A 51,155-nucleotide genomic window follows, 5' to 3' on the forward strand; every position below is an offset into this window, starting at 1 on the left:
CTTCCAACTCGGTGGTCGCGACGTCGAACGCATCGTCGACACCGGCGAGCTCCAGCGGCACCGCGACATTTTCGAGCGCCGTCATCGTCGGCAGCAGGTGAAAGGACTGCAGCACGATCCCGATCCGCCCGCGCCGTGCCCGGGCAAGATCGTCTTCGTCCAATTCGCTGAAATCGACCCCGGCGACCGTCACCGATCCGCCGGTCGCCTGTTCGAGGCCGGACAGGATCGCCATCAGCGACGATTTACCCGAACCCGAGGGTCCGAGAATGGCAAGGCTCTCGCCCGCGCCTATATCGAGATCGATCCCGCGCAGGATATCCACGGGCGCGCTTTGCGTGCCGAGCGACAGGGTGACATTGCGGGTCTGGATTGCGATAGCGGTACCGCCGTCGGATTCAGTCATTGGGAAAGGGCGATCCTTGAACGTGAAACTATGCTTTTATGGCGCATTGCTGCTTGCGGTCCAACCGATTGCGGGATGCGCGGATGACGGTGGCAGCAATGAGACGGCGGTTGATCGAAATGTAGGAAGCGACGGCGAAACCGCAACTGCCGAGGCCGGCGAATACGACCATCTCGTCGTCGTTTTCGGCGATAGCCTGTACGCCGGCTACGGCCTCGACCAAGATGAAGGCTTCGCACCCGAGCTGGAACGGGCGCTGAGCGATGACGGCCAAGCGGTCCGCGTCGTCAATGCCGGTGTGTCGGGCGATACGACGGCGGCGGGGCTGCAACGCCTCTCCTTCACGCTGGACGGGCTCGATGCGACGCCGGACCTCGTGATCGTCGGCCTGGGCGGCAACGACATGCTGCGCGGGATCAGCCCCGAGCAGACGCGCGCAAACCTCCAGGCGATCCTCGATGAGCTGCAGAGCCGCGGCATCGATGCCATGCTCACCGGCATGCTCGCCGCGCCCAATCTCGGCGCCGACTATGCCGCCGCCTTCAACCCGATCTACACCGATCTCGCCCAGCAATATGACGTGCCGCTTTATCCCTTCTTTCTCGACGGCGTGATTCAGGAGCCAGATCTCATGCTGCCCGACGGTATCCATCCGACGGCCGAGGGTATCGACATCGTCGTCGAGCGCGTCGAACCGATGGTCGAGGCCAGGCTCGCGGCGCAATAAGTTCTAGGACGCGGCAGTTTCGGAGTACAGCCGCGGCGGGCCGATGCGTCAGTCGCCCATCGCCTGCGCGACATTCGCGAAATCGGACGGCACCACGGTTTCGATATTGAGCTGGCCCTTCAGACCGGCGGTGCGATGCACACTGATCTCCTGCCATTCGGGCGACATCGACATGCGGACCATATCCGCGCGCGAAGGATAGGAGGCGATGGCGATCTCATCCCACAATTCCTCCACCTGCCCGAGCGCCAGGAAGGTCACATCGCCCATGAAGACCGGCTTCCCGCCGAATTTCTTCAGGACATCCATCACCGCATTGCCATAGATCGCATAGGCTTCGCGGCCGGTCAGATCCGTCTCGCGGCCGTCTTCATATTCGGCCTTGTCCCTGAACTTGAGCAGGTTGACCATGAAGATCGGACCGTCCGGCCCCGGCTCCATAAACTGCTTCATCCGTTCAGGATCGGTCGGGGTCAGTTCGTTGACGACTTTCATCGGCCTTCCTTCCTTCACTCGACCAGGGCGGCAACGCCATAGCCACGCGCAATCGTGCGTTTTGCGATTTCGGCAGGCGCGAACGCTTCGGCGAGCACCGCCAGCGCGGCATCGATATCGTGGCGGCGGCCGCACAGGAACAGGTCGAGCGCGGCATAGTCATGTTCGGGCCAGGTGTGGATCGACATGTGCGATTCAGCGAGCAGCGCGACCCCGGTCACCCCCTGCCCGTCTCCGAAATGATGGAGGTTGAGATCGAGGATCGTCGCGTCCGCCACGCGCGCGGCGTCCCGCAACGCGCGCTTCACCAGCCCGATATCGTCGAGCCGCGCCGCGCAGCCGTGAAAATCCACCAGCACGTGGCGGCCGTCATAAGGCAAGGGCGGCCTAGCCGTCATAGCGCCGCCATTCATTGGCGAAGGTGCGCACGAGCAGCTGGTTGTCGAGCCGGTTGGGCTCGGCCGGAACGCGCGCCATGTCGGGCGGAAACTCGAACAGCGCCGGCTCCGATTCCGCCGTCACGAAGCGGCCGCCGGGAAGGATGTCCGACTGCTCCGGCACGCCTGTCGGCGAGGCGAGGATGAAGCCCCATTCACCGAAGCTGGGCACATAGGCATGATAGGGCCGGGTTTCGAAACCCGCTTCTTCGAGCGTCGCGGCAACCGTCCAGAAGGCGCCGGGCGCGACATAGGGCGAGCCGCTTTGCACCGAGACCATGCCGCCCGGCGCAAGCCGGTTGCGCAACGCGCGGTAGAAGGTCGTGCTGTAAAGCTTGCCGAGCGAGAAGTCCGTGGGATCGGGAAAGTCGATGACGATCGCGTCGTAAAGCCCGTCATCCTCGCGCACCCAGCGGAACCCGTCTGCATTGATCACCGTCATGCGCGGATCGCTGAGCGAACCTTCATTGAGCCGGGCGAGCAGTGGCGTCTCGCGGAACAGCTCGGTCATCGCCGGATCGAGATCGACGAGCGTGACGCGCTCGACGCTCGGATGGCGTAGCACCTCGCGCGCGGCCAGACCGTCGCCACCGCCCAGCACCAGCACGTTGCGGGGATTATCGACCCGGCCGAGATTGGGAAGCACCAGCGCCTCGTGATAGCGATATTCGTCGAGCGATGAGAATTGCAGATTGCCGTTCAAAAAGAGCGAGATATTGTCCCCGCGCCGGGTCAGTACGATGCGCTGGAACGGCGTCGAGGTCGCATGGATGATGGGCTCGTCGAGGCTCGCCGTCTCGGTAAGACGTTGAAACCGTTCCGCGCCGAAAAAGCCGATCACGAGCGACGCCGCAACGAGGAGGCTGACCAGCATCTCCGCCGGCAGGCGCCTGCCCTTTGGCTGGATCGCGATCAGCGCGATCGCGACGAGAATGTTTAGGAAGCCGAACAGGAAACCGGTACGTATCATCCCGATGAACGGCATCAGGATCAGCGGGAAGAGCAATGACGCGGCAAGCGCGCCGACATAATCGAAGGTGAGAACCGTGGAGACGGTTTCGCGGAAATCGAAATCCTCGCGCAATATCTGCATGAGCAGCGGAATCTCGAGCCCGACGAGGAAGCCGATGATCAGGACGAGCGCATAAAGCCCGATCCGGAACTCGTCGACGACCGGAAACAGCATGAAGAGGATCGCCGCTGCCCAGCCGCCGATCAGCGCGATCAGGATTTCGGCGCGGATGAAGAGCCTGAGTTCGTCCCGTCTGACATATCGGGAAAACCAGCTGCCGATGCCCATCGCGAACAGATAGACACCGATAATGGTGGAGAATTGCGTGACGCTGTCGCCGAGCAGATAGCTGGCGATGGTGCTCGCGAGCAGTTGATAGACGAGCCCGCATATCGCCACGACGAAGACCGAGGCGATGAGGGCATAGGCGAGCGGCCCTGCCTTGCGCGGGGACGCGGCCGTGTCAGCCAACGATCGCGGCCGCCACGATGATCGACAGGCCGATGGCGATGCAACCGGCGAAGGTCGCGACGGCGCTGTTCTGTTTCTTCTCGATCTCCTCCCACAGGCTGCCCGGGGTCAGAAGGTCGAGAATGACGAAGGCGACGACCATCACGAAGATGCCGATGGCCGCGTACATCAATGTACCGCCGACGAGATAGAGGCTGAATAGGTTCATGACTGGCTCTCCCTGATAGTTTCCCTTTTACCCGAAATCATTTGTGGCGCGGGCCCGCGCCCCGCCCGATAAACACGCCGCCCGGCCCGGTGGCGCTTGCGCGCTGGCCGTCGGCGAAGGGCGAATAACCGCTGAACGACGCATAGGCGAAGCCCGACGTCACCAGCAGGCACCACAGCCCGAAGATAAAGACCCCACGGTTCATAGCCTTTCTCCATCAATCATCGTCGCCTCCGGCAAAATCGCTGTCGGACTTGCGGCGGGATTCGAAACTCAGATGCTTCCACCACTGCCAGAGCGCCGGCGCGAACACGACGAGCAGCGCGAGGAAGAGGTTGGAATAGAAGGTCGCGCCCTTCTCTATCGTCACATCGACCTGGGCGTTGCTGCTGCTGCCATATTGGCTGCCCGTCCAGCGGCTGCCCGCCGCGAAGATGTTCAACTCGTAGGTCCCGGCCGGGATCATCGAGAATTTGCTCGTCGAGAAGCTGCTGCCCTCGGACCAATTGCCCTCGCTGTCCCGGCCCGAATAGCGTTCCACCACGTCATTGGCCTCGAACACTTCGCCCGTTTCGCGGTTGGTGAGTGTGTAGGTGAGGTCGATCCAGCTATTCTCTATGCCGGGCGCCTGGGCCGAAACGGTGACGGCCTGGCGCGGCCGCTCAAGCACGATCGGCCCGACCTTCGCCATCTGCTCCACCCCGTTCGTGGCGAGGTTGATGCGCGTCGTCTGCGGATCGCTGGTCCCGCCGAAGAGCGAGGTGATGACGAGCAGCGCCACGGCGACCGCCGCGGCGATCTTCATGAACTGCCCAGCCTTTTTGCGATGCGGGGATGGCTGGTGCGGTAGCGGCAGGCCGCCGCCGCTTGGCGGCTCGATACCGAAGGCATCGGTGATTTCATGCGGCTCGAGCAGATGGCTCAGCGTCCAGACGGTTTCCTTAGCGCTGCGCTCCCAGGTCAGCATGCTGCCGGGCCGTACGAAACTTGCCGTCAGCGCCTCTTCGCCGACATGCACGCGCCAGTAGAATTCGCCGAGCACATAATCGACCTGGGCGCGCGCCTGCGCATAGAAGGGTTCGTAGAATTCGCCATCGACTTCGAAACCGACGAGCGATTTCTTTTCCGGCGCCGCCGTGAGCTGGCGGCCCATGCTCCAACCGCGCCCGTCGGTATCGAGAAAGGCATAGCCCTCATACGGGTTGAACAACAGATATTCGTCCCACGGATATTGGCCATTTTCCGAGCGCCGCTGATAGCCGATCACCTCCCATTCGATGCCGCGCAATTCGCCGCGGCTGCCGAGCGGCAGCTCGAGCTTGCGGACCTCGCCTTCGTAGCGCTGGATGATGCTGACATCGGGATCGGTAACGTCGAGCGTCGAGCCGCAATATTGGCACACGACACTGACCGAATAGCCCGCGGCCTTGATCTCGATCGAGCCGCCGCAATTGGGGCAGTTGAACTGTTCGGCCGCCGGCGCACTGTCGCTTTCGGACGGCACGACCGTCCGCGTCGTCGTCGTGCCGGTGATTGTCGCCTCTATCGATTCCTCTTCGCTTCGCCCCCAAGGGTTCGGGCGATCCTCGTCGCCCGACGCGTCGCGTGGCGGCTCAGGCGGCATAGTCGGGCATCTTCCAGCCGTGAATCGAACGTAGATTTTTCGGATTGAGCTCTGCGAGCGTCACGTAGCGGCCCATATAGAAAGCCGGTTCCTCGCCCTCCTCATGCTCGAAATTGGCCGAGAATCCCTCGAAATCGCGCAGGTCGACGTTGAAGACTTCCCAGCCGGTTTCGGGTGCGAAGGGCAGCTCGCCCTCGGCAGCGACACACCGCGCCTTGCGCGCGTCGGCGACGACGAATTCCGCACCGTCGATCTGCGTGCGGTCACCGACTTCGACTCTTTCGCCATTCGCCAGCCGCCGGATCAGTTTCGAGCGGATCTCGCTCAACGGTCGCTCGACGACCATCTGGAACTGGCCGTCGGATTCGCTGAGCCAGCCATGTGTATTGTCCGAAAACAGGCAGAGCCAATCGTTCCACGCGCCCTGGTCGTAGGCGAGGCGGATCCGGCCGATCACCTCGAAATGCTTGCCGCCATATTCGCCGCGCGTGCCGATCTGGATCGGGCTGACATCGAAGGGCAAAACGGCGACCTCACCGGCCAGCTCCACGCCATCAGCGATCCGCTTCACCGTAGCGTGGCAATAATCGCAAATCCGGGCGGGCAAGGCGGGCGAGCGGAAGATGACCTCCGCACCGCAATTCGGGCAGTTTTCGGACTGCATCGCCTCGCCTGTCCCCCGCCGTCCCGCTTAGATCTTGCTCAGCAGATCGGCTTTCTTGGCCTCGAACTCCTCGGCGCTGATCGCCCCCATTTCCTGCAATTTGTGCAGCTTCTCGATCAGCTCGAACGGATCGGCTTCAGGCGCGGCGGGTGCCGCCGCGGCAGCCGGTGCCGCAGGCGCAGCGGCCGGTTGCTGGGCCAGTGCGCCGGCCATCGTCTGGCCGATCGCCATGCCGGCGCCAGCACCGGCGCCGAGCCCCGCCATGCCGCCTTCCTGTTCGGCCGCCTTTTCGATCGCTTCGGCGGCCTGGAATTTCGCATATTGATCGAGATCGCCGAGCACCCGCATCGAGCTTTTCTTGTCGAGATGCTCCTGCACGGCTTCGGGCAGCGACACGCTTTCGACAAAGAAGCTCGGTACTTCGAGGCCATATTGCGCGAATGCCGGTCCGACCGCCTCTTTCAGCGCTTCGGATAGTTTCTGCTGGTTCGCCGCCAGGTCGAGGAACGGCACGCCGCCGCTGCCCAGACCGGTCGCGAGCGCCGTCATGATCGCGGCGCGCAACTGCGGTTCGATGCTGCTCACGGTGACCTTGTCGAGCGTACCGACGAGCGTCGCGTAGAAAGGCGCGATATCCTTCACGCGGAACGAGTAAGTGCCGAAGGCACGCAAGCGCACCGGCCCCAGTTCGGGATCGCGAATGGTGACCGGCTGCGCCGTACCCCATTTCAGGTTCACCTGTTCCTTCTGCGAGAAGAAATAGACGTCCGTCTTGAACGGCGATTTGAACGCCTTGTCCCAGTTTTTGAGGTTGGTGAGGATCGGCATGTTCGACGTGTCGAGCGTGTGCAGGCCGGGACCGAACATATCGGCCAGCACGCCCTCGTCGATGACAACGGCGGCCTGCGTCTCGCGCACAGTGAGCTGCGCGCCGTTCTGGATTTCATTGTCCGCGAAGTCGAGCTTTTCGGCGAGTTCGCCGGGCTCCTCCTCCCATTCGATAACGTCGATAAACTGTTTCGAGATGAAATCCCTGAGGCCCATTGCATCACTCCCTTTGTCAGACGGACATTAGCGTCCCGGCGCGCACGCGCCAAGCATGTTGCCGATATAGGGCGGCAACACGCAGATTTTTAGGGGCTCGACCGCTCCTGTAACGAAAAAAGGGCGGAGAGCCGCAGCTCCCCGCCCCTTTGCTGGGACCGTGACCCGGTCCAAATCCTGGCCGGTCTAGAAAGTCGTGCTCAGGCCCAGGGAGAAGCTGCGTCCTCGGTCATAGGCCAGCGCCTGAATTTCCGAGCCGTCCGGCGCCCGATAGAATTCGTTGAAATCCTCGTTGAGGATGTTGCGAATTTCGAGGGTACCCTGGAATTCCTGGCCAAAAACGTCGAACGCCTGACGCCAGATGAAGTCGAGCTGTATCTGGCCCTCCTCCTGAATATCCGGCGCGTCGCCGATCGGCGAACGGTTGGTGATCCGGTCGCTCGTATAGGTCAGCAGGATAGACTGCTGGGACAGACGATCTTCGTCTTCCAGGCTGAGCTGAAGATTGACGATATGGTCGGACTGTCCGGTCAGCGCGACACCGTCGATAAAATAGTCGGAAGCCGGTTGCGGATCGGCAAAGCCCGGCACGATCGTCGTATCGCCGTCCGACACGTTAATCTCCGACTGGGTAAAGGTGTAGTTCACCTGCGCGCGGAGCCGCCGCGAGGAGAATATCCCGCCCCAATCGTAGAGCGGGAAATACTTCACCAGCTCCGTCTCGAAACCGTAAAGCGTGGCCGCCGGGGCGTTCAAGAAAGTGACGTTGACGTCGTTGTCGCCGCTCGTCGCCAGCTGTTCGATCGGATTGTCGATATCCTTGTAGAAGGCGGCGAAGCTGAACAGCTCGTCGCGCTCGAAATACCATTCGAACCGCGCTTCGGCGTTGAACAGTTCGGTATCGATCAGGCCCGGATTGCCGCGGAAGGTGCGGTCGTTATCGGGATCCGTATAGGTCGGCGCGGCGAGTTCGCGGAACTGCGGGCGGCCGATCGTGCGCGATGCGCCGACCCGCAGCTGCATGTCTTCCGCGAAGTTCCACGTCAGCGTTGCCGCCGGCAGCCAGTAATCATTTTCGAGCGGCGGCGCGACGAACAGCGGATTGACCTGGAAACCGAAGAACGGGATCGGCGTGACGCTCTGTGTCGCGTCTTCGTACCGCACACCGGCCGCGATGCTGAAGCCATCGAACAGCTCAACATCGAGCTGGCCATAGCCGGCATTCACTTCCAGTTCGGCCGTGTAAGCGTCGCCGCCCTGGGCGTCCGTCCGTTCCTCGATGAAGATATCGTAGAAACCGAGGATCGCGTCGGAGAACAGGAAATCGGGACGCAGCTGCGCCACCTCAAGCGGAAGGCCGCCCTGACGCTGGGTCACGAAGCGGAACGCCCGGCGCTCGAAATCGCGCTGGTTCAGATAATAGGCATAGCCGACATTGATATCGAAACGCCGTCCAGTCGGAACGCTGTAGGTCAGGTCGATCTGACCGCCCCAGACATCGTCGCTGAGATCGGAGAAACTCAGCAGGTCGGTCTGACCGCCGGTCCGCGTATCGTGGATGAAGTCGTTCGCGGTGCTGTCGAACGCATATTGGATTTCGCGTTCATAGGGCGCCTCGCGCTGCGCATTGGCATAGCTCCCGCGCAGGTCGATATTGAGGTCGCCGAACTCGAACTCGCCGACGAGCTGCGTGCTGATGAGCTGGCGTTCGAACCATTCGGTATTCTGGTTGTTCTGGATGCGGCCCGTGTTGCGCACGGGGCTCACCGATGTGCTGATCCGCGCTTCCTTCGCGGTGTCGCGAATATAGAGGTTGGTGAAACGGATCTGATGATCGCCGAACTCGGCACCGATGCCGAGCAGGCCGTTCACGACTATCCGGTTCTGTGTCGACAGGAAGCGGAAATCGGACACGTTCGGCGTGATCGTCTGGTCGTTATTGGTGAACTCGCCCTGCTGGCGGAGCCCGCCGCGCGTTTCCCAGCTATTGTCCCAACCGGCCGTGGCCACGAAACCGAGCCGGAAATCGCTGCCAATATCGATATAGGTCCCGCCCGTGATGTTGACGCTACCGTTGAACGGGATGTTGTCGTTGCGCTGAACCAGGTTGATGTTCGCATTTTCGAAGCTGCGCGAGATATCGAGAATGTCCGCGACGAAACCCGGCGCATTGGGATCGCGGAACTCGGGCTGGTCGAAGCGGATGCGGACGCCGCTGTCGAGCGCCTGCCGCAGGAGCGGCGGGATGTCGCGCGTGCCGTCGTCGAAACCGGTCCAGTCTGTATCGCTGCCGAAATAGGTATAGCCGGTCTGCAGCGTCGTTTCGGAATTGCCGCTGAGACTGCCGCTGAACGTGATGAACGGCTCGTCGGGAACCGCGCGAGTCGTCAGGTTGATAACGCCGCCGCCGAACTCGCCGGTATAGTTGGGCGAATAGGTTTTCTGGACGAGCGAACTTGCAAGAATGCTCGTCGGGAAGAGATCGAGCGGCACCGTCCGCTTGAGCGGCTCGGGCGACGGAAGCGGCGAACCGTTGAGCAGCGCCAGCGAATAGCGCTCGCCAAGGCCGCGCACATAGACGAAGCGCCCACCGACCAGGCTGAGCCCGGATACGCGCTGCAGCGCGCCGGCCGCATCGCCCTCGCCCGTGCGCGCAAGATCTTCGGTCGACAGGACCGAGAGTACTTCAGAGGATTCGCGGATCGGCTCGGGAATGTAGCGGCCGATCACGACGATCGGGGTGCCGCTGCCGCCGCCGGTCGATATATCGACATCGTCCTCATCTTCCGCGTCCGCCTCGTCCACGACATCGGGATCGGCAGGCGGCTGGTCGGCGGTCTGGGCCATCGCGGCGGGTGCGATGAGCGCGCTCGATACGAGCAGCAGGCCCGCAAGCGATAAATTCTTCGTCATGGCTCTTCTCTTCGATACAAGTGAAGACATGAAGGGGCGGCGACCGGAAAACGGTCGCCGCCCACTTACGGTCATGCTTAGCTGTAGAACGGCGTCACGAGGCAGGAGAGCAGTGCGTCTCCGGTATCCTGCGGGTCCGATCCGAACAGGCCGCACGTCCAGTCCTGCGTCCAAGGCGCGGCCGCGCCCTGGTCCACCGCACCGATATAATCGACCGTCTGGATCGACGGATCGGTGAAGGCGGTCACCGCATCCTCGGCCGAGCCGTTGACGAAACCGTCGGTCAGCGAGTTGGTGAACGAAGCGTCGTTGTTCGCGCCCATGTTGAAGATCGTTTCGATCTGGGCGGGCGTGATGTTGCCCTCTGTACCGAATGCGACCGCACAGTCGATGACGACCGACTGGAAGTCCGGCATGCCATCGTCGACCGTTTCCTGATCGTCGATGTTCAGACATTCAGGGCTGCCCGTCACCACACCGTTCCAATACTGGCCGCCGATGCCTTCGCGAAGCAGGATGCCGAAATCGGTAGCACCGCCACCGCCATAGAAGGTGAAGTTGGCCAGCGTCGGGTCGGAGCGCGGCAGGTCGTCGAAGCGCGAGTCGGCCTCGATGAAGTGGTCGCCGCCGGCCGCGCGCTGCCGCACGATGATGAACTGGTTGACGCCGACATAACCGCTGTCGATGTCGAGGCTGTCATCGTCCGCGCCGGTTACGACGATGTGATCGCCGTTTACCGTGCCGCCAAACCATTCGATGCCGTCGTCCGAGCTATTGTGCACCTGGACGAAGCTGAATTCGGTACCGCTGCCGACGCCGCCCAGCGAAATGCCGTTGAGCTCGTTGCCCTGGCTGACCTCGAAGCCCGGATAGCGGACCTGGACGTAACGGAGCGTGCCGCTGTTATCGGCGGCCTGGTCGCCGCCGTAGAATGCGCCGGACGTACCTTCGATTTCCGTCTGGCAGTCGGCGGCGCCGCCGGTTGCGGTGCCGTCACAGTCGTTGATCGGCGCCCGGCCGAGAATGACGAGGCCGCCGAACAGGCCGATCGAGTCAGCATTGACGGTGCCCGAACCGTCGGTCTCATTCTGGAAGTTCGCGCGTGCCGTGAAGACGATCGGTCGGGCCTGCGTGCCGATCGCATTCAATTGCGAACCGCGCTGCACGACGAGGAAGTCGGCCGTACCGGCGCCAATCACGACAACGCCGGGATCGATGTTGAGAATACCCTGCGTGCCGCCGGCAGCCATGCCGTCGCCGCCCACGTCCACGCCGACATCGACGCGACCGCCGAGCGAGTAGACGACGCCGTCAAGGCGCTGCAGGGTAAGCGAGCCGGTAATCGTGCCCGAAACCTGGCACACACGGAAATCGACGGTGCCGTCATCGTCGCCATCGATCGTACCGGTATTCGTCGTGCCCATCGGACAGTCGGCGGCCGGCGTGACCGAGTCGAAGCGCTCGGTCGGGCTCGGCGGAGTCGGGGTCGGCGGGGTCGGAGTCGGAGCCGGCGGTGCCGGCGCAGTCGGAGTTACGACGACGATATTGCCTTCGCCGGGCGAAGCGACGTCGTCGGCGCCGCAGGCGGCGAGCGGAATGGCGGCGCTCATCATGAGCAAGATGCGAGTACGTGACATGAAGAAAAACCCCTTATGAACCAGTTAGGCCTGACGAACCGCGAGCCATGGAGCCAACGATTTCCGCAGCCGCCACTATGGGGTCTGTGTGATTCCTTGATGACGGAGTCTTTGTGGTTTTGTTACAATTGCCGAAACAAAAATGTCACAACCATTACCGCGCCGCTAAAAAGCGTCGCTAGCGCGCATCCATGATAATCGTTTCTTCCCGGCCGTCGCGGAGAATTTCGATCTCGACACGTCCGCGCTCGCGGATGCGCTCCGGGATTCCGGCAACCGCATCATCGTCTTCGAGCCTCAGCCCGCCGACTCGGACGATGACATCGTCGGACCTGATTCCGGCCTGCTGGAAAATTTCGGGCATACGACCCTCGCGGAACCGGTAACCGGCATGCCGGCCGTCGACGCGGAAGGACGTCACGGCCGCCTGATATTCCCGCGCCTCGCGCCGTTCGGCCTCGCTGCCGCGCAGCCCCGAACCGTTGCCGGACCGTGGCGCGGCCGAAGCCGTGACCGCGCCGTCGCCATCCTCGGAGAAAGCGAGGCGCACTTCGCGGCCATTTTCGCGGATCAGGATATGGTCGGCCGCCACGGCCAGGAGCGGCACCCCGGGCAGCACATCGCGCCCGACCCGCACCAGCCGTTGCGGCCCCGCCCCATCGGAAACGATCGCCGAACCGTCTTCGCCGGTGCCCATCACGCCGTGCAATCTGAGCGCTGCCACCGAAACGGCCGGCGCAACGGGAGACGCCGTTTCGACCGGTGCGGGCGCAGGCGTTGCAACGGGCGGCGCTGCCGCTGGATCGCGTTCGGTGTCGGCAGAGACTGGTGGGTCGTCGCGGAACAGCCACAGCAGGAGCAGCAGCGCGACCACCCCGCCGGCGATCAGGATCGCCAGCCGGCGCGGCGACGTTTCCGCATCCCGGTCGAGTTGGAAAAGGCCGGCCCGCGGCTCAGCCATGCTGCATTCTCCTCATGCTGCGACAGCTATGGGCATCGCATGACGATGATATGACAGAAAGCAAGCGGCAATTGGCGGACTGCCGTGAACGCACTCCCGGCACAGCCGAAAAACGGGGTTGCTATCCGCCCCATGCTCGCGTCACTAAGACGGAAAGTTACGGGAGAGCATCTGTGAGCGAGCAAGAGACGTTTCCGGTACCGGCGGAATGGGCGAAGCGCGCGCATGCCGACAAGGAAGACTATGAACTGCTCTACGGCCGCTCGCTCGCCGATCCGGGCAGCTTCTGGCTCGAACAGGCGCGCACGCTGGACTGGATCAAGCGGCCCGAGATTTCCGGCGACTGGAGCTTCGACGCCGGCGACTTTCACATCAACTGGTTCACCGACGGGCAGATCAACGTATCGGCCAACTGCATCGATCGACACCTCGCGAAACGCGGCGACGATATCGCGATCATCTGGGAACCGGACGATCCCGAAGAGGAACCGAAGCGCTTCACCTACAAGCAACTCCATCGCGAGGTCTGTCGCTTCGCCAATGTCCTGAAGCAGGAAGGCGTGCGGCGCGGCGACCGGGTCACCATCTATATGCCGATGATCCCGGAAGCAGCCTTCGCGGTGCTCGCCTGTGCGCGGATCGGGGCGATCCACTCCGTCGTGTTCGGCGGTTTCTCACCCGATGCGCTGGCGGGCCGGATCACCGATTGCGACAGCACGCATGTGATCACCGCCGACGAAGGCCGGCGCGGCGGCAAGCGGGTCGCACTCAAGGCCAATGTAGACAAGGCAGCCGAGCAGGTGACCTCCCTGAAAAAGGTTATCACGGTGCGCGCGACCGGCGGCGATGTGGCCATGACCGAGGGCCGCGACATCTGGTATCATGAGGCGGCGGAAACGGTCGAAGCCGATTGCCCGCCCGAGGCGATGGGCGCGGAAGACCCGCTCTTCATCCTCTACACCTCAGGCTCGACCGGGAAACCCAAGGGGGTGCTGCACACGTCGGGCGGTTATCTGCTTTGGGCGTCTCTCACCCACAAATATGTGTTCGATTACAATCCGGGCGAGATCTACTGGTGCGCCGCCGATATCGGCTGGGTCACGGGCCACAGCTATATCATCTACGGCCCGCTCGCGAACGGCGCGACGACGCTAATGTATGAGGGCGTACCGAACTGGCCGACGCCGAGCCGCATGTGGGAAGTCGCCGACCGGCACAATGTCGAGATCCTCTACACCGCGCCGACGGCGCTGCGCGCGCTGATGCGGGAGGGCGATGAATATGTCCAAAAGACGAGCCGGGCGAGCATCCGCCTGCTCGGCACGGTCGGCGAGCCGATCAATCCCGAAGCCTGGCGCTGGTATTATAACGTCGTCGGCGAGGGCCGTTGCCCGATCGTCGACACCTGGTGGCAGACCGAAACCGGCGCGGCGATGATCGCCCCGCTGCCCGGCGCGACCGCGCTCAAGCCCGGCAGCGCGACCAAGCCCTTTTTCGGCGTCGAGCCACAGATCGTCGATGGCGAGGGGAAGGTCCTGCACGGCGCGACCGAGGGCAATCTGTGCATCGCGCGCTCCTGGCCCGGCCAGATGCGCACCGTCTACGGCGATCACAATCGCTTCTTCGAAACCTATTTCACGACTTTTCCCGGCAAATATTTCACCGGCGACGGCTGCCGCCGCGACGAGGACGGCTATTACTGGATCACCGGCCGGGTCGACGATGTGATCAACGTGTCGGGCCATCGAATGGGCACCGCCGAGGTGGAAAGCGCGCTCGTGCTCCACAGGGATGTCTCGGAAGCCGCGGTCGTCGGCATGCCGCATGACGTGAAAGGCCAGGGCATCTACGCTTATGTGACGCTCAACGCGAACACCGAGCCGAGCGAGGAATTGCGCAAGGATCTCGTGCAATGGGTCCGCACCGAAATCGGCCCGATCGCCTCGCCCGACGCGATCCAGTTCACCCCTGCCCTGCCCAAGACGCGGAGCGGCAAGATCATGCGGCGGATATTGCGGAAGATCGCGGAAGGCGATGTCTCGAGCCTCGGCGATACAAGCACACTCGCGGAACCGGCCGTGGTGGATGAGCTGGTGGCGAATAGGGTCGGATAGCGTCGGCTTCGTCTATCGACATCGAACACTTGTACTCCTGCGAAGGCAGGAGCCTAGGGTGGCTAAGGACATTATTTAAAGCCCTGGATTCCTGCCTTCGCAGGAATACGCCAAACCGAAGCGCGTTACGTCGTAACCACCCCATGGTCGATCAGGCTGCGGGCCGTATCGACGATCGTCTCTTCCTCGTCGCGCGTCTGCCAGCCGAGTTTCTCCTTCGCATGGCTCGCATCGGCATGGCGCACCTTGCCGAGCTCGGACTTCACCTGCCGGGCGACCGGGTCCCAGATCGCCACCACCTTCATCAGCCAGTCGGGGAGCTTGCGTGTCGGTACCTTGCGAGCTTCGTCGCCCAGGCGCTCCTTCAGCACCATCGCGATATCGTGCAGCTTGAAGAATTTACCGGCGGCGAAGAAGCGCTCGCCGTCCATGTCCGCTGCGGTCAGCGCGCGGACATGGAGATCGGCGACATCGCGCACATCGACGACGCAGAAGCCGAGATCGGGCGCGCCCGGAAAGCTGCCGTCCATCATCTTCTTTACCGCCTCGAGCGAAGTGGAAAAATCCGGGCTCAGGATCGGCCCCAGCACCATGCTGGGATTGATCGAGCAATATTCCATGTCGCCGCCATTGGCGTCCATCCAGTCGCGCGCCGCGCGCTCGGCGATCGTCTTCGATTTGACATAGGGATAGACGTCCGGGTGATCGAGATTGGTCCAGTCCTTCTCGCTGAACGTATATTCGCCGCGATCCACGCCGTAGGCGATCGCAGCCATCGACGAGGTCATCACGACACGCTTGACGCCCGCTTCCTTGGCGAAACGCAGCGCGCGCAAGGCACCGTCGCGCGCGGGCACGATGAGTTCGTCTTCGTCCTTGGGCGAGGCATCGGGCAGTGGCGAGGCGAGATGCGCGACATGGGTGCAGCCTTCCATCGCTTCGGCCCAGCCCGCATCGTCGGTAAGATCGGCTTCGAAAAAGGTCAGCTTGCTGTTGTCGACATTGAGGATGTCACGCACCTGCTGTTCCTTTGCGAGCGAGCGGATCGTCGTGCGCACCGTCCAGCCTTCGGCGATCAGCTGGCGGATCGTGAAGCCGGCGATATAGCCGCTGCCACCAGTGACGAGTACGGTTCCCGGCATGCGATCTCTCCCTGCTCGTTACGCAGGCGATCCTATGCCGCTAGGTTGCGGAACGCAACGCAAAGGAAAGCGCGGGTTATTCTGCCGGCGGCATGAGAAACCGTTCCATCGCGGGCCGCAATTCGTCGGAGAAGAACAGCACCTCGGGCGGTTCGAACCGCCAGGCCGTGCGGTGGTCGCGAAAGGCGATGACCATGTCGGTCGTCAGCCCCTCTTCGCCATAGGCCTCGCGCATCGCCGCGATGACACGATCCTGATCGTCGGCATCGACGAGGATCCAGACCAGCTGCAGCGCGTCGTCCCGGAAAACGAATTCGGCGAGGCGCGGCTCGCCCATATAATCGAAACCGCGGCAGTCGATCTGCTGCTGGATTGTCTGGACATCGGGGAGACGCGGCGGATCGATCGTGCGGACCGGCGCCTCGTCGCATAGCGGCGCGAGCCGTTCGGTCATCGTTTCGACCGATACACCGAATTCGATTGCTTCCGGTATCGTGACATCCGTCGACTGGGCCGACGCGGCGGCCGGGCTCAGCAGCACCGCGGCGAACGACAGGGAAAGGGCTTTCGTCATGGCATCCTCCGAAAACACGGCGCTTTGCTATAGTGTATTATAACGGCAATACAATAGCCTTTTTCCAACGGCCGCGGCATAAGCCACTTTCATGCGCACCATAGACACGCTCGTCATCGGCGCCGGCATCGCCGGCCTCTCCGCCGCCGCCCGCATCGCGCGGCACAGCGAAACGCTCGTGATCGAACGCGAAAGCGCCGCCGGCTATCATTCGTCCGGCCGCAGCGCGACCTTCTGCCATTTCGGGATCGGCGACGGCCTGGTCCACAAACTCACCGCAATGAGCAAGGCCGTGTTCGCCGCACCGCCGGAAGGCGATCACCCGCCGCTCGCCAAGCGTATGGCCGCCTTTTTTGTGGCACGTGCGGAGGAGGAGCAGCAGCTCGACCGGCTGACCGAAACCACCCTCGCCCATTCGCCCGACGCCGAGCGCATCGCGGGTACGGATTTGCAGAGCATCGTGCCGGTACTCAAGACAGGGCCGGACGGTTTCGCGTCTGGTCTCTACGATCCCGACGCCTACAAGCTGGATAGCGATGCGATGCTCCAAGCGAATATCCGGGTGCTGCGCTCGGCCGGCGCGCAGCTTGTCACGGATGCGCCTGTCGAGGCAATCCGCCGCGATGGCGAACGCTGGATCGTCGATACGCCGGGCGAGAGCTACGCGGCACGGCGCATCGTCAATGCGGCCGGATCCTGGGCCGATACACTGGCCAGCATGGCGGACGTCAACCCGCTCGGCCTTACGCCGCTGAAACGCACGATCATCGCTTTCCGACCGCCCGAGGGAACCGATGTCTCAGACTGGCCGTTCACCAAGACGGTCGGCGCGGGCTTCTACATGCTGCCCGAAGGATCGGGGCGGCTGCTCGCATCGCCGATGGACGAAACGCCCAGCGAACCGTGCGATGCACAACCCGACGAGGAAGCGATCGCCCTTGCCGCCTGGCAGGTGGAGCAGGCGACGACGATGCCGATCAAGCGCATCGATCACAAATGGTCGGGCCTGCGGACGTTCGCGCCGGATAAGAGCCCGGTCGCGGGATATGCCCCCGACGCGCCGGGATTCTTCTGGCTGGCGGGGCAAGGCGGCTTCGGCCTTCAGACATCGCCCGCCATGGCGATGGCCGCCGAAGCGTTGGCGCTCGATCTCGATTGGCCGGGGGAACTGGCTGCACAGGATATACGGCGAGAAATGCTCTCACCCGCACGGCTGGGCAATCAGTTCAGCCGATCCTCGACATCGGCAAAAGTATAGAGTGCGCCATTGTCGACGAAGACCATGTGCCGATCGGGCCGATCGGGCATTGCCGACGCGAAACTCTGCCTGAGGATCGCCGGATAGATGTTGATCGGGCTCGCCGGGATATTGGCTTGTGCGCCATTGGCATGACGGATCGCGAACAGGATACCCATTTTCTCCTGCAGGGCATCAGGACCGAGTGCATCCCAATCCACGGCCACCGGGTCGCGGCCGATATAACGTTCGTCGCCGACATGCGGCTCGGGCCATGGCCCTTCATCGGCCTGGAGAATGATGGTCGCCGGACGTGGACCAGCCTGAATCGCGTCGATGAGCGCCAGCAGCTCGCGGTTCGCATATTCGAGCTGGCCGACATAATTATCGCGCCGCGACGCACCTTCCGCTTCGGCCAGCGAACGGCAGGTGCCATCGGCGTTGATCACATAGGGCGGATGCGGCACGAGGAAATGCGCGAACACATATTTCTGATCGTCCTGCGCCGCCAAATCCCGTAGCGAGTCGAATTTGTGCGTTTCGCGCAGGCACTGATCCGTCCGGCCGTTTCCATAGGGCAGATCCATCAGATCCAGGATACGCCCGGGCACGGATTGCTCGATCAGCAATCGCGCCAGTTCGGGCATATCGCGCATGTTGACATTCTCGGATGCGCTGCCGCTACGCCGGGTAGGATTCCACCAGGTGCCGGCGAAAACCGTCGTGTAACCGGCATTGTTGAAAAACTGCACGGCCCGATTGTCCCGCATCGCGCGATAAATCGGCACCCAGTCCATGCCCATCAGACCGTCTACCTCGGACAAGGGGCCCAGATAATCGGCATTGAGCGTCGAAGCGAGCGAATGGCCTGTACGCTGGTAGTTCGCATAGGCAGTGTCGTTGACTGCAAAACCCCGCTCGCGCAGCGCGGCAAGGAAGGGGCGATTGTCATAACCGTAGACGCGCTCCAGCGTCTCGCGATGCCCGTAACGGTCCATCACGATATGCCAAACGTCGGGACTGTCGGTGCTCGCATGGGCTTCAAACGCGGGGAACATGTCAGAGGTATCCGGCCGTCCGCTCTCCAATCGATACTGGTCGCTGGCGGCCTGGCCGGCGAAGATCAGGATCAACGGTGCGGCGGCGAGGTTCAGCATAGCATTGGTCCGGGCGAGCCGGTCCGGTTCGTCGGGGATACGGCGCATCAGATCGACCGCGACCAACGCACCCAGCGCCAGTGCACCCGCCTCGATCCAGGGCGAAGCGAGCATGCGCGTCAGCGCCGGCGCATAGAATACATACGCCCCCAATATTCCGAGCATGAAACCAGCTCTGACCCAGCTCTTGCCGACAAAGTGCAGGGCGATCAGCAACAGAAGCAGGACGGTCAGCAAGATCAGCCCGGTCGGCAACGCATCTTCATAGCCGAGCCGGTCCGCATTGCTCCGCCAAAGGCCGAAGAACACGATGCACGGAATCACGAAGCCCGCGAGCGGGAGCTTCGCGAACCAGCTCCGGGCCAACCTGTCGAGCATTACTTCCGGCGATACTGGACGATCATGCGGCCGTCTGCGCCGAGCTTCTTCTGTTCGACGATCGCTGCGCGCTTGCCGACATGGTGGAGGAACGCCTCTTCGGTATAATCGGGGAAGATATCTTTGCGATTGGCCAGCAATTTGCGAACCATCACATCATCCTTGTTCGGAAACTCGATAACCCCATAAGGCGCGAGACCAATCAGCCAGTCGACAGCCATGTCGAGCGGCACGTTACGGCCGATGGCAATATGATGGATCACGGCCAGCGCCACCATCGCGTCGATCTTGCCCCGATCGCCGAGGCTCGCCCGTTCCGCATTGGCCCATCCCTGCGCCGGGCTCGGATTGGCGGCGTCGAGCCAGAGCGGCAATACCGACTCTCCGGACTGGGCGAAGCGGCTGTAGCAACGCTCCAGCGCACCATAGTCGAAATCGAAAGCGACGACGGATTGCGCCCCCGCATCAAGCACCGTTTGCGTGAAATCGCCGCTGTTGCAGCCGATATCGAACATCATCTCGGGTTGGACGGAAGCCGCCATCGACGCGACGAAATCGTGCTTTTCCGCGCGCTTTTCGGCATTGTAGCTGTTGTCCTCGGCATAGTCCGACCAGACCGAGCGGCCGCCCGGCAGCTCCAGGCCCGATATGTAGCTTTTCAAGCCCTCCAGCATGGCCACAAGCGACCGTTTCGGGAGCTTGCGCGTCTTGACGATCTTCTCCTTGGTCTCGGTTTTCAGCGCATGTTTGTGCGCCTTGGCCTGCGTGACGACATGGGCAAGCACGGTGAAGGACAGCTTGTCTTTCCAGCCCAGTACCGCCGCCAGATCTTCCGGCGGAATGCCTTCGACGGATCCTCTGTACCAGGCGTTGGGAACAACGCCGCGCTTCGCCCAGAGAATCAGCGGGTTCAGGAACTGCATGCAGAATTGACGATGCCCGGCCCATATCTCGCCATCCTCATAGGGAACGATGGACAGGTGATCGATGAATACGGGCTCGGTGCCGCGAAACTGCACATTATAGGCAGTGGCGTCGCATAGCGTGAAACCGGAGTTCAGCGCTTCGAGATGCAGCTCGAGATGCAAGAGCGCCGCCGCCTTGAGTTGCGAGAAGGTCCATTCATAGGGATAGGAGATGAACGGGATTTTGGGATGCGCGAGGAGGTGCGCGGGTCTGGGTTCCAGTTCGTCGGCGGCGGCGGCGTCCGCCTCTTCCGCCTCGACGAGCAAGCCTTTCGCAATCAGCGCATCGAGAATGCCCGCCTGCTGCACGGCCTCGAAATTGTCGCGGCCCATTTCATAGATGGCACGAAGCACGCGGTCGTCCTCGATAAAGACGCGACCGCTGGGGTCCCTGAAGGAACCCGGGTCCGGACTGATCATGGCTTAGTTTTCGGTGTTTTCGGATGCAGCGTCGCTGCTCTTGCGCGAAAACAGGTTACGAACCTTATTCATGAACAGTTTCGCGTAGAGCAGGCCGCCGGCAACCGCGCCGACAACCGCCTGGATGATGATGCTGCCCGTCGCCGGATCGAGATATGCGAAAGCCGGCGCCGTGCCGAAAACGGTCAGCACAGCAAAAGCACCCAGATGCCTTTCAGAAATACCCATCAAAACCCTCCGTCAGTGTTCCGACGGCGAGAGTTGAAGCAATATCGTTAAGAAATGGATAAACTGACAGCCAAAAGCCGCGTTAATCCTACCGTGCGCAGCCCGGCAAGCGGCTCGCCTAGCGCAGCAGCACCAGCTCTTCCGCCATGGTCGGGTGGAGCGCCACGACATTGTCGAAATCGGATTTGGAGAGCCCCGCTTTCACGGCAACCGCCGCTGCCTGCAGGATTTCCGGCGCATCCGGGCCGATCATGTGTAGCCCGACAATACGGTCCGTATCGGCATCGGTGATCATCTTGTAGAGCGCGCGTTCGTTTCGCTCGGCAAGGACGTTCTTCATCGCGCGAAAGTCCGACTGGTAGACCTTGATCGAGCCAAGCGTGTTGCGCGCCTCGCTCTCGGTCATACCGACGCCGGCGAGCGGCGGATGGCTGAACACGGCGGACGGGATGCAGTCATAATCCACCGTCGTCGGCTTTCCATTGAACACCGTGTCGGCAAAAGCATGGCCCTCGCGGATCGCGACCGGCGTCAGCTGCACCCGGTTGGTGACATCACCCACCGCATAGATGCTGTCGATATTGGTCTTGCTATACTCGTCGACCTTGATCGCGCCGTCCTCGTCCAGCTCGACGCCGGCGCTATCGAGACCCAGCCCGTCCGTATTGGGGACGCGGCCTGTGGCCACGAGCACGAGATCGGCTTCGCGCGGTTCATGGTTGGTAACCTTGACCAACAGGCTGCCGTCGTCCTGCTTCTCGATGCTTTCGAACTCCGCATGGAAGCAGAATTCGATGCCTTTCGTCGTGGCGATCTGCAGCAACCGGTCGCGGATAGAATGATCGTACTGCCGCAGGATCACGTCGGAGCGATTGACGAGCGTCACGCGGCTGCCGAGCTTGTTGAAAATCCCGGCAAATTCGTTGGCGATATAGCCGGCGCCCGCAATCACGACGCGCCGCGGCAATTCTTCCAAGTGGAAGACCTCGTTGGAGGTTACCACATGCTCGCTGCCCGGAAACTCCGGCACATGCGGCCATGCACCGGTCGCGATCAGGATGTACTTCGCCGTTTTCGTATCGCCGCTCGCGAGCGTGATCTCATTGGGTCCGCTGACCGTCGCGCGCTCGTGGAAAATCTCCACGTCATGACTATTGAGCGTGTCGGTATAAGCGCCGTTGATCCGCTCCACCTCGGAGAGCACATTGTCGCGCAGCGTAGCCCAGTCGAAATCGGGCTCGCCATCGAGCTTCCAGCCGAATTTCCTAGCGTCCTTCAGGTCTTCTGCGAAATGCGCGCCGTAGACGAGCAGCTTCTTCGGCACGCAGCCGCGGATCACGCAGGTGCCGCCGACCTTGTGCTCCTCGGCGATCGCGACCTTCGCGCCATAGGCCGCAGAAACGCGCGCCGCGCGGACGCCGCCGGAGCCGGCGCCGATCACGAAAAGGTCATAGTCATATTCGGCCATTGGAATTTCCCGCATTGTTGTTCTGTTTGCCGTTCGATCTGGGTAGGCCCGACGTTACACGCAACCTCGGGATTCCCGATCAGAGTGATCGCCTGCGTCCGCCTTACAGCGCGCGATCGATCAGCGCGCGGGTCGACGGATCGAGCGTTAGCGCGTCCTCGTCGTCCGCGATTGCGCGCGCGATATCCTTGCCGAGCTCGACGCCGAACTGGTCGAAGGGATTGATCCCGAGCAAGGCCGCATTTGCGAAGGTGCGGTGCTCGTAGAAGGCGAGCAATGCGCCGAGGCTTGCCGGATCGAGCGTCTCGATCAGGATCGTGCTTGATGGCCGGTCCCCCGGGAAGTTGCGGTCCGCATCGTCCGATGCCCGCCCGGTCATGAGTGCTGAGCCTTGCGCAAAGCAGTTTACGAGCAGCTGCTCGTGATGCGCGGGATCACGATGGTCCCCGGCCTCGGCGACGGCGACGAATTCGGCTGGCACGAGATGGGTGCCCTGATGCAGGAGCTGGAACACCGCATGCTGCGCATCGGTACCGACGCCGCCCCACACGATGGCCGCCGTCGCCCGGTCAGAGGCCTTGCCATTCGACTCCATTTCGAGCTGCTGAAGATAGGGCGCTAGGAGGCGAAGGCGCTCGTCATAAGGGAAAACGGCGCGCGTCTCAGCGCCGCGCGCTTGCGTATAATAGAGGTCGGTGAAAGCCGCGATCACGGGCGCATTATCGCGCCAGTCCGCCAGACGGAAATGTCGGTCCATCGCCGCCGCGCCTTCGAGCAGCTGCTCGAACGCCTCCCAGCCCAGCGCCAGCGCAATCGGAAAACCGATCGACGACCAGAGCGAATAGCGGCCGCCCACCGTTTCGGGAAAAGGCAGAACGCGCGTCTCGTCGATACCGAAATCTACCGCCTTGTCCGGTTCAGCCGTGAGCGCGACCATCTGGCCATAAGGGTCGGCGATCCCCGCATTGCGCAGCCATTGTACCGTGCTTTCGGCGTTGAGCATCGTCTCCGCCGTGGTGAAGCTTTTCGATGCGATCACTACGAGCGTATATTCGGGATCGAACAGGTGGAACGGCCCCTCGAGCGCCACGCCGTCGACATTCGAGACGACGGCGACGTCATAAGCCGGATCCTCCCGGCCCAGCGCATCGATGACGAAATCCGGACCGAGCGCCGATCCGCCGATGCCAAGATGGAGGATATGGCGGATTTCGCCGAGCGCCCCGGCCTCGATTGCGTCGATCAGCGCGCGCATCCGCATGTGGAGGGCATTGGCGAGCGCGACGCTGTCCGGCGCGCCCTGCCCACGCTGCGCCATATGTTCGGCGGCCCGCCCCTCGCTCGCATTCACCGCTTCGCCCGCGAACAGCGCTTCACGCTTGCCCGCCAGATCCTGCGCCTCTGCCAGTTCGACGAACCTGTCGATCAACCGGGCGTCGAGATGCGTCTTGGAAAAATCGAAATAGAGACCGGCCTCTTCGACCGTCAGTCGCTCCAGCCGATCTGGTTCGGCATCGAAAAGGTCGGTCAGGCGGGTCGGCGCGGCGCTTTCGATGGCCTGCCATAGCGTGTCGGTATCGGACATGGCCGCCCTTCTGGCGTGCTCGCGATGGTGCGGCAAGCCGTTAGGCGCGCAGGGGCAGCGACAGGCTCGCGCGCAGGCCCTTTTCCGGGAGGTTCGCGAGCGTGAGTTCGCCGCCATGTTCGCGCACGATCGCACGGGCCAGCGCGAGCCCGAGTCCCGATCCGCCGCGCGCGCGATTGCGCGACCCCTCGAGTCGCGCGAACGGCTCGAACACGGTTTCGAGTTCGGCCACATCGATGCCCGGCCCCCGGTCGTCGATTTCGACGATAGCCGAGCCGTCCGCCTGGCGCACCCGTACCGTGACAGCCTCGCCATAGCGAATGCCATTGTCGATCAGGTTGCGGATCGCGCGCTTCAAGAGATTGGCCCGCCCCTCGACGACCGCTTTGTAGCTCTCCTCGAACGCGACCGGCGCGCCGACATCCCGGAAATCCTCTATCGCGCTGTCGACCAGAGCGGTGAGGTCGAGCGGTTCGGATTGCGCACTAGGCCGACCGAGCCGCGCAAGCGACAGGATATCGTCAAGCGTTTCGGTCATGTCCTCGATCGTTTCGACCATCCGCGCGCGCTCGGCTTCGTCGGAAACATTTTCGGCATGGATGCGCAGGGCGGCCAGGGGCGTGCGCAAATCGTGGCCGATCGCGCCGAGCATATGATCCTTCTCGCCGAGCATGGCCGCGATCCGGACCTGCATGGCGTTGAACGCCTCAATCAGGCCAGCAACATCCCGCGGTCCTTCGACCGGCACCGCCGTTTCTCCATTGCCGTCGGAGAACTCGCGGACCGCGCCGGTGAGCGACCGTAAAGGCCGGGAGATGCGCCGCGCAAAGAGATAGAGCACGAACAGGAGCGCGCCATAAAGGATCACCGTCTGCGCGATGATCGAAATGAGCGCGCCGATCCCGCCCGGACGCACCCGCATCCAGCTGTTGAGCCATTGGCCGTTTTCGAGCTGCACGGAGACGCGGAAGATATCGGGCGCGCGCCGCTCTTCCATGCGCCGCTGGAAGCGTCTTGGCAGTCGCAGTTGCCCGATATCGGCGCGCCCGATCTCGACCGCGCGGGGCGAAAAACCATTTTCCTGCAACGCGTTTGCGAGCCGCCCTTCATATTCTGCGACACGCAGATGAGAGTCCGTGCGAACCGCGCTCTGCGCGTCCACACTCATCATGCCGCGCCGTCGGAAACGCTGCGCGCGCACCGGCAGACCCGCCTCGATCCGCTCGGCTGCGGTGACGATCCGCGCAACGACCGGGCCCGCCGCCTCGGCGAAGCGCAACCGCTCTCCGGCGCGCGCCAGCATCGCGAGATTAATCGCCTGCGCGACGAACAGCGCAAGAGCGACGAGCAGCATGAGCTGGCCGAACAGGCTTTTGGGCCAGAGCCGTTTCACAGTTTCTTGACGTCCGTTGCGAGCGTGTAGCCGCCGCCCCAGACCGTCTTGATCAGCACCGGCGATTTGGGATCGGTTTCGATCTTGCGGCGCAGCCGGCTGACCTGATTGTCGATGGCGCGATCGAACGCATTCGCTTCGCGGCCCTGGGTGAGATCGAGCAACTGATCGCGCGAGAGCACCTGCTGCGGATGCGTCACGAGCGCGAGCAGCAACTGATATTCGCCGGTCGAGAGCGCAACGGACACGCCCTCCCTGTCAACCAGTGTCCGCTCCCCGGCTTTAAGCACCCAGCCGCCGAAACCATAGCTTTGCTGATCGGGCGCGCGCTGATGCACGCCCCCTGCCCCGGCCCGGCGCAATATCACTTTCACCCGTGCGAGCAGCTCACGCGGCGAGAAGGGTTTCACGACATAATCGTCGGCGCCCATTTCCAGCCCGACGATCCGCTCGGTCTCCTCGGACTTGGCGGTGAGCAGAATGACCGGCGTCTCGCTCGTTTCCCGGATATGACGGGTCAGGCTGAGCCCGTCCTCGCCCGGCATCATGATATCGCTGATGACGCAATCGATCGCATATCCGGCCAGCGCCGCGCGCGCGGCATCGGCATCGGCAGCCTGGGTCACGCGGTAGCCGTTCTTGCCGAGAAAGGCGGCGAGCGGCTCGCGAATGCTGCGCTCGTCCTCGACGAGCAGGAGATGCGGTTTGGTCGTCATCGAGCCGGTCATAGCGCGGGATAGAGCGCCAGGCGATATGGCGGGCAGCCGGCCAGGGAAGGCACCGGCTGCCCGCCACGGGCCGCGCGCTTTTCGTTGGGGAGGGGCAAACGCGCGGCCGGGAACCGGGAGAGCGCCCTATCCGCCCTGCCGTTCCGCACGGCGGGCAGCGCGCGCGGCGCGACGCTCTTCACGGGTGACGACGCCGTCGCCGTCCGCGTCGGTGCGGTCAAACCGGGCAAAGGCCATGGCGGCCAACTCGTCGCGCGTGATCAGGCCGTCGCCATTCGCATCCGGGTTCGGCCGATTGGCACGACGCTCGGCCCGGAGTTCGCGCATCCGCTCGCGGGCCTGCCGCCGTTCGGCCTGATCGATCTGGCCGTCGCCATTGGTATCGACTCGGTCGAACATGGCGAGACCGCGTTCACCTGGGACTTCGTCGCGCGTGATAACGCCGTCACCATTGGTATCGAGACGCGCCATCCGGCCGCCGCGACGACCATTCTGGCGACGTTCGGCCCGGCGTTCCGCCCAGCGTTGCCGGCGTTCGGCGCGGACCGCTTCGCGTTCTGCCTGGTCGATCGCGCCGTCGCCATTGGCGTCCGCGCGCGCAAAGCGTTCGTCGAGCGCAGCGTTGAGTTCGGCGCGCGTAAGATTTCCATCGCCATTGGCATCGGCGCGCATGCCGTGCGGCTGGGCGATGGCGGCGCCGGCGGCCAGCACGGCGGCGGCGCTCGAAATCAGGGCAATCTTTCTCATGATCATAATCCTTTACCGTAAAAACCGATCCGGCGGGGTTTCCCGCCACGGCATCGGGAATAGAATGCGAATGTCGCAGGCATTTGTCGGATCGCCGGAAAAGTGTCGCAAATTGTCGCAAATCGGACCCGGCCCGGTCTTGACCCGCGCGGCGCGCTCGTGAAGAGGCCGCCCGATGCTTAGAGAGCTGGACGAAAAAACCGGCAACGGGTCGCCTCAACCGTTTCTGCCGCAGCCACGCCACCGGACGCTGTTGGGATGGCTGCGCCTGATAGTGGCGCTCGCCATACTCGCGATCGTGCTGCGCAGTCTGGTGATCGCGCCGTTCAACATCCCCTCGCGCTCGATGACGCCAACGATGCTGGTCGGCGATTATCTGTTCGTGGCGAAATGGCCCTATGGCTATTCGCGCTACAGCTTTCCCCTTTCGCCCGATCTCTTTGAGGGACGAATCGGCAGCGGCCGCCCGGATCGCGGCGATGTCGTCGTCTTCCGCTCACCCGCGGAGCCGGACAGCAGCTATGTAAAGCGCGTGATCGGGCTACCGGGGGACAGCGTGCAGATGATCGCGGGCGATCTGTTGCTCAACGGCGAAGCGGTGACGCGCGAGGAAATCGAAGAGTTCGCCGAACCGGTCGAAAATGCGAGCGCATGTGTCGGATCGGCCGGAAGTACGAGCAGGATCGAGAGCGCCGCAGACGGATCATTGGTCTGCTATACGCCGCGCTACCGCGAGACCCTGCCTAGCGGGCGCAGCTACGCGATCCTCGATGCGGGCGACAGCACGGCGGACACGACCGAAGAATTCACCGTACCCGACGGTCATTATTTCCTGATGGGCGACGATCGCGACCGCAGCGCCGACAGCCGGTTCACGGCTGAGCCGGGTGGCGGCATCGGCTTCGTGCCGGAAGAGTATATCGTCGGCGAAGCGCTTGTCGTCTTCTGGTCGACGGACGGCTCGGCGCGCTGGATCAACCCGATAAGCTGGTTCACCGCGGCGCGCTGGGACAGGATCGGCACCGGATTTTGATGGTGCGGCGTGTTTGCCGACGCTACAGAGCCCCGCAATGAGAGATAATCCCGATACTCAGGCCTGGCTGACCGATACGCTGCGCCACCGGCCGAACGACCTGACGCTTTTCATCCGCGCCCTCACCCATCCGAGCCTTGGCGAAGCCGATTACCAGCGGCTCGAATTTCTGGGCGACCGGGTGCTCGGGCTGATCGTCTCGACCTGGCTGTACGAGCGCCATCAGAAGGATCCCGAAGGCAAGCTCAACAGCCGCCTCGCCGCGCTCGTATCGCGGACCACCTGCGCGGAGATCGCCCGCGAAATCGGCGTCGCACCCCATATCCGGCTCGGCAAACAGGCGCGCGACGATGGCAGCGCGAATAGCGACAATGTCCTCGGCGATGTGATGGAGGCGCTGATCGGCGCGCTGTACCGCGATGCCGGCTTCGATGCCGCGCGCAGCTTCGTCTACAAGGTCTGGGAAAGCCGCGTCGAAGGCATGAGCCGCGCGCCCCAGCATCCCAAGAGCGCGCTGCAGGAATGGGCTGCCGCCAACCGGGCCAAGCCGCCCGTCTACACCATCGTCGATCGCAGCGGCCCCCAGCACAACCCGAACTTTACGGTCCGCGTCGAAATTCCCAATCGGGACAGCGCCGAAGCCGAAGGTTCGTCGAAACAGGACGCCGAAAAAGCCGCCGCACATGCGCTGCTGGAGAAACTGGGATGAACGATACGTCCTCCCAACGCTGCGGCTTCGTCGCGATAGTCGGCGCGCCCAATGCGGGCAAGTCGACACTGGTAAATGCGCTGGTCGGGCAGAAGGTCGCGATCACCAGCCCGAAGGCGCAGACCACCCGTACCCGCCTCATGGGGATCGCCATCGAAGGCGATACCCAGATCGTGCTGATCGATACGCCGGGCATCTTCGCGCCGAAAAGGCGGCTCGATCGGGCGATGGTCGCGGCGGCCTGGGGCGGCGCGGAGGGCGCGGACCTGATCGCGCTGATCGTCGATGCGAAGGCGGGCTTGAAGGGCGGGATCGAGGCGATGGTGGAAACGCTGCGCAAGCGCCCCGAGCCCAAGCTGCTGATCCTCAACAAAGTCGATATCGCCAAGAAGGACGAACTGCTGCGGCTCGCGGCCGGCCTCAACGCACTGCTGGAACCGCGTGACACATTCTTCATTTCGGCGACGACCGGCGACGGGGTGGACGACCTCAAGGCCGCGCTCGCCGAAGCGATGCCCGAAGGGGCCTGGCACTTTCCCGAAGACCAGGTGTCGGACGCGAGCCAGCGCCTGCTCGCCGCCGAAGTCACCCGCGAACAGCTTTATCACCAACTGCGCAACGAACTCCCCTATGCAAGCGCCGTCGACACGGAGAGCTATAGCGAGCGCAAGGACGGTTCGGTCGAGATCCGCCAGCAGATCCTCGTCGCCCGCGACAGCCAGAAGGCGATCGTGCTCGGCAAGGGCGGCAGCCGCATCAAGCAGATCGGCTCGGCCGCGCGGCAAGAGTTGGGCGAACTGCTCGGCCGCAAAGTGCATCTCTTCCTGCATGTGAAGGTGAAGCCCGACTGGGAGGAAGACCGAACGCTCTATCGCGACATCGGGCTGGACTGGGTGGAGTGACCTAAGCCGCGAGATGCTCGGCGAGGATTTTCACGCCGAGCGCGATCAGGACAAATCCGCCGAAAATCTCGGCCCAGCCCTCGAAGCGCTTGCCGATATGACGCGCGCCGAGTGCGCCGGCGAAACACAGGATCGCCGTGACGATCCCGATGATCGCGCAGGCGAAACCGATCGGAACCGCGAGAAGCGGCAGCGTGATGCCAGCGGCGGCGGCATCGATGCTTGTCGCGATGGCGGCGCCGAAGAGTTGCCAGCCGCGCAGCGCCGGACCTGCCTGAGTATCGTGGCGTGACGCGCGGATCATGTTGAGGCCGAGCGCCGTCAGCAGAACGAAAGCGATCCAATGATCGATCCTCTCGAACCAGCCGACCAGTGCTATGCCGAGCGCCCATCCCAAGAGCGGCATGAGCGCCTGCGCCGCGCCGAATAGGAGCGCGAGTATCAGCGCATCGGCGACGCGGACACGCCCAGCGGCGCCCTGCGCCAGCGAAACGGCAAATGCATCCATGGCAAGCGCCAGAGCCAAGCCGAACAACGCAATCACGATTGCTAGCTCAGCATCCGGTCAACCCATTCCGGCACGAGTTCACCAGCCTTGCCCATCCGGCTTTCGTGGAAGAAGAAGCTGCCCTCGCTAGGGTCGAGATTCATTTCCAGCGTCTCCGCGCCGAACTGCCGGGCGGTCTGGACGAAACCGGCGGCGGGATAGACGGCGCCGGACGTGCCGATGGAGACGAACAGGTCGCAGGTCGACAGCGCCGCCTCAATCCGATCCATTTCGTAAGGCATCTCGCCGAACCAGACGATATCGGGACGCACCTTGCCGCTCTCGCCACATGCTTCGCAGGCAGGCCGCTCGGCCATCCGCCCTTCGAACGGCCGGCGGTCGCCACAGGCGAGGCACCATCCCGATTTGAGCTCGCCATGCATGTGCAGGAGCCGCTTCGCCCCGCCACGCTCGTGCAGATCGTCGACATTCTGCGTCACGATCAGCAACTCGCCCGACCATTCCGCGTCGAGCCGGCCCAGCGCCTCATGCGCCGGATTGGGCGCGACAGTGTGCAGCTTCGCGCGGCGCTGATCGTAGAAATCGAGCACGAGATCGGGATCGCGCGCGTAAGCCTGAGGCGTCGCCACATCCTCGACCCGGTGACCCTCCCACAGCCCGTCCGGCCCGCGAAAGGTCGGCACGCCGCTCTCGGCGGAGATCCCCGCGCCCGTAAGGACTACGATGTTGCGGATATCGGCCATGCGCACCGCCTTAGCCAAGCGAAGCGCCGCGCCACAACAGCAATCTCGTCTTAACCAATCTCGTCTACTTATCAGCAACATGAAATCCAAGGCCGCCATTGGGGCCCGCGGTGGAAGCCGGCGGGGCGCGCTTGAACTTGCCGCACGCTTCACGCTGCCCGGCACGGTGGCGATCGCGCTGATGTTCGAACTGCTGCTCGCCGAGCGCAAATTCGCGATCTTCGGCGGCGGGTTCGGCCAATCGCGGACCCTCGATACGCCGGTCGAAATCGGTATTTTCCTGATCGCGCTGCTGCTCTGCCAGGCGATGGTCTTCTATCTGCTGTTCCGGTTCGTGCGGCGGCTGCACGGGCGCCAAGCCGACACGGTGCGGTTCCATTTCAACTTCCTGTTCTTCGTTTTGCTCGGCTGGTGCGGGGCGCTGATCGCCAAATATCAGGCGCTCGCCTATTTCAGCGATGCCATGAGCTTCCAGATCATCCGGAATCTCGGCGGCGGCAGCCTAATCGACGCACTGCTCTACGTGCTCAGTGAAACCGGACTGATCCTGCTCGTCATAGGCGGCGCGGCGCTCTTCTACTGGATCTGCAACGCACTCTTCCTGCGCCGCATGGCGAAGGAACCGCCATTTCCCGATCGCGCGATCATGACGCGGCGGGAGTTGACGCTTGCGCTGATCGTCCTGCCGCTCTTGCTGTTCGGCGCCAACCGGATCGACGACACGCGCTCCGCGCTCGTCCGGTTCAACGCCGTACTACTCTGGGCCACGCCGCTCCATCAGCTGACCGATTTCGATCGCGACGGCTGGAGCTTCTATTCGCATCCCATCGATCGGCAGCCTTTCGACAGCACACTCCATCCCTATGCACTCGACGTACCCGGCAATGGAATCGATGAAGACGGTTTCGGTGGCGATCTCAGTTTCACAGCACCGCCGCCCGAAACCGCACCGGTAATCGCCGGCGCGCGCGCGCATGTCATACTCATCGTCCTCGAGAGCGCCCGGCACGATGTCGTCGGCCGGATCGTCGACGACCGCGAACTTATGCCCACCGTCAACCGGATCGCTGCGACAGGCAGCCAGGCCGAAGCGGCCTACAGTCATGTCGGATTTACGAGCTTCTCGCTCAAAAGCCTGTTCACGGGCCGGCTCGACCCCGCCCCCGGCGGGCCTTCGCTGGTCGGCGATTTTCTCGCCAACGGTTACGAGGTCGGCATCTTCTCCGGTCAGTCCGAAGATTTTGGTGGTATCGCCGAAACCGTCGGCATGCGCCGGGCCAGCCATTTCGTCGACGCGAACACATTGCGCGAGGAACGCGCTTTCAGCTTCGCGGCCGAAGGATCGCTCTATGTCGATGGCCGGATCGTGTTGCGCGAGTTCGATCGGCACCTGGGCGATCCGGAAAGCTGGCGGACCCCGCAATTCCTCTATTTCAACTTCCAGTCAGCGCATTTCCCCTATCATGCGCCGGGCCGCGAATGGCTGCTCGAAGGCGAACCGATCGCACGCGGCGATATCAGCTTCGCCAATCGCGACCGCGTCCGGCGCAACTATTGGAACGCGATGGCCTATAACGACCTGCTGGTCGCGGAACTGCTCGAGCGCCTCGACCGGCTCGGCGTGCGCGAGGACAGTCTGATCGTCATCACATCCGATCACGGCCAGTCGCTGTTCGAAGACGGCTTTCTCGGCCACGGCCATATGCTCAATGAAGAGCAGACCCGGATCCCGTTCATCATCGACCGGCCGGGCATCGCCATCGGGCGGCCGGTCGGCCTCGCGAACATGCGCGCGATCATTCTGCGCGCCGCAGGTGCCGATGTACCGACGCCGCAGCAGACTGAGGTCTTCCAATATCTCGGCACGCTCGAACAACCGGGACGCATTGGCACGGTCGACGGCAATGCACGCTGGACGGTATTCGATCTCAGCCGCCAGGCGGTGCGCGTCGATGACGGTCCATGGCGCCGCTATGCCGATCTTCCCGCGCGATCGGCGATCCGGCAGGAAACCGACGGTCTGATCGATCGCTGGGCGCACCAACGCTGGCTCGGCGTACTCGAGCGGCGCGACGTGCAAATGGCCGATTAGGCAAAACCTGTCCTAGGCCGGTGCTTTCTGTCATGGTTCGCTCGACAGCGATTGGCGATTCTCGATTTCGCAATGACGGAAGTTCCGGCTTTAGTGCCTGTGATTTTCGTGGCCTTTGCAAAGGAAAATGATGACGCGCATCGGAATAATCGGGAGCAAGGGACGGATGGGCCAGACCATCGCCGCTCTTTTGGAGGACCGCGACGAATTGGCGGGCGGCGTCGATGCGGGCGACGATATCGGCGCGCTGGCCGAGACGAGCGACGTGCTCGTCGACTTCTCCGCTCCTGCCGCGCTCGAAGGCAATCTGACTGCCGCGCGAGAAGCGGGCACCCCGATCGTGATCGGTACGACCGGCCTCGGCGAAGTGCATCACGAACAGATCGACGCGGCGGCAAAGAACATCGCGATACTGCAGGCGGCCAATACGTCGCTCGGCGTCAATCTGCTCGCCCATCTCGTCCGTAACGCGGCAGCGCGGCTGGATGCGGACTGGGATATCGAGATCGTGGAAATGCATCACCGTCACAAGGTCGACGCGCCGTCCGGCACCGCGCTGCTGCTCGGTGACGTGGCGGCCGCCGGTCGCAAGCAGTCCCTGGGCGAAGTCGCCGAGAAAGGCCGCGCCGGGCTCGATTGCGCTCGGACCGAAGGCGCCATCGGCTTCGCCTCGCTGCGCGGCGGTTCGGTCGCGGGCGATCATCAGGTGATATTTGCCTCGGAAGGCGAACGGATCGAGCTTGGCCACCGTGCGGAAAGTCGCGAAATCTTCGCACGGGGAGCGATCAAGGCGGCGCGCTGGCTCGCCGACATGCCCGCCGGGCGCTACGTGATGGGCGACGTGCTGGGCCTGTAGATGAAGAAAGCCGATATCTATCAATTCTACGCGCGTCTGGCGGAGGACCGTCCCGAACCGAAGACCGAACTCGACTATGTCAATCCTTACACGCTGCTCGTCGCCGTAGCGCTATCCGCCCAGGCGACCGATGTCGGGGTCAACAAGGCCACCAAGGCGTTGTTCGAAATGGTCACCACGCCCGAACAGATGCTGGCGCTCGGCGAGGAACGCCTGAAGGATCACATAAAGACGGTCGGGCTTTTCAATACGAAAGCGAAGAACGTCATCCGCGCCGCGCAGATACTGGTCGACGAACATGACGGCGAAGTTCCGGCCGACCGCGAGGCGCTGGAGGCGCTGCCGGGCGTCGGGCGCAAGACCGCCAATGTCGTGCTGAACGAGGCTTTCGGCATCCCGACCATCGCTGTCGACACGCATATCTTCCGCGTATCGAACCGCACCGGGCTCGCGCCGGGCAAAACTCCGCTCGCCGTCGAGAAAAAGCTCGAAAAGGCGACGCCGGAGGATTTCAAGCAGCACGCCCATCACTGGCTGATCCTGCACGGCCGCTATCTGTGCAAGGCGCGCACGCCCGAATGCTGGCGCTGCCCGGTCGCCGAATTCTGCCGGTTCAAGCCGAAGACCGTGGCACCGAAAAGGGCATCGCAGAAACGGGCGCAAAACGCTTAAACGTGCGTTCATGTGATATTGGCTATGCGGACGTTACAAGGAGAAGGCCATGCACCGATCAATTCTTGCTTTGCCGCTCGCCGGGCTGGCGCTTGCCGCCGCGGCGGTCTTAGTCCCGACCCAGTCCTCCGCCGAAGACGAAATCCCGCGCTGGCAACAGGCCGAAGCGGTTGGCGAACCTGAAAGCTGCATACCGCTCGCGCAAATCCGCAACACGCGGGTGCATGACGACCGGACCATCGATTTCCACATGACGGGCGGCCGGGTGTACCGCAACACATTGCCGCAGGACTGCAGCGGCCTCGGTTTCGAGGAAGCATTCAGCTACGAAACGTCGCTGAGCCGCCTGTGTTCGTCCGACATCATCACGGTCGTGCGAACGGCTGGCGGGGGTTTCAATGGCCCAAGCTGCGGCCTCGGCCAGTTCCAGCCGGTCGAGTTTCCTGAACGCGAATAGCCGCCTAGCGCAGCGAAAAACGGGCTAGCGGGCGGCAGCGCTTCCTGCTAGGCGCTCGCCTCACGCACCCGTAGCTCAGCTGGATAGAGCGCTGCCCTCCGAAGGCAGAGGCCACAGGTTCGAATCCTGTCGGGTGCGCCATGATCGCGCACTCGCGACAACACCGACCAGCGATGCGCTGGGTATTAAATACGTACGTGGCCCACCGTACGACGAGCGGCCGTTTCGAGTTCGCTGATGCGACGCAGGCTTCGGCCGAGAAAGGCAGTTTGGCCTTTGCCAATGCACAATTGGGCATTAAGTCTCGCCCAACTCCCTGTTACGGGCGATTTTTTGGCGGCATGAAGGACCGGCAATGGGCGGATTGAAAAAGCTGAAGCATTATTTCGGCGACAAGCCGACCCAGAACCCGCCGCCGCCCGCACCCGCCGCGGCTAATCCAGAAATGTCGGCCAAGCCAAGGGAAGAAGGGCCGGCCGCTCCGCCCAAAAAGGTTGCGCAATCGGCGGGATGGGAATTGGTCCATATGCGCGAGGGCAAGTTTTTCATTGCCGGTCCGGAGGTCGAGCCCCCCGAGCAGCTTACCGTCGAAGGCGTCGGCCCGTGTCGCCCAGTCCAGAGCATCGCCGAGCTGCTGCAGTCCATCAACCTCGTCGAAGATCCGTCTTTCCGGGATCATGCGGTACATTGGCGAACCAGTTTTCAGGGCTTCGAAAGCGTCGCCCTTTCTCCAGTTGCGGAAAAGGACGGTCCGGTAGCGCCGACGAACGGACGCTCGTTGAAAGCAGCTGTCACAGCCGGCGACGGCGGCCAGGAAGGCCGGCTTTTTCTGATATATTCGGATCCCGTATGGGGCAAAAATATTCCGGTAAGACCGGGCGAGAAATGCCAGTTGCGCTGCCGGTTTCAGATCGACGGTCCGCTCAACAAGCGCCCGGCGAATATCAGGGTTTCCCTGGAATTTCGCGACGGCGACGACGCACTGATCGCGTCCGAATCTCGGGAGCTGCTGACCAATGCGGGAGAGGATGCCGAGAAATTCGTAGAGTCAATTTCGCTTCAGGCCGTGGCTCCGCCCCACGCCAAATATATGTTGTTTGTGATCCGCTTATCGGCCGGCGACATCGATAGCGAACGGGGGCAGATCGAACTCAGGATCGGCGAGCCCGCGCTCATGCGCGGCCAAGACTTTGTTGGCGAGGGCTGGACCGGCGACAGCGTGGACCTCGCACCGCTGCGCGCCATCATCGCCGATCCGACCCGGACCGTTTATGTCGCCGACGCCAGCCTGCGCCCCGACGATCAGACCCTGTCGAAAATTACGCTTTGGCAAGACGGCCAGAGCGCGCCGTTGCTTGAATATGAAATTCCAAGTCCGAAGGGATCTCCGGTTGCACAGGTTTTCGCCATCGAAACACCGACGCTGAAGATCAAGGTGCGGGAGTTTTTCGGCACCATCTCCGTACGTATCGACGGCGAGACGATCGGCACGAAATATGTGCGCAGCTTTCAGGGGTTCCGCACATTCCTGTTTACCATCCCTGCGGATTATCTGGATGGCGGCCATCATCTGATCGAAGTGATCGATCGCAGGACCGGCAAGGTGATGGCGCGCGACTATTCGACGATCGCGCATCACAGCGTCCAATGGTCGACGATGGAAACCTATTGCATGCCGCCGCTCGAAAGGCGGATCTCCCCGCGCGCCGCCGACTGGATGCGGGCCTATGAGAGCCAGCTCGAATATTTCGCCGACCGGGACAGGCTTTCGTCACAGGATAAGTGGCTGATGCGGCGCTTGCCCGGGATCCGGGACGTCATCGCCCGAGGGTTCGAGCATAATGCAGACTTCTTTCCCCTGCATTTCGAACAGCCGAAAAAACCGCTGGTCAGCGTCATCATCCCCGTGCACGGCAAATATTCGGTCACGTTCCACTGCCTGTGCTCGCTGTTGCTTGCCCGCAACGACGTCGATTTCGAGGTGATCGTCGTGGATGACGGCTCCCCCGACGATACGGCGGAGCGGCTCGCGGAACACAAGGGCATAACGGTCGTATCCCGAAAAGCGGCCGGCGGCTTTATCGACGCCTGTCATGACGGCGCGGACCATGCATCGGGCGAATATCTGCTCTTCCTGAACAATGACGTGGAAACGACCGCGAACTGGATCGACGAGCTCGTCAAGGTATTCGAGATATTTCCCGGCACCGGTGCGGCCGCTTCCAAGCTGCTGTTCCCCGACGGGCGCCTGCAGGATGCCGGCGGGATCGTCTGGAACACCGGGACCCCGGCCAATTACGGGCGCGGCAAAAACGCGCGCGATCCACGCTTCACCTATTCGCGCGATGCCGATTATCTGTCCGGCGCGGCGCTGATTACGCCGGTCGAGGTCTGGAACGAGATCGGCGGTTTCGAAGACACGCTGCGCCCGGCCTATTTCGAAGATACCTGGTACAGCTTTGCCGTGCGCGAACTCGGCTTGCGTACCATCTATTGCGCGCCCTCCGAAGTGTACCATGTCCAGGGCGTCTCGAACGGCGTTGACGAAAATACCGACACGGGCCTGAAGCGCTTCCAGAAGATCAATCATCCCAAATTCAAACAGCGCTGGGCACGGGCCTATGCGTCCCACGGCGATGAATGGGATCGGGAGGATTTGCAGAAGGATCGCACCGCGACCGGACGTGTACTCGCCATCAGCTGGACATTGGCGCGCCCCGATCACGACGCGGGGAGCTTCGCGCTGCTACAGGAAATGAAAATGATGCAAGCGCTGGGCATGAAGGTGACGCACCTGCCGGGCAACTGCGTATATATGGGCCGCTACAATCAGGACCTGTACCGCCACGGCATCGAATGCATCCACGCGCCTTTCGCAAGCAGTGTCGAGGATTTCCTGATCCAGCGCGGGTCGGAATTCGATATGGTCTACGTATATGATTACGCGACGCTCGAACCGCTGATCGAGCCGATCCGCAAATATGCGCCGCAGGCGAAGATCGTTCTCAACATCATGGACCTGCATTTCCTGCGCGAAATGCGCAAATCGCTCGCAGCGGATGATGGCGGCGCCGAGGAGAATGCACACCGGATCCGCGAAGCCGAGCTCGAGGTGATAAAGCGGTCAGATCTCACGCTGAGTTACAACGATCTGGAGATCGAAATCATAAGCGCGCTCGTCGGCAGTGCGGCCAAGGTCGAGCTCTTGCCCTGGGTGCAGGACACGAAGCCCGGCGGCGCCAGTTTCAAGGAACGCTCTGGCCTATGTTTCGTCGGCAGCTATCGCCATCCGCCCAATGCGGAGGCCGTAGAACATTTCGCGGAATCGATAGCGCCCGGTTTGCGCGCATCGAAATCCGACAACCATCTTCACGTGTACGGCTCGGGCTGGGATAGTGTGTCGAAGACGGTCTCGCACGACAATGTCGACATCGAAGGTTTCGTCGAAGACATCGCCGACGCCTACGGGCGACATCGAATATTCGTTTCTCCGTTGACCAGTGGAGCCGGTATCAAAGGCAAGGTTATTTCTGCCATGGCGCACGGGATACCGACGATCCTGTCCAACGTGTCCGCCGAAGGCATGGCACTGCGGCACATGGAGCATTGCCTGACCGCGAACAGCAAGCGGGAATGGATAGATGCGGTCGAGATGCTGCAAACCGACGAGAAGCTCTGGAACAGGATACGCGATAACGCCCTGGAGTTTGTCGAGGCGAATTTCTCCTTCGAGCGCGGCACCGGAGAGATGCGCGATGTCCTGAGTTCGGTCGATATCTATGTTTGAACGTGCTGCCGCATTCCATGAGTTTCGGACACGGCGCCCGGCCGCACCACGCTGCCGCACATTTCTCGCCATCTTTCAGTCGGCATCCAGCGGAAATCCACCGGTCGGGTTAGAGTAAGGCTATTGTAACGCCCCGGTTCGTACTAATGATCGGATGGGGAACGGGCAGAATCCTGAAGATAGCGCATGATCATCGTCCACTATCATCTGTTTAAGAATGCGGGCACGTCGGTCGACGCAATGCTCCGGACGAATTTCGGCGAGGGATGGTTCGAGCAGGAGTTCGACATCGAGGGCGGCGCGACGAACGCAGATCGGGTCGCAGAGTTTATCCGTGAAAAGCCGGAACTCAGAGTGCTATCGTCTCACACGGCGCTCATGCCGTTACCAGACCTTGGCACCGAGCAGGTTTTCCCCATTGTGTTTGTCAGACACCCGCTGCTGCGGCTGAAATCCGCCTATGTGTTCGAGCGTAAACAAGGCGCCGACACACTCGGCTCGCGATTGGCGCGCGATCATGACTTCGCTGGTTATATAGAAGCCTTGCTCGAAACGCCTGGAGCCAAGCAGGTCCGAAACTTTCAGACACACCGCTTGAGCTTCTTCGATCTCGACAGCGACACTTCTCAGCTTGCCCGCGCCCAGAGAGCCATCCGCGAGCTGCCATTCATCGGTCTGGTCGAGGAATATACCGCCTCGATCAACAGACTGTCAGATTTGCTGCGGCCGACCTTCCCGGATTTTCAGACACTCATCACCCGGGAGAATGTGACATCTGACGATACGCGCACTCCAAGCGTACGCGTCGAGGATATTCGCGCCGAAATCGGCGACAATCTGTTCGACAGGATGGTGCGTGCGAATGTGGACGATCTGGTGCTCTACAATCTGGTGGCGGATAGCTATGCCGCAGCGGCATTCAACGATGCCGCGCATGAAGACGCCGTGTCGATGGCGCAAAGGGCGTAGCGCGCGGCTTCGCTAAATGTAGGCCGGCAGCCTGACCACCACGTTCGTCTTCGTTTGAAGGACACGTCGATGTTGGCAACAGTGCGCCACCATAGCCACGCTATCGTCGATCATCTCTATTGAAACACCCGACAAGGCTCGGTACCGCGTCGCTGCGGGAATATCCTGAAAAACGGACCATATTCCTCCACGGGTCGCGCGACGGCAACTCGCACACGAAACGACGAGAGTTTGCATGACTGACCAGACTACAGCGCGGCGCGGCATAATTCTCGCGGGCGGGTCTGGGACCCGTCTGCACCCGCTGACGATTGCCGTATCGAAACAGCTGATGCCGGTTTTCGACAAGCCGATGATCTACTACCCGCTCTGCACCCTGATGCTGGCGGGCATCCGGGAGATATTGATCATCACGACCCCGCACGATCAGCCGCAATTCAAGAATCTGCTGGGCGACGGCAGTCAATGGGGCATCGACCTCCGATATGCCGTCCAGCCGGAACCCAACGGCCTCGCCGAAGCCTTCATAATCGGCAGGGATTTTGTCGGCAATGCGCCTTCCACGCTGATCCTCGGCGACAACATCTTTCACGGCCATGGCCTTGAACCACTATTACTGAGCGCCGACGCGCGGCGGGATGGGGCCAGCGTTTTCGGTTATCTGGTCAGCAATCCGGAAGCCTATGGCGTGGTCTCGTTCGATAGTGAGGGCCGGGCGGAAAGCATCGAGGAGAAACCAGCAAATCCGAAATCGAGCTATGCCGTGACCGGCCTCTATTTCTACGACGAGAATGTATGCGAAATGGCGGCGTCTCTCGAGCCGTCCGCTCGTGGCGAGCTGGAAATTACCGATCTCAACCGGCTGTATCTCGAGGCTGGGGCGCTGAACGTAGAAATGATGGGACGGGGTTTCGCCTGGCTCGACACCGGAACCCATGGCGCACTAACCGATGCAAGCCAGTTCGTGCGTATCGTCGAAGAGCGGCAGGGGACGAAAATCTGCTGCCCCGAGGAGGTCGCCTGGTACAAGGGCTTCATCGACCGGGACCAGCTGTGCGCGCTCGGCCGTGATCTGCGGAAAAGCGGCTATGGCGAGTATCTGCTCCAGATTGCCGGCGAGAAGATCGCATGAAGGTCATCGACACGGACATAGCCGACGTAAAACTGATCGAACCCAAAGTCTTCGCGGACGACCGGGGCTTCTTCTTCGAAAGCTGGCGCGCAAACACCATGGCCGATCATGGCATCTTGGGGCCCTGGGTGCAGGACAATCACAGCCGGTCCGCAAAAGGCGTTTTGCGCGGCATCCATTATCAGATCCGGCAGGCACAAGGTAAGCTCGTGCGCGTGACGAGCGGTGCCGTACTCGATGTCGCCGTCGATCTGCGACGCTCCTCGCCGACATTCGGCCGATATGTAGCGTATGAACTGAGCGCCGAGAACAAGCGCATGCTGTGGGTACCGCCGGGCTTCGGACATGCCTTTCTGACGCTCGAGGACGAGACGGACTTTCTCTATAAATGCACCGACTATTTCGCGCCCGAGCATGACCGGTCGATCGTCTGGAACGACCCGGATATTGGCATCGACTGGGGCCTCGGCGCCGGCGAGACGCCCGACCTGTCCGAGAAAGACGCGAACGGTGCATTGCTGCGAGACGCAGAGCTCTACCCATGAGGGCAGTCATTTTCGGAGCCGGCGGACAGGTGGGCAGGGCTTTGCGGGCGAACCTGCCGGAAGGCATTGCCGTGGAGAGTTTCGCGCGCGAAGATATCGATATCGCTTCCGCCGACGCAGTGTTCGCGGTAATTAAAAACACCCGGCCCGATGTCGTGATCAACGCCGCAGCCTATACGGCCGTCGACCGAGCCGAGGCCGAGACGGATACCGCCTTTCTGATCAACGCCAAGGCGCCGGGCCATATCGCCGAGGCCTGCAAGGCTGTGAGCGCACGCCTCGTGCACATGTCCACCGACTATGTATTCGACGGCACCAGTGAGCGCCCCTACCGGCCGGACGACCCAACGCATCCGGTCAGTGCCTATGGACGCTCCAAGCTTGCCGGCGAACACGCAGTCCGGAAGACGCTTCCCGACGCGGCGATCGTCCGCACCGCATGGGTCTATGCGGCGGGTGGTGCAAACTTCGTCGTGACCATGCTCCGCCTGATGGGCGAGCGCGATGAACTCGCCGTCGTTGCCGATCAGATCGGCACGCCGACCCATGCCGACAGCCTCGCCCGCGCGCTATGGAAGCTTGCAGCGAACGGTGCGGAGGGCGTCTTTCATTACACCGATGCCGGTGAAGCGAGCTGGCACGGCTTTGCGACCGCGATCGAGGAAGAAGCGCGCGCGCTGAACATGATCGACGGCTGCACCGTCCGCCCCATCACGACCGCGGACTATCCGACACCGGCCGCCCGCCCGGCCCGCAGCCTGCTCGACTGCACGGCAACCTATGCGATAACCGGACCGGCAAACCATTGGCGCGAGGAACTGCGTATCATGCTCGACCAGCAAAAGGCTCTTTCATGAACATTGTCCTCATCACGGGCGGCGCCGGCTTTATCGGCGCGAATTTCGTGCGCCATTGGCGCGCACATCATCCCGACGACAGCGTGATCGTGCTGGACGCGTTGACCTATGCGGGCAATCGGGAGAGCTTGGACGGCGTGGAGGGCATCGAGTTCATCGAGGGCGATATCCGCAATTTCGAGCTGGTCCACAAACTTGTCGGCGAGCGCGGAGTCGACCGGATCGTGCATTTCGCCGCCGAAAGCCATGTCGACCGCTCGATCTCCGGCCCGGACGTCTTCATCGACACCAATATCATCGGCACCTTGTCGCTGCTGAAAGCCGCCAAGGCGCATTGGCTGGACAAGGGCAGCGGGCGGCCACATCGCTTCCACCATGTCTCGACGGACGAAGTCTATGGCAGCCTCGGTCCTGACGATCCGGGCTTCAGCGAGACGACGCCCTATGCGCCCAACTCGCCCTATTCGGCGTCGAAAGCGGCGTCCGATCATCTCGTGCGCGCCTATCATCATACCTATGGGCTCGACGTGACAACGTCCAACTGCTCGAACAATTACGGGCCATACCAGTATCCGGAAAAACTGATCCCGCTCTTCATCCTGAACGCGCTGCACGGCAAGCCTCTACCGATTTACGGCGACGGTCAGCAGCGCCGCGACTGGCTGCACGTCGCAGATCATTGCGCCGGAATAGATCTTGTCATCTCGGAGGGCCGCAGCGGGGAAGTCTACAATATCGGCGGCGGGGCCGAATTGCCGAACCTCGCCGTGATCGACAAGATTTGCGCCGCGATCGACACCGCTTTCGAGACGGAACAGGGGATCGCCGATACCTATCCGGAGGCGGCGGCCGCAAATGGGAAGCGCACTGAAACGCTCAAGACCCATGTCGAGGATCGGCTGGGTCATGACCGCCGTTACGCGATCGACGAACGCAAGATAGCGGGAGAACTCGGCTATCGCCCGGCGCGCACTTTCGAAGAGGGGTTGTCTGAAACCATCCAATGGTATCTGGGCAATGAAGCCTGGTGGCGAACGGTCTCGGCAAAGACATAATAGGGGCACGGAAACCGGCGAATGACTTTGACCCCATCCAAGCCAAAACTTTTCATCCATATCGGGCAGGCAAAGACCGGCAGCAGCAGCTTTCAGTTTCTCATACGCAAGAGCGAATACCCCGGCTGGCTGTATCCGCAGACCGGACAATGGCCGGACGGCGCCCATCACAGGCTTCTATTCGCATTTGACGGCGTCGAAAAGCGTGGAAACATAGATATCGAACCGTTCGAGAAGCAGCTCGCGGCTCTTCAAGCCGAGATCGAAAAAGCCTCAGGGTCGAACGTAATCCTCAGCAGCGAACTGGTCTTCGGCGGCAAGAACGGTATCGAATTCGTCAAAACTCTGCAGGCCGCTCTCGGCCGGCATTTCGAACATACCGAAATAGTCGCAGTCTACCGCAGCCATCTCGAACTCGCATCGTCGCTCTACAATCAACAGATCAAAGACGCCGTTTGCGCCGAGACACGCGATCCCGACACCTATCTCGGCGAAATAGCGTCTTCGCTCCAATATGCGCCAATCATCGAGAAGTGGGAAAATGCCGGCTTTCCTGTCCGCTTGCTATCCTACCATCCGCGGGCGACTTACCTCGATCGCATGACGTCGGCATTCGGATTGGAGCCGTTCGAAGGAGAAATTCCGCGGCGAAATCCCTCGCTGCCACCACTCACGACATTGGGGATCCTCGCAGCAAACCGTTTCACGGAGAATAGCGAAGAACTGGCACGCCTATCCGTGCAAATACGCAAGAATCGCGCTTTAAAAGCGATCCCGACAAGCGGTAGTCTCCTGTTCTCGGTGGGAGCGGCAGACCGTTTCGAACTGTCCCTGAAGCGCGATCGAGAATTCGTCAAAAATCACGGGGAACCAGACTGCGTCCAGTCACAGTACCGACCGGAACCTCTTCGCATATCCCAAGACGCCGCGCGGCAATTCTTCGATTGCCTCGCCGAGTTCGATATTGCTTCAAACGATCAGGAAGCGTTCCGGGATACGATGGCGCCCTATATCTCTTAGAATAACGGGGACGCGTGAGCCTTCAGCATGTATCGAAAGGATGTTGGATCAGGATGGTACGTCGTTTCGCACCCCGGCCCGGCGCATCACGCCGTAAATGGCTTGAGCTACTAGAAAAAACCCGCATATAGGACTTACCCGAACCTACAGGACGGCCGCGATGCCGGTCTGGGAGTGATATCATGTCGACGCAGTTTCTTATCGTCAGAGCTGGCGGCTTTCGGGACGGCTGGCTCTCGACCAGAGCGCTCATAGAAATTCTGCCCGGCGCGTCGGTAACTTTAGAGCTTTTCCTGCCTTCTGCCGCACAATCCGAACGCAAGCAGTTTCGCATATTGGCGGGCGACAAGGAATTAGCGGAGCATATCGAACGAGACAGCTTCAAGACGATCGAAGATATCCGCTCAAACGACAGCTGCAATTTGGTGGAAATCACATGCGCCGAGCAGGAGAACGCTATCGCGGCGGAAAAAAGATCGCTCGGTATCATGCTGCACAGGGCCTTAAGCGATCATGGAGAAATGCAAATACTGTTCGAGCCGGAGAGAAATTGGCAATATTTCGAAAACCTGTACGCGTCAGCGAAAAACGGGCAGCGAGGCCACAGTTCCTTCATGCGTAGATTATTGAGCCCGTTCGAGAGCTCGAAAGTTTGAACAAGTTGCATAGAGAATCGGCGACAAATCAGCAATTTCGACCTTTGAGCAAGATCGCCAGTCGATCCGTCCTACCGAACCTACATTATAACGTCTGCAGAGCCGTCGCGACATTGCCGACTCAAACAAGGCGTGCATAGGGGCGAGGGCTAAGAGAACTGGCCGTCACGGCCGCCCCTCTCCAATCTGACACGAGGCCGACATACGTCATCATATCAATTGTGATACTGTCGCTCGTAGATCAAAGAAGGCGCTCGAGATGCCGCTAGCTTCAAACACAGCCGGAAAAGCCAGAGCTCACCCATGCCGCTAGTCTCGATCGATGCCCGCGAAGCGGTGCAAATCCGGAAAGACAACGAATTTGCCACCTGGGGGTCGCGCAATACCGAGAACCGAGTCGAGCCGGTGGCAAACCCCGCGTTCGAGGTACCTTTCGCGCTTTCCCCCGGTGAGAAGATTTTCACCATCGGCTCCTGCTTTGCGCGTAACGTCGAAGGCGAGCTGGTCCAACGTGGTTTTCGGATTCCCATGCGCGAGTTGTTCCGCCAACGTGAGTTCGCCGACCTGCCCTTCGAAATCGTCAACAATTTCGGGACGCCTTCAATCTACAACGAATTCGCATGGGCCTTCGGCGAACAGCAATACGACGAACGGAAAAACATCGTCGCCACCGGCACCGACAAATATATCGATCTCCACATGGTCAACAGTATTCGGCCAGCACCGCTCGAAACGGTGCTGAAGCGCCGGCGGAGCCTGATCAATGCGACACGCATCCTGGCTGAATGCCCGGTGATGATTATGACGCTCGGCCTCGTCGAATTATGGTGGGACAAGGAGACCGAGAGCTACTTGAATACGGGCCCGTTGCCCTCGGTGCTCGAGCATCAACCAGACCGCTTTGCATTGCATGTGCTGACTTTCGAGGAATGCTATTCCTATCTACGCAAAGCGCTCGATATCGCTTTCGCCAATTCGAAAAACGGCCTCTCGGTCGTTCTGACCGTGTCTCCAGTTCCCATGATGGCCACGCACCGGAGAACGGACGTGATAACGGCCAACAGCTATTCGAAGTCCGTGCTGCGTGCCGTTGCGGAACAGCTTGTCGCGGAGACGCCGCAAGTATCGTACTTCCCGAGTTTCGAAACCGTTTCCCTGAGCAACCGAAGCTTCGCTTGGGCCGACGATTTCGTACATGTAAACAATGATATGATCGCGCTCAACGTCGAACGCATGGTCAACGCCTTCACCGGTAACGAGACGAACGCTTCCGCAATATTGAGCAAACTGGAGCCAGAACAAGCCGAATCGGCCGAGGCGTTGCTGTTGGCGGAAAGAGCGCGCGAAGCGAGAGCGTCCGGCGACGAAAAATTCTTCGCCGAGCATTCCGATGCCACCGAAACTTCGCCAGCCTTCGCTTTGGAATATGCGAAGTTTCTTTACGACCAGCAGCAGTATGAAAGAACGCTCAACGTCGCGAAGAAGGACCAGCGGCCAGCGATGCAAACGCTTGCGGGTCGCAGTCTCATTGCTTTGGGAGAACCCGAAAGCGCGCTCGAGATTCTGCGCCCGCTCTGCCATAGTGACCTGAAGGACACCGCGCACTGGCAAGCTTATATCGAAGCCGCCATCGCCATGCGATCCGCAGGCAGGCTGGTGGAGGCGGAAAAGGAATGGATCGAGTATCAGCCGCGTAACATGGCCTATGCCCAGGCGACTGTGGGCCGTGCACTACATGTCATGGGTCGCCACGATCTTGCGGTTGACCGCTTGCTGACCGCTGCTGCGCGGCCCGACAGGCATATCGCGACGGTGATCAGTTGCGCTGCCTGTCTTTACGCCCTGGATCGACATAAGGAGGCCCAAGAAACAATCAGCGGCGTGCATGGAAAAACGGACTGGCAAATGCGGCAGATCCGCCGCCTGAAGAGGCGTATCGACAATGCGCTCTCCTGAATCGGACGCGCCTCTGGCAGCGCCTTTCCCGACCGTGCGTGTCGCGTCAGATAATCAACGCCCGGTTGTACCTCAGGTTTCTGTAATAGTGCATGATGCGGACCGCATGATCCGGTGCGAACTCCCGGTCCGCGGTTCAAGCATTCGATTGCGTGAGGGGAAAAGCGGTTGGTTGTGGATCACGGCGGTTGCTCGCGAGCGCGATGAAGCAATGGGGCTTGAGTTCGAGCCAGAAAATCCCGGTTTTCGCCAGATCGCTGCCGACGGACGCGCGATCCAAACATGGCTGCTTTTCAGTCCGCACGATGATGTAGTGCTTACAGGACTGTCCGGGCACGACACCATCGAGTGTTTCGTGGGATCCTTACCGGATCCGCTAATCCCGTTCGCGACGGGTAGCGCGGCGAAGCGAGACGCTCTGATCGATATGCTCGCGTCGATCTGTTCGGGCCGAGATTTTGAGCGCCCATATAGATCAGCGATAGCCGAAACGCAGATTTTCGACCTGTTGTGCGGCGGCAGCACGATCGCGCAACGCCTGGGCTTCAACAAAACGGAGGCCCGTCTGTTGCAGGCCGCGTTGGAAATCCGGCGATCGCCCAACCTTCTTCGCCTTCTCTCCTACGCCAATGCCAAGGCGCAGGATTATGCCGCCGCCATAATAGCCGCAGAAAAGGCGCTCTCGGCAAAACCCGGCCTTGCCGAGAGCGCTTTTCGCAATCATTTGACGGAACTGTGCGCCTATGGGGACCTCGCCGACGAGTTGAACCAGATCGCCACGAACCAACCCAAATCGCGAACCGAGAGCTGGGCAATCGCCTATTGCCTTCACAACGCACTGCCGCATGCGCAGGGCGGTTATGCGATGCGCAGCCATGCGCTGGCGGCGACGATGCTGCGACGGGGGCGATCGATGACCGTCTTCGCTCGCCCCGGCTTTCCCAGCGATAATGCGGGGGCGGTCGATGACGTGCCCGCGAGCGAGCAGGTCGGTGACGTCTATTATCATTTCGAGAACGGTTTTGGCCGTCGCGGCCGTGCGTATGGTTATATTGCCGAGGCTGCCGACTATTTCGAACGCGTTTTCGCGGCCAACGATATCGGGCTGGTCCATGCGGCCACGAATTTCTGGACCGGGTTGCCCGCTGCGATCGCGGCACGCCGGCTGGGCCTCGCCTTCGTTTACGAGGTGCGCAGCTTCTGGTCGATCACGCGCGACGCCCGCGAGCCCGGTTTCTCAACGAGCCCGCAAGGACGGCGCGACGATGCGCTCGAGACCATGGTTCTGGCTATGGCCGACCAGGTCCTGACACTCAACGAGGCGATGCGTGACAGGATTGTCGAGATGGGCGTCAACCGGGACCGCGTCACGCTTATCCCAAATTGCGTCGGTCCTGAGCGTTTTGAACCACGCCTGACCGAGGACGCGCTGAGAAGCCATTTCGAGATCGAACCGGACGAGATCTTGATCGGGTATATGGGCGCGATGCTCGGCTATGAAGGTATCGATCTGTTGGTGGCGGCCGTCGCGCCGCTTATCCGCGAGAATGACCGTATCAGGCTACTCATCGTCGGGGCCGAAGCTGCCAATCGCACCCAGCCAGGAACCATCGAATATGATCTGGAACGCCAGATCGAAGCACTCGACCTGGGTACGCATATCCGTCTCGTCGATCGCGTGCCGCCTGACACGGCGCGGGCCTTCTACGCGCTCCTCGATATCTGCGCCTATCCGCGCCGGGCATTCGAGGTCTGCGAACTCGTTTCGCCGCTTAAGCCGTTAGAAGCCATGGCCATGGGCAAAACGGTCATCTGTTCGAGCGTCCGGGCACTGCGGGACATAGTAGAAGATGAAAGCACCGGCCTGATCTTCGAGAAAGACGACATCGATGACCTGCGTGCGACCCTGCGCCGCGCCGTCGAGGACGAAGCGTTGCGCGCGCGGCTGGGCGAAACGGCCCGCGATTTTGTTCGAAAGGAGCGCAGCTGGGAGCGAATCGGCGAATCGGTCGACACTGCATATCGGCGTGCGGCGGACGCGGAGCCGCAAGATGGCGCCAGATTACGGGCTTTGGTCGAAGGGCATTTCGATGTGCCGGAGAATATTCAGGCGGTTCGCTCAGCCCTTGGCGCAGACCGTTGACTGCGCTGTTAGGTCCGCTTTAGGCATTTTCGGCTAGGACCGTGCCGGAGACGCACAGGGCCGAAGCGGCTGGGTTGGGGACATTCATGAAGATTCTCATAGTCTTCGGCACGCGCCCCGAAGCGATCAAAATGGCGCCCGTCGTCAGGGCGTTTCGCGCCGACCCGGCCTTCGAAACGATCGTCTGCGTCACCGGTCAGCACCGGTCCATGCTCGATCAGGTCTTGGCCCTTTTTGATATCACACCCGATATCGATCTCGATATCATGAAAGCCGAGCAATCGTTGACCGACGTGACCGTCGGTACGATGACGGGGCTTGAGACTGTACTCGCGACGCGCAAGCCTGACGCCGTACTGGTCCATGGCGACACGACGACGGCAATGGCGGCGGCGATGGCAGCCTTCTACGCGCAAATCCCGGTCGGCCATGTCGAAGCCGGTTTACGAACTGGCGATCTGACCGCTCCGTGGCCCGAAGAGATGAACCGCCGCGTCGTCGACCTCGTATCGCGCTGGCTGTTCGCGCCGACTCAAACCGCGAGTGACGCGCTGCGCAAGGAGGGCGTCGATCCGGAGCATATTCACATCACGGGCAATACGGTGATCGATGCGCTGCTCTCGGTTGTTGACGATATCCATGCCGACGGCACGAAAAAGGTTTCGCTCGATCGGCAGTTCGACTTTCTCGATCCCCGTAAGCGGCTGATCGTCGTGACCGGCCATCGGCGCGAAAATTTCGACGGCGGGCTAGAATGTATGTGCAAGGCGCTGGCGCGTCTGGCACAGCGCGGCGATGTCGAGATCGTCTATCCCGTGCATCTCAATGCCAACGTGCAGCGTGCTGCAAAGGGCGTTCTGGCTGATACCGCCGCTGTCCATCTTATCGAGCCACAGGACTATCTGCCTTTCGTCTATCTGATGGACCGGGCGCATCTGGTGATTTCCGATTCGGGCGGTATCCAAGAAGAGGCACCGTCGCTCGGCAAGCCCGTGCTTGTGACGCGCGACGTGACGGAACGCCCCGAGGCCATCGCGGCGGGTACCTGCCGGCTGGTCGGTACCGATCCCGATACGATCGTCGGCGAAGCGGAGCGACTGCTGGACGACGATACCGAATATGCGCGCGTCAGCGCCATCAAGAACCCCTTTGGCGATGGCACCGCCGCCGCGCAGATAGTAGAGGCGATGAAACATGCCGCATGAATTCGAAACGATCTGCGTCGTCGGCCTGGGCTATATCGGCCTGCCGACGGCCGCGACGCTGGCATCGGCCGGTTTCACGGTGAAAGGCTGCGACGTGACGCCGCATATCGTCGAAGAACTCAATGAAGGTCGTGCGCATTTTCCCGAACCCGATCTCGACATGCTCGTGCGCGGTGCGGTGAGCAGCGGCCGTCTGACCGCTTATACCGAGCCGCAACCGGCCGACGCGTTCGTCATCACCGTACCGACGCCGATACGCGCCGATAAGTCGCCCGACATGTCCTATGTCGAAACCGCCGCGCGATCAGTCGCCCCGGTGCTCGCCAAGGGCAATTTGGTGATCCTCGAATCGACGAGCCCGCTCGGCGCGACGGAGTCCGTCGCCGATATCATTCGCGAGGCACGGCCCGATCTTGTAGATGGCGACGCGCTCAGCATCGCCCTCGCGTACTGCCCTGAGCGCATCCTGCCTGGCCAGATGGTCCGCGAACTCGTCCAGAACGATCGCATCGTGGGTGGACTCACGCCTGCTGATTCAGAGTGCGCGCGCGATCTCTACGCTAGCTTCGTGCGGGGCGAGATTCACATGACGGACGCCAAAACCGCCGAGCTCGTGAAGCTGATCGAGAATGCCTATCGCGACGTGAATATCGCCTTCGCCAACGAGGTCGCGAATATCTCCGAAGCCCACGGCCTCGATCCATGGGAGGCCATCGGGCTCGCCAACCGCCATCCGCGCGTCGACATTCTTAATCCGGGCCCCGGCGTGGGCGGCCATTGCATCGCTGTCGATCCCTGGTTCCTGATTTCGAACAATGGCGACCTGACGGGCCTGATGGCCGAGGCCCGGCGCGTGAACGACGGACGCCCCGAAGCGGTGCTCGAAAAGGTCCGGGCGGCGGCCGCGAAAACCGAGTCGAAGAAAGTTGCCTGCCTGGGCCTCGCCTTCAAGCCCGATGTCGACGACCTGCGCGAGAGCCCGGCGGTCGATATCGCCGTCGGTCTCGCCGAGGAGGGCTTCGAAATCTGCGCGGTCGAACCGCATGTCAATGCGCTTCCGGAAAAGCTCTGGCGGCACGATTCGATCCGACTCGCCGGTTTCGAGGAGGCGCTCGCCAAGGCC

Annotated in this window: 46 protein-coding genes and 1 tRNA gene; 23 read left to right on the forward strand and 24 right to left on the reverse strand. The window is 62.0% G+C overall.

What is annotated here, in order from left to right; translation table 11 throughout:
• A partial coding sequence (locus ACTS1Z_RS08885; protein ID WP_442624098.1) for an ATP-binding cassette domain-containing protein occupies positions 1 to 406 on the reverse strand: 406 nt, incomplete at its 3' end.
• 22 nt (positions 407 to 428) lie between these two features.
• Here ACTS1Z_RS08885 and ACTS1Z_RS08890 point away from each other — a divergent pair.
• A complete protein-coding gene (locus ACTS1Z_RS08890; RefSeq protein WP_442624099.1) occupies positions 429 to 1,133 on the forward strand; it encodes an arylesterase in 705 nt (234 codons plus the stop codon).
• 48 nt (positions 1,134 to 1,181) lie between these two features.
• Here ACTS1Z_RS08890 and ACTS1Z_RS08895 read toward each other — a convergent pair whose 3' ends face one another.
• The 11 genes from ACTS1Z_RS08895 to ACTS1Z_RS08945 all read right to left on the reverse strand — a co-directional run bounded on the left by ACTS1Z_RS08895 (position 1,182) and on the right by ACTS1Z_RS08945 (position 12,599).
• Positions 1,182 to 1,628, reverse strand: a complete 447-nt coding sequence (locus ACTS1Z_RS08895; RefSeq protein WP_442624100.1) for a DUF1330 domain-containing protein — start codon at positions 1,626 to 1,628, stop codon at positions 1,182 to 1,184.
• A gap of 14 nt (positions 1,629 to 1,642) precedes the next feature.
• Entirely contained in the window at positions 1,643 to 2,026 is a 384-nt protein-coding gene (speD, locus tag ACTS1Z_RS08900) for an adenosylmethionine decarboxylase (protein ID WP_442624101.1), read from the reverse strand.
• Positions 2,016 to 3,548 (reverse strand): polyamine aminopropyltransferase, encoded by a 1,533-nt coding sequence (locus ACTS1Z_RS08905; RefSeq protein WP_442624102.1) that lies wholly within the window; start codon positions 3,546 to 3,548, stop codon positions 2,016 to 2,018. Before ACTS1Z_RS08905 ends, speD begins: the two co-directional genes overlap by 11 nt.
• A complete protein-coding gene (locus ACTS1Z_RS08910; RefSeq protein ID WP_299322504.1) occupies positions 3,541 to 3,756 on the reverse strand; it encodes a DUF350 domain-containing protein in 216 nt (71 codons plus the stop codon). The genes ACTS1Z_RS08905 and ACTS1Z_RS08910 overlap by 8 nt, the downstream gene beginning before the upstream one ends.
• Positions 3,757 to 3,793: 37 nt before the next feature.
• On the reverse strand, positions 3,794 to 3,961 hold the full coding sequence (locus tag ACTS1Z_RS08915; protein WP_442624103.1) for a hypothetical protein: 168 nt from the start codon (positions 3,959 to 3,961) through the stop codon (positions 3,794 to 3,796).
• 12 nt (positions 3,962 to 3,973) lie between these two features.
• On the reverse strand, positions 3,974 to 5,380 hold the full coding sequence (locus ACTS1Z_RS08920) for a DUF4178 domain-containing protein (protein ID WP_442624104.1): 1,407 nt from the start codon (positions 5,378 to 5,380) through the stop codon (positions 3,974 to 3,976).
• Complete coding sequence (locus tag ACTS1Z_RS08925) at positions 5,370 to 6,044, reverse strand: DUF4178 domain-containing protein (RefSeq protein ID WP_442624105.1); 675 nt, start codon at positions 6,042 to 6,044, stop codon at positions 5,370 to 5,372. Before ACTS1Z_RS08925 ends, ACTS1Z_RS08920 begins: the two co-directional genes overlap by 11 nt.
• 27 nt (positions 6,045 to 6,071) lie before the next feature.
• On the reverse strand, positions 6,072 to 7,088 hold the full coding sequence (locus ACTS1Z_RS08930) for an SPFH domain-containing protein (RefSeq protein WP_442624106.1): 1,017 nt from the start codon (positions 7,086 to 7,088) through the stop codon (positions 6,072 to 6,074).
• Positions 7,089 to 7,274: 186 nt separating this feature from the next.
• Positions 7,275 to 10,001, reverse strand: a complete 2,727-nt coding sequence (locus tag ACTS1Z_RS08935) for a TonB-dependent receptor domain-containing protein (RefSeq protein ID WP_442624107.1) — start codon at positions 9,999 to 10,001, stop codon at positions 7,275 to 7,277.
• Positions 10,002 to 10,078: 77 nt separating this feature from the next.
• The gene (locus tag ACTS1Z_RS08940; protein ID WP_442624108.1) at positions 10,079 to 11,638 is read right to left on the reverse strand and encodes a hypothetical protein; all 1,560 of its coding nucleotides are present in this window, start codon (positions 11,636 to 11,638) and stop codon (positions 10,079 to 10,081) included.
• A gap of 178 nt (positions 11,639 to 11,816) precedes the next feature.
• On the reverse strand, positions 11,817 to 12,599 hold the full coding sequence (locus ACTS1Z_RS08945) for a type II secretion system protein N (RefSeq protein ID WP_442624109.1): 783 nt from the start codon (positions 12,597 to 12,599) through the stop codon (positions 11,817 to 11,819).
• Between the two features lie 173 nt (positions 12,600 to 12,772).
• Between ACTS1Z_RS08945 and acs the strand changes: the two genes are divergently transcribed.
• Complete coding sequence (gene acs / locus ACTS1Z_RS08950) at positions 12,773 to 14,713, forward strand: acetate--CoA ligase (RefSeq protein WP_442624110.1); 1,941 nt, start codon at positions 12,773 to 12,775, stop codon at positions 14,711 to 14,713.
• A 125-nt stretch (positions 14,714 to 14,838) separates the two neighbouring features.
• Here acs and ACTS1Z_RS08955 read toward each other — a convergent pair whose 3' ends face one another.
• Both ACTS1Z_RS08955 and ACTS1Z_RS08960 read right to left on the reverse strand, forming a co-directional pair.
• A complete protein-coding gene (locus ACTS1Z_RS08955) occupies positions 14,839 to 15,855 on the reverse strand; it encodes an SDR family oxidoreductase (RefSeq protein WP_442624111.1) in 1,017 nt (338 codons plus the stop codon).
• A gap of 76 nt (positions 15,856 to 15,931) precedes the next feature.
• Positions 15,932 to 16,429, reverse strand: a complete 498-nt coding sequence (locus tag ACTS1Z_RS08960) for a hypothetical protein (protein ID WP_442624112.1) — start codon at positions 16,427 to 16,429, stop codon at positions 15,932 to 15,934.
• A 91-nt stretch (positions 16,430 to 16,520) separates the two neighbouring features.
• Here ACTS1Z_RS08960 and ACTS1Z_RS08965 point away from each other — a divergent pair, with 91 nt between their 5' ends.
• On the forward strand, positions 16,521 to 17,687 hold the full coding sequence (locus ACTS1Z_RS08965; RefSeq protein ID WP_442624113.1) for an NAD(P)/FAD-dependent oxidoreductase: 1,167 nt from the start codon (positions 16,521 to 16,523) through the stop codon (positions 17,685 to 17,687).
• Here ACTS1Z_RS08965 and ACTS1Z_RS08970 read toward each other — a convergent pair.
• The 8 genes from ACTS1Z_RS08970 to ACTS1Z_RS09005 all read right to left on the reverse strand — a co-directional run bounded on the left by ACTS1Z_RS08970 (position 17,651) and on the right by ACTS1Z_RS09005 (position 26,735).
• Positions 17,651 to 19,201 (reverse strand): sulfatase-like hydrolase/transferase, encoded by a 1,551-nt coding sequence (locus tag ACTS1Z_RS08970; protein WP_442624114.1) that lies wholly within the window; start codon positions 19,199 to 19,201, stop codon positions 17,651 to 17,653. The two genes, ACTS1Z_RS08965 and ACTS1Z_RS08970, sit on opposite strands and share 37 nt — an antisense overlap.
• Positions 19,201 to 20,586 carry a class I SAM-dependent methyltransferase gene (locus ACTS1Z_RS08975; protein WP_442624115.1) on the reverse strand — a complete coding sequence of 462 codons (1,386 nt, stop codon included), beginning with the start codon at positions 20,584 to 20,586 and terminating at the stop codon, positions 19,201 to 19,203. The genes ACTS1Z_RS08970 and ACTS1Z_RS08975 overlap by 1 nt, the downstream gene beginning before the upstream one ends.
• 3 nt (positions 20,587 to 20,589) lie before the next feature.
• Complete coding sequence (locus ACTS1Z_RS08980) at positions 20,590 to 20,814, reverse strand: hypothetical protein (protein WP_442624116.1); 225 nt, start codon at positions 20,812 to 20,814, stop codon at positions 20,590 to 20,592.
• A gap of 118 nt (positions 20,815 to 20,932) precedes the next feature.
• Entirely contained in the window at positions 20,933 to 22,282 is a 1,350-nt protein-coding gene (gorA, locus tag ACTS1Z_RS08985) for a glutathione-disulfide reductase (RefSeq protein ID WP_442624117.1), read from the reverse strand.
• Between the two features lie 103 nt (positions 22,283 to 22,385).
• On the reverse strand, positions 22,386 to 23,867 hold the full coding sequence (gene pgi, locus ACTS1Z_RS08990; RefSeq protein WP_442624118.1) for a glucose-6-phosphate isomerase: 1,482 nt from the start codon (positions 23,865 to 23,867) through the stop codon (positions 22,386 to 22,388).
• A 40-nt stretch (positions 23,868 to 23,907) separates the two neighbouring features.
• Positions 23,908 to 25,260, reverse strand: a complete 1,353-nt coding sequence (locus ACTS1Z_RS08995; protein ID WP_442624119.1) for an ATP-binding protein — start codon at positions 25,258 to 25,260, stop codon at positions 23,908 to 23,910.
• Complete coding sequence (locus ACTS1Z_RS09000; protein ID WP_442624120.1) at positions 25,257 to 25,976, reverse strand: response regulator; 720 nt, start codon at positions 25,974 to 25,976, stop codon at positions 25,257 to 25,259. Before ACTS1Z_RS09000 ends, ACTS1Z_RS08995 begins: the two co-directional genes overlap by 4 nt.
• Before the next feature lie 138 nt (positions 25,977 to 26,114).
• Positions 26,115 to 26,735 carry a hypothetical protein gene (locus ACTS1Z_RS09005; protein WP_442624121.1) on the reverse strand — a complete coding sequence of 207 codons (621 nt, stop codon included), beginning with the start codon at positions 26,733 to 26,735 and terminating at the stop codon, positions 26,115 to 26,117.
• Positions 26,736 to 26,910: 175 nt separating this feature from the next.
• Here ACTS1Z_RS09005 and lepB point away from each other — a divergent pair, with 175 nt between their 5' ends.
• Genes lepB through era form a run of 3 tightly spaced genes read left to right on the forward strand, consistent with a single transcriptional unit; the run spans position 26,911 to position 29,379 of the window.
• Positions 26,911 to 27,768, forward strand: a complete 858-nt coding sequence (lepB, locus tag ACTS1Z_RS09010) for a signal peptidase I (protein ID WP_442624122.1) — start codon at positions 26,911 to 26,913, stop codon at positions 27,766 to 27,768.
• Positions 27,769 to 27,805: 37 nt separating this feature from the next.
• Positions 27,806 to 28,477 carry a ribonuclease III gene (gene rnc, locus ACTS1Z_RS09015; RefSeq protein WP_442624123.1) on the forward strand — a complete coding sequence of 224 codons (672 nt, stop codon included), beginning with the start codon at positions 27,806 to 27,808 and terminating at the stop codon, positions 28,475 to 28,477.
• Positions 28,474 to 29,379 (forward strand): GTPase Era, encoded by a 906-nt coding sequence (gene era, locus ACTS1Z_RS09020; RefSeq protein ID WP_442624124.1) that lies wholly within the window; start codon positions 28,474 to 28,476, stop codon positions 29,377 to 29,379. Before rnc ends, era begins: the two co-directional genes overlap by 4 nt.
• Before the next feature lies 1 nt (position 29,380).
• On the opposite strand, the gene ACTS1Z_RS09025 is transcribed toward era, so the two are convergent.
• Positions 29,381 to 29,887, reverse strand: coding sequence for a manganese efflux pump MntP (locus ACTS1Z_RS09025; RefSeq protein ID WP_442624125.1), 507 nt, complete (start codon positions 29,885 to 29,887; stop codon positions 29,381 to 29,383).
• A gap of 41 nt (positions 29,888 to 29,928) precedes the next feature.
• Positions 29,929 to 30,630 carry an NAD-dependent deacylase gene (locus ACTS1Z_RS09030; protein WP_442624126.1) on the reverse strand — a complete coding sequence of 234 codons (702 nt, stop codon included), beginning with the start codon at positions 30,628 to 30,630 and terminating at the stop codon, positions 29,929 to 29,931.
• 79 nt (positions 30,631 to 30,709) lie between these two features.
• Here ACTS1Z_RS09030 and ACTS1Z_RS09035 point away from each other — a divergent pair, with 79 nt between their 5' ends.
• The 17 genes from ACTS1Z_RS09035 to wecC form a co-directional block, all read left to right on the forward strand.
• Positions 30,710 to 32,722 (forward strand): sulfatase-like hydrolase/transferase, encoded by a 2,013-nt coding sequence (locus ACTS1Z_RS09035; protein WP_442624127.1) that lies wholly within the window; start codon positions 30,710 to 30,712, stop codon positions 32,720 to 32,722.
• A gap of 130 nt (positions 32,723 to 32,852) precedes the next feature.
• Entirely contained in the window at positions 32,853 to 33,578 is a 726-nt protein-coding gene (gene dapB, locus ACTS1Z_RS09040) for a 4-hydroxy-tetrahydrodipicolinate reductase (RefSeq protein WP_442624142.1), read from the forward strand.
• Positions 33,579 to 34,250: an endonuclease III gene (nth, locus tag ACTS1Z_RS09045; RefSeq protein WP_442624128.1), complete on the forward strand. Its 672-nt coding sequence runs from the start codon at positions 33,579 to 33,581 to the stop codon at positions 34,248 to 34,250.
• A gap of 49 nt (positions 34,251 to 34,299) precedes the next feature.
• Positions 34,300 to 34,707, forward strand: a complete 408-nt coding sequence (locus ACTS1Z_RS09050; protein ID WP_442624129.1) for a hypothetical protein — start codon at positions 34,300 to 34,302, stop codon at positions 34,705 to 34,707.
• A gap of 64 nt (positions 34,708 to 34,771) precedes the next feature.
• Positions 34,772 to 34,848: transfer RNA gene (locus ACTS1Z_RS09055), tRNA-Arg, on the forward strand.
• Between the two features lie 214 nt (positions 34,849 to 35,062).
• Positions 35,063 to 38,494, forward strand: a complete 3,432-nt coding sequence (locus ACTS1Z_RS09060) for a glycosyltransferase (protein ID WP_442624130.1) — start codon at positions 35,063 to 35,065, stop codon at positions 38,492 to 38,494.
• A gap of 186 nt (positions 38,495 to 38,680) precedes the next feature.
• On the forward strand, positions 38,681 to 39,463 hold the full coding sequence (locus ACTS1Z_RS09065; protein WP_442624131.1) for a sulfotransferase family 2 domain-containing protein: 783 nt from the start codon (positions 38,681 to 38,683) through the stop codon (positions 39,461 to 39,463).
• 235 nt (positions 39,464 to 39,698) lie between these two features.
• Positions 39,699 to 40,595: a glucose-1-phosphate thymidylyltransferase RfbA gene (rfbA, locus tag ACTS1Z_RS09070; protein WP_442624132.1), complete on the forward strand. Its 897-nt coding sequence runs from the start codon at positions 39,699 to 39,701 to the stop codon at positions 40,593 to 40,595.
• Positions 40,592 to 41,140 (forward strand): dTDP-4-dehydrorhamnose 3,5-epimerase, encoded by a 549-nt coding sequence (gene rfbC, locus ACTS1Z_RS09075; RefSeq protein WP_442624133.1) that lies wholly within the window; start codon positions 40,592 to 40,594, stop codon positions 41,138 to 41,140. Before rfbA ends, rfbC begins: the two co-directional genes overlap by 4 nt.
• The gene (rfbD, locus tag ACTS1Z_RS09080) at positions 41,137 to 41,997 is read left to right on the forward strand and encodes a dTDP-4-dehydrorhamnose reductase (protein WP_442624134.1); all 861 of its coding nucleotides are present in this window, start codon (positions 41,137 to 41,139) and stop codon (positions 41,995 to 41,997) included. The genes rfbC and rfbD overlap by 4 nt, the downstream gene beginning before the upstream one ends.
• Positions 41,994 to 43,052, forward strand: a complete 1,059-nt coding sequence (rfbB, locus tag ACTS1Z_RS09085; protein WP_442624135.1) for a dTDP-glucose 4,6-dehydratase — start codon at positions 41,994 to 41,996, stop codon at positions 43,050 to 43,052. The genes rfbD and rfbB overlap by 4 nt, the downstream gene beginning before the upstream one ends.
• 21 nt (positions 43,053 to 43,073) lie before the next feature.
• The gene (locus ACTS1Z_RS09090; protein WP_442624136.1) at positions 43,074 to 44,072 is read left to right on the forward strand and encodes a hypothetical protein; all 999 of its coding nucleotides are present in this window, start codon (positions 43,074 to 43,076) and stop codon (positions 44,070 to 44,072) included.
• 182 nt (positions 44,073 to 44,254) lie between these two features.
• Complete coding sequence (locus ACTS1Z_RS09095; RefSeq protein ID WP_442624137.1) at positions 44,255 to 44,728, forward strand: hypothetical protein; 474 nt, start codon at positions 44,255 to 44,257, stop codon at positions 44,726 to 44,728.
• A 303-nt stretch (positions 44,729 to 45,031) separates the two neighbouring features.
• Positions 45,032 to 46,684, forward strand: a complete 1,653-nt coding sequence (locus ACTS1Z_RS09100) for a GSCFA domain-containing protein (protein ID WP_442624138.1) — start codon at positions 45,032 to 45,034, stop codon at positions 46,682 to 46,684.
• A 355-nt stretch (positions 46,685 to 47,039) separates the two neighbouring features.
• Positions 47,040 to 48,827, forward strand: coding sequence for a glycosyltransferase family 4 protein (locus tag ACTS1Z_RS09105; RefSeq protein WP_442624139.1), 1,788 nt, complete (start codon positions 47,040 to 47,042; stop codon positions 48,825 to 48,827).
• Positions 48,828 to 48,913: 86 nt separating this feature from the next.
• On the forward strand, positions 48,914 to 50,032 hold the full coding sequence (wecB, locus tag ACTS1Z_RS09110) for a non-hydrolyzing UDP-N-acetylglucosamine 2-epimerase (protein ID WP_442624140.1): 1,119 nt from the start codon (positions 48,914 to 48,916) through the stop codon (positions 50,030 to 50,032).
• The coding region (gene wecC / locus ACTS1Z_RS09115) for a UDP-N-acetyl-D-mannosamine dehydrogenase (protein WP_442624141.1) at positions 50,022 to 51,155 on the forward strand (1,134 nt) is incomplete at its 3' end. The genes wecB and wecC, both read left to right, overlap by 11 nt.

It is taken from the genome of Parasphingopyxis sp. (genome assembly GCF_052168295.1).
Lineage (GTDB): Bacteria > Pseudomonadota > Alphaproteobacteria > Sphingomonadales > Sphingomonadaceae > Parasphingopyxis.

What these genes read in the sequence shown, in the direction of transcription:
- ACTS1Z_RS08895 (WP_442624100.1), bottom strand. Translation starts at nt 1,628, where the DNA reads ATGAAAGTCGTCAACGAACTGACCCCGACCGATCCTGAACGGATGAAG.
- speD (WP_442624101.1), bottom strand. Translation starts at nt 2,026, where the DNA reads ATGACGGCTAGGCCGCCCTTGCCTTATGACGGCCGCCACGTGCTGGTG.
- ACTS1Z_RS08910 (WP_299322504.1), bottom strand. Translation starts at nt 3,756, where the DNA reads ATGAACCTATTCAGCCTCTATCTCGTCGGCGGTACATTGATGTACGCG.
- ACTS1Z_RS08915 (WP_442624103.1), bottom strand. Translation starts at nt 3,961, where the DNA reads ATGAACCGTGGGGTCTTTATCTTCGGGCTGTGGTGCCTGCTGGTGACG.
- ACTS1Z_RS08920 (WP_442624104.1), bottom strand. Translation starts at nt 5,380, where the DNA reads ATGCCGCCTGAGCCGCCACGCGACGCGTCGGGCGACGAGGATCGCCCG.
- ACTS1Z_RS08925 (WP_442624105.1), bottom strand. Translation starts at nt 6,044, where the DNA reads ATGCAGTCCGAAAACTGCCCGAATTGCGGTGCGGAGGTCATCTTCCGC.
- ACTS1Z_RS08930 (WP_442624106.1), bottom strand. Translation starts at nt 7,088, where the DNA reads ATGGGCCTCAGGGATTTCATCTCGAAACAGTTTATCGACGTTATCGAA.
- ACTS1Z_RS08935 (WP_442624107.1), bottom strand. Translation starts at nt 10,001, where the DNA reads ATGACGAAGAATTTATCGCTTGCGGGCCTGCTGCTCGTATCGAGCGCG.
- ACTS1Z_RS08940 (WP_442624108.1), bottom strand. Translation starts at nt 11,638, where the DNA reads ATGTCACGTACTCGCATCTTGCTCATGATGAGCGCCGCCATTCCGCTC.
- ACTS1Z_RS08945 (WP_442624109.1), bottom strand. Translation starts at nt 12,599, where the DNA reads ATGGCTGAGCCGCGGGCCGGCCTTTTCCAACTCGACCGGGATGCGGAA.
- ACTS1Z_RS08955 (WP_442624111.1), bottom strand. Translation starts at nt 15,855, where the DNA reads ATGCCGGGAACCGTACTCGTCACTGGTGGCAGCGGCTATATCGCCGGC.
- ACTS1Z_RS08960 (WP_442624112.1), bottom strand. Translation starts at nt 16,429, where the DNA reads ATGACGAAAGCCCTTTCCCTGTCGTTCGCCGCGGTGCTGCTGAGCCCG.
- ACTS1Z_RS08965 (WP_442624113.1), top strand. Translation starts at nt 16,521, where the DNA reads ATGCGCACCATAGACACGCTCGTCATCGGCGCCGGCATCGCCGGCCTC.
- ACTS1Z_RS08970 (WP_442624114.1), bottom strand. Translation starts at nt 19,201, where the DNA reads ATGCTCGACAGGTTGGCCCGGAGCTGGTTCGCGAAGCTCCCGCTCGCG.
- ACTS1Z_RS08975 (WP_442624115.1), bottom strand. Translation starts at nt 20,586, where the DNA reads ATGATCAGTCCGGACCCGGGTTCCTTCAGGGACCCCAGCGGTCGCGTC.
- ACTS1Z_RS08980 (WP_442624116.1), bottom strand. Translation starts at nt 20,814, where the DNA reads ATGGGTATTTCTGAAAGGCATCTGGGTGCTTTTGCTGTGCTGACCGTT.
- gorA (WP_442624117.1), bottom strand. Translation starts at nt 22,282, where the DNA reads ATGGCCGAATATGACTATGACCTTTTCGTGATCGGCGCCGGCTCCGGC.
- pgi (WP_442624118.1), bottom strand. Translation starts at nt 23,867, where the DNA reads ATGTCCGATACCGACACGCTATGGCAGGCCATCGAAAGCGCCGCGCCG.
- ACTS1Z_RS09000 (WP_442624120.1), bottom strand. Translation starts at nt 25,976, where the DNA reads ATGACGACCAAACCGCATCTCCTGCTCGTCGAGGACGAGCGCAGCATT.
- ACTS1Z_RS09005 (WP_442624121.1), bottom strand. Translation starts at nt 26,735, where the DNA reads ATGAGAAAGATTGCCCTGATTTCGAGCGCCGCCGCCGTGCTGGCCGCC.
- lepB (WP_442624122.1), top strand. Translation starts at nt 26,911, where the DNA reads ATGCTTAGAGAGCTGGACGAAAAAACCGGCAACGGGTCGCCTCAACCG.
- rnc (WP_442624123.1), top strand. Translation starts at nt 27,806, where the DNA reads ATGAGAGATAATCCCGATACTCAGGCCTGGCTGACCGATACGCTGCGC.
- era (WP_442624124.1), top strand. Translation starts at nt 28,474, where the DNA reads ATGAACGATACGTCCTCCCAACGCTGCGGCTTCGTCGCGATAGTCGGC.
- ACTS1Z_RS09025 (WP_442624125.1), bottom strand. Translation starts at nt 29,887, where the DNA reads ATGGATGCATTTGCCGTTTCGCTGGCGCAGGGCGCCGCTGGGCGTGTC.
- ACTS1Z_RS09030 (WP_442624126.1), bottom strand. Translation starts at nt 30,630, where the DNA reads ATGGCCGATATCCGCAACATCGTAGTCCTTACGGGCGCGGGGATCTCC.
- ACTS1Z_RS09035 (WP_442624127.1), top strand. Translation starts at nt 30,710, where the DNA reads ATGAAATCCAAGGCCGCCATTGGGGCCCGCGGTGGAAGCCGGCGGGGC.
- dapB (WP_442624142.1), top strand. Translation starts at nt 32,853, where the DNA reads ATGACGCGCATCGGAATAATCGGGAGCAAGGGACGGATGGGCCAGACC.
- nth (WP_442624128.1), top strand. Translation starts at nt 33,579, where the DNA reads ATGAAGAAAGCCGATATCTATCAATTCTACGCGCGTCTGGCGGAGGAC.
- ACTS1Z_RS09050 (WP_442624129.1), top strand. Translation starts at nt 34,300, where the DNA reads ATGCACCGATCAATTCTTGCTTTGCCGCTCGCCGGGCTGGCGCTTGCC.
- ACTS1Z_RS09060 (WP_442624130.1), top strand. Translation starts at nt 35,063, where the DNA reads ATGGGCGGATTGAAAAAGCTGAAGCATTATTTCGGCGACAAGCCGACC.
- ACTS1Z_RS09065 (WP_442624131.1), top strand. Translation starts at nt 38,681, where the DNA reads ATGATCATCGTCCACTATCATCTGTTTAAGAATGCGGGCACGTCGGTC.
- rfbA (WP_442624132.1), top strand. Translation starts at nt 39,699, where the DNA reads ATGACTGACCAGACTACAGCGCGGCGCGGCATAATTCTCGCGGGCGGG.
- rfbC (WP_442624133.1), top strand. Translation starts at nt 40,592, where the DNA reads ATGAAGGTCATCGACACGGACATAGCCGACGTAAAACTGATCGAACCC.
- rfbD (WP_442624134.1), top strand. Translation starts at nt 41,137, where the DNA reads ATGAGGGCAGTCATTTTCGGAGCCGGCGGACAGGTGGGCAGGGCTTTG.
- rfbB (WP_442624135.1), top strand. Translation starts at nt 41,994, where the DNA reads ATGAACATTGTCCTCATCACGGGCGGCGCCGGCTTTATCGGCGCGAAT.
- ACTS1Z_RS09090 (WP_442624136.1), top strand. Translation starts at nt 43,074, where the DNA reads ATGACTTTGACCCCATCCAAGCCAAAACTTTTCATCCATATCGGGCAG.
- ACTS1Z_RS09095 (WP_442624137.1), top strand. Translation starts at nt 44,255, where the DNA reads ATGTCGACGCAGTTTCTTATCGTCAGAGCTGGCGGCTTTCGGGACGGC.
- ACTS1Z_RS09100 (WP_442624138.1), top strand. Translation starts at nt 45,032, where the DNA reads ATGCCGCTAGTCTCGATCGATGCCCGCGAAGCGGTGCAAATCCGGAAA.
- wecB (WP_442624140.1), top strand. Translation starts at nt 48,914, where the DNA reads ATGAAGATTCTCATAGTCTTCGGCACGCGCCCCGAAGCGATCAAAATG.